Annotated in this window: 58 protein-coding genes and 1 pseudogene (2 of these 59 cut by a window edge); 34 read left to right on the forward strand and 25 right to left on the reverse strand. The window is 37.3% G+C overall.

All coding sequences use genetic code 11. From position 1 onward, the window contains the following. Positions 1 to 485, forward strand: partial view of a tyrosine-type recombinase/integrase gene (locus LIX50_RS06410; protein ID WP_005644386.1) — the 3' portion only. It extends 715 nt beyond the left edge of the window; 485 of the gene's 1200 nt are visible here — the last part of the coding sequence; its start codon lies off the left edge, out of view; it ends in the stop codon at positions 483 to 485. Positions 486 to 1007: 522 nt separating this feature from the next. On the opposite strand, the gene LIX50_RS06415 is transcribed toward LIX50_RS06410, so the two are convergent. The 4 genes and pseudogenes from LIX50_RS06415 to merR form a co-directional block, all read right to left on the reverse strand. After that, entirely contained in the window at positions 1008 to 1268 is a 261-nt protein-coding gene (locus tag LIX50_RS06415; RefSeq protein ID WP_005644566.1) for a hypothetical protein, read from the reverse strand. 46 nt (positions 1269 to 1314) lie between these two features. Then, a pseudogene (locus tag LIX50_RS06420) lies at positions 1315 to 2289 on the reverse strand (ISL3 family transposase); the annotation flags it as partial. Between the two features lie 159 nt (positions 2290 to 2448). Then, positions 2449 to 4089: a mercury(II) reductase gene (merA, locus tag LIX50_RS06425; RefSeq protein WP_226385918.1), complete on the reverse strand. Its 1641-nt coding sequence runs from the start codon at positions 4087 to 4089 to the stop codon at positions 2449 to 2451. A gap of 28 nt (positions 4090 to 4117) precedes the next feature. Continuing rightward, positions 4118 to 4510 (reverse strand): Hg(II)-responsive transcriptional regulator, encoded by a 393-nt coding sequence (merR, locus tag LIX50_RS06430; protein ID WP_005644354.1) that lies wholly within the window; start codon positions 4508 to 4510, stop codon positions 4118 to 4120. 229 nt (positions 4511 to 4739) lie between these two features. Between merR and LIX50_RS06435 the strand changes: the two genes are divergently transcribed. Further along, the gene (locus LIX50_RS06435; RefSeq protein ID WP_005644465.1) at positions 4740 to 5327 is read left to right on the forward strand and encodes a hypothetical protein; all 588 of its coding nucleotides are present in this window, start codon (positions 4740 to 4742) and stop codon (positions 5325 to 5327) included. A gap of 42 nt (positions 5328 to 5369) precedes the next feature. Here the strand turns inward: LIX50_RS06435 and LIX50_RS06440 are convergent, their stop codons facing one another. From LIX50_RS06440 to suhB, 4 genes are all read right to left on the reverse strand, one after another. Next, positions 5370 to 7088 (reverse strand): hypothetical protein, encoded by a 1719-nt coding sequence (locus LIX50_RS06440; protein ID WP_048953517.1) that lies wholly within the window; start codon positions 7086 to 7088, stop codon positions 5370 to 5372. A 40-nt stretch (positions 7089 to 7128) separates the two neighbouring features. Beyond that, positions 7129 to 7401: a hypothetical protein gene (locus LIX50_RS06445; RefSeq protein WP_048953516.1), complete on the reverse strand. Its 273-nt coding sequence runs from the start codon at positions 7399 to 7401 to the stop codon at positions 7129 to 7131. Continuing rightward, entirely contained in the window at positions 7394 to 7606 is a 213-nt protein-coding gene (locus tag LIX50_RS06450; protein WP_048953513.1) for a helix-turn-helix transcriptional regulator, read from the reverse strand. The genes LIX50_RS06445 and LIX50_RS06450 overlap by 8 nt, the downstream gene beginning before the upstream one ends. A 642-nt stretch (positions 7607 to 8248) precedes the next feature. Beyond that, positions 8249 to 9052, reverse strand: coding sequence for an inositol-1-monophosphatase (gene suhB, locus LIX50_RS06455; RefSeq protein ID WP_048953511.1), 804 nt, complete (start codon positions 9050 to 9052; stop codon positions 8249 to 8251). 199 nt (positions 9053 to 9251) lie between these two features. On the opposite strand from suhB, the gene LIX50_RS06460 reads away from it, so the two are divergent. The 8 genes from LIX50_RS06460 to degS all read left to right on the forward strand — a co-directional run bounded on the left by LIX50_RS06460 (position 9252) and on the right by degS (position 17533). Beyond that, positions 9252 to 9770 (forward strand): type II secretion system protein, encoded by a 519-nt coding sequence (locus LIX50_RS06460; RefSeq protein ID WP_048953508.1) that lies wholly within the window; start codon positions 9252 to 9254, stop codon positions 9768 to 9770. Further along, entirely contained in the window at positions 9764 to 10480 is a 717-nt protein-coding gene (locus LIX50_RS06465) for a type II secretion system protein J (RefSeq protein ID WP_048953530.1), read from the forward strand. The genes LIX50_RS06460 and LIX50_RS06465 overlap by 7 nt, the downstream gene beginning before the upstream one ends. Before the next feature lie 14 nt (positions 10481 to 10494). Then, positions 10495 to 11178 carry a DUF2572 family protein gene (locus LIX50_RS06470; protein WP_048953507.1) on the forward strand — a complete coding sequence of 228 codons (684 nt, stop codon included), beginning with the start codon at positions 10495 to 10497 and terminating at the stop codon, positions 11176 to 11178. After that, a complete protein-coding gene (locus LIX50_RS06475) occupies positions 11171 to 11458 on the forward strand; it encodes a DUF5374 domain-containing protein (RefSeq protein WP_048953528.1) in 288 nt (95 codons plus the stop codon). The genes LIX50_RS06470 and LIX50_RS06475 overlap by 8 nt, the downstream gene beginning before the upstream one ends. A gap of 47 nt (positions 11459 to 11505) precedes the next feature. Beyond that, positions 11506 to 14856, forward strand: coding sequence for an exodeoxyribonuclease V subunit gamma (recC, locus tag LIX50_RS06480; protein WP_048953505.1), 3351 nt, complete (start codon positions 11506 to 11508; stop codon positions 14854 to 14856). Positions 14857 to 14939: 83 nt separating this feature from the next. Beyond that, positions 14940 to 15389: a transcriptional regulator NrdR gene (nrdR, locus tag LIX50_RS06485; protein WP_005627362.1), complete on the forward strand. Its 450-nt coding sequence runs from the start codon at positions 14940 to 14942 to the stop codon at positions 15387 to 15389. Positions 15390 to 15391: 2 nt separating this feature from the next. Continuing rightward, the gene (gene ribD / locus LIX50_RS06490; protein WP_048953503.1) at positions 15392 to 16510 is read left to right on the forward strand and encodes a bifunctional diaminohydroxyphosphoribosylaminopyrimidine deaminase/5-amino-6-(5-phosphoribosylamino)uracil reductase RibD; all 1119 of its coding nucleotides are present in this window, start codon (positions 15392 to 15394) and stop codon (positions 16508 to 16510) included. Beyond that, entirely contained in the window at positions 16511 to 17533 is a 1023-nt protein-coding gene (degS, locus tag LIX50_RS06495; RefSeq protein ID WP_048953500.1) for an outer membrane-stress sensor serine endopeptidase DegS, read from the forward strand. It begins immediately after the preceding gene. Positions 17534 to 17591: 58 nt separating this feature from the next. Here degS and LIX50_RS06500 read toward each other — a convergent pair whose 3' ends face one another. Further along, positions 17592 to 18842, reverse strand: coding sequence for an O-antigen ligase family protein (locus LIX50_RS06500; protein WP_048953499.1), 1251 nt, complete (start codon positions 18840 to 18842; stop codon positions 17592 to 17594). 143 nt (positions 18843 to 18985) lie between these two features. On the opposite strand from LIX50_RS06500, the gene pepB reads away from it, so the two are divergent. Both pepB and ndk read left to right on the forward strand, forming a co-directional pair. Next, the gene (gene pepB, locus LIX50_RS06505; protein ID WP_048953498.1) at positions 18986 to 20290 is read left to right on the forward strand and encodes an aminopeptidase PepB; all 1305 of its coding nucleotides are present in this window, start codon (positions 18986 to 18988) and stop codon (positions 20288 to 20290) included. Between the two features lie 10 nt (positions 20291 to 20300). After that, entirely contained in the window at positions 20301 to 20723 is a 423-nt protein-coding gene (gene ndk, locus LIX50_RS06510; protein ID WP_048953495.1) for a nucleoside-diphosphate kinase, read from the forward strand. Positions 20724 to 20833: 110 nt separating this feature from the next. Here ndk and LIX50_RS06515 read toward each other — a convergent pair whose 3' ends face one another. Together LIX50_RS06515 and LIX50_RS06520 are read right to left on the reverse strand one after the other, a co-directional pair. After that, on the reverse strand, positions 20834 to 21238 hold the full coding sequence (locus tag LIX50_RS06515; protein WP_048953494.1) for a DoxX family protein: 405 nt from the start codon (positions 21236 to 21238) through the stop codon (positions 20834 to 20836). 111 nt (positions 21239 to 21349) lie between these two features. Then, positions 21350 to 23083 (reverse strand): protein-disulfide reductase DsbD, encoded by a 1734-nt coding sequence (locus LIX50_RS06520; RefSeq protein ID WP_048953493.1) that lies wholly within the window; start codon positions 23081 to 23083, stop codon positions 21350 to 21352. Between the two features lie 193 nt (positions 23084 to 23276). On the opposite strand from LIX50_RS06520, the gene arcA reads away from it, so the two are divergent. Next, a complete protein-coding gene (arcA, locus tag LIX50_RS06525) occupies positions 23277 to 23987 on the forward strand; it encodes a two-component system response regulator ArcA (RefSeq protein ID WP_048953492.1) in 711 nt (236 codons plus the stop codon). A gap of 42 nt (positions 23988 to 24029) precedes the next feature. Here arcA and ruvX read toward each other — a convergent pair whose 3' ends face one another. The 4 genes from ruvX to fadR all read right to left on the reverse strand — a co-directional run bounded on the left by ruvX (position 24030) and on the right by fadR (position 26572). Further along, on the reverse strand, positions 24030 to 24452 hold the full coding sequence (gene ruvX, locus LIX50_RS06530; protein WP_048953491.1) for a Holliday junction resolvase RuvX: 423 nt from the start codon (positions 24450 to 24452) through the stop codon (positions 24030 to 24032). Continuing rightward, positions 24452 to 25012: a YqgE/AlgH family protein gene (locus tag LIX50_RS06535; protein WP_048953489.1), complete on the reverse strand. Its 561-nt coding sequence runs from the start codon at positions 25010 to 25012 to the stop codon at positions 24452 to 24454. The genes ruvX and LIX50_RS06535 overlap by 1 nt, the downstream gene beginning before the upstream one ends. Further along, entirely contained in the window at positions 25009 to 25746 is a 738-nt protein-coding gene (gene rsmE, locus LIX50_RS06540) for a 16S rRNA (uracil(1498)-N(3))-methyltransferase (protein ID WP_048953487.1), read from the reverse strand. The genes LIX50_RS06535 and rsmE overlap by 4 nt, the downstream gene beginning before the upstream one ends. Positions 25747 to 25846: 100 nt before the next feature. Next, positions 25847 to 26572, reverse strand: coding sequence for a fatty acid metabolism transcriptional regulator FadR (gene fadR, locus LIX50_RS06545; RefSeq protein WP_048953484.1), 726 nt, complete (start codon positions 26570 to 26572; stop codon positions 25847 to 25849). Positions 26573 to 26696: 124 nt separating this feature from the next. Between fadR and nhaB the strand changes: the two genes are divergently transcribed. From nhaB to yegQ, 16 genes are all read left to right on the forward strand, one after another. Then, positions 26697 to 28241: a Na(+)/H(+) antiporter NhaB gene (nhaB, locus tag LIX50_RS06550; RefSeq protein WP_048953483.1), complete on the forward strand. Its 1545-nt coding sequence runs from the start codon at positions 26697 to 26699 to the stop codon at positions 28239 to 28241. A gap of 9 nt (positions 28242 to 28250) precedes the next feature. After that, positions 28251 to 28784 carry a disulfide bond formation protein DsbB gene (dsbB, locus tag LIX50_RS06555; RefSeq protein ID WP_048953481.1) on the forward strand — a complete coding sequence of 178 codons (534 nt, stop codon included), beginning with the start codon at positions 28251 to 28253 and terminating at the stop codon, positions 28782 to 28784. A gap of 147 nt (positions 28785 to 28931) precedes the next feature. Next, a complete protein-coding gene (purH, locus tag LIX50_RS06560) occupies positions 28932 to 30530 on the forward strand; it encodes a bifunctional phosphoribosylaminoimidazolecarboxamide formyltransferase/IMP cyclohydrolase (RefSeq protein ID WP_048953479.1) in 1599 nt (532 codons plus the stop codon). A gap of 180 nt (positions 30531 to 30710) precedes the next feature. Beyond that, positions 30711 to 32000 carry a phosphoribosylamine--glycine ligase gene (gene purD, locus LIX50_RS06565; protein ID WP_048953476.1) on the forward strand — a complete coding sequence of 430 codons (1290 nt, stop codon included), beginning with the start codon at positions 30711 to 30713 and terminating at the stop codon, positions 31998 to 32000. Between the two features lie 24 nt (positions 32001 to 32024). Then, positions 32025 to 33248: a DUF711 family protein gene (locus tag LIX50_RS06570; protein WP_048953475.1), complete on the forward strand. Its 1224-nt coding sequence runs from the start codon at positions 32025 to 32027 to the stop codon at positions 33246 to 33248. A gap of 62 nt (positions 33249 to 33310) precedes the next feature. After that, complete coding sequence (locus LIX50_RS06575; protein ID WP_226385919.1) at positions 33311 to 33571, forward strand: hypothetical protein; 261 nt, start codon at positions 33311 to 33313, stop codon at positions 33569 to 33571. 10 nt (positions 33572 to 33581) lie between these two features. Next, positions 33582 to 33875 carry a hypothetical protein gene (locus LIX50_RS06580; protein ID WP_226385920.1) on the forward strand — a complete coding sequence of 98 codons (294 nt, stop codon included), beginning with the start codon at positions 33582 to 33584 and terminating at the stop codon, positions 33873 to 33875. Between the two features lie 115 nt (positions 33876 to 33990). Further along, complete coding sequence (gene glyA, locus LIX50_RS06585) at positions 33991 to 35256, forward strand: serine hydroxymethyltransferase (protein ID WP_048953474.1); 1266 nt, start codon at positions 33991 to 33993, stop codon at positions 35254 to 35256. Further along, positions 35253 to 35552, forward strand: a complete 300-nt coding sequence (locus LIX50_RS06590; RefSeq protein ID WP_048953471.1) for a DUF1294 domain-containing protein — start codon at positions 35253 to 35255, stop codon at positions 35550 to 35552. Before glyA ends, LIX50_RS06590 begins: the two co-directional genes overlap by 4 nt. A 104-nt stretch (positions 35553 to 35656) precedes the next feature. After that, complete coding sequence (coaE, locus tag LIX50_RS06595; RefSeq protein ID WP_048953527.1) at positions 35657 to 36262, forward strand: dephospho-CoA kinase; 606 nt, start codon at positions 35657 to 35659, stop codon at positions 36260 to 36262. A 7-nt stretch (positions 36263 to 36269) separates the two neighbouring features. Next, complete coding sequence (gene yacG / locus LIX50_RS06600; RefSeq protein ID WP_048953469.1) at positions 36270 to 36476, forward strand: DNA gyrase inhibitor YacG; 207 nt, start codon at positions 36270 to 36272, stop codon at positions 36474 to 36476. 116 nt (positions 36477 to 36592) lie between these two features. After that, positions 36593 to 37840 carry an ATP-dependent RNA helicase RhlB gene (gene rhlB, locus LIX50_RS06605; protein ID WP_048953468.1) on the forward strand — a complete coding sequence of 416 codons (1248 nt, stop codon included), beginning with the start codon at positions 36593 to 36595 and terminating at the stop codon, positions 37838 to 37840. Between the two features lie 42 nt (positions 37841 to 37882). After that, positions 37883 to 38899 (forward strand): UDP-glucose 4-epimerase GalE, encoded by a 1017-nt coding sequence (gene galE, locus LIX50_RS06610; RefSeq protein WP_048953467.1) that lies wholly within the window; start codon positions 37883 to 37885, stop codon positions 38897 to 38899. Between the two features lie 141 nt (positions 38900 to 39040). Beyond that, the gene (locus LIX50_RS06615) at positions 39041 to 40318 is read left to right on the forward strand and encodes an MFS transporter (protein ID WP_080351556.1); all 1278 of its coding nucleotides are present in this window, start codon (positions 39041 to 39043) and stop codon (positions 40316 to 40318) included. A gap of 83 nt (positions 40319 to 40401) precedes the next feature. After that, a complete protein-coding gene (gene adk / locus LIX50_RS06620; RefSeq protein WP_048953463.1) occupies positions 40402 to 41046 on the forward strand; it encodes an adenylate kinase in 645 nt (214 codons plus the stop codon). A 128-nt stretch (positions 41047 to 41174) separates the two neighbouring features. Beyond that, entirely contained in the window at positions 41175 to 42554 is a 1380-nt protein-coding gene (yegQ, locus tag LIX50_RS06625) for a tRNA 5-hydroxyuridine modification protein YegQ (protein WP_048953461.1), read from the forward strand. Between the two features lie 153 nt (positions 42555 to 42707). Here yegQ and LIX50_RS06630 read toward each other — a convergent pair whose 3' ends face one another. Next, positions 42708 to 43748, reverse strand: coding sequence for a glycosyltransferase family 9 protein (locus tag LIX50_RS06630; protein ID WP_048953459.1), 1041 nt, complete (start codon positions 43746 to 43748; stop codon positions 42708 to 42710). 77 nt (positions 43749 to 43825) lie between these two features. Between LIX50_RS06630 and LIX50_RS06635 the strand changes: the two genes are divergently transcribed. Both LIX50_RS06635 and rdgB read left to right on the forward strand, forming a co-directional pair. After that, complete coding sequence (locus tag LIX50_RS06635; protein WP_048953458.1) at positions 43826 to 44560, forward strand: 3-deoxy-D-manno-octulosonic acid kinase; 735 nt, start codon at positions 43826 to 43828, stop codon at positions 44558 to 44560. Between the two features lie 10 nt (positions 44561 to 44570). Beyond that, entirely contained in the window at positions 44571 to 45164 is a 594-nt protein-coding gene (gene rdgB / locus LIX50_RS06640) for an RdgB/HAM1 family non-canonical purine NTP pyrophosphatase (RefSeq protein WP_048953456.1), read from the forward strand. A 66-nt stretch (positions 45165 to 45230) separates the two neighbouring features. Here rdgB and argH read toward each other — a convergent pair whose 3' ends face one another. The 9 genes from argH to LIX50_RS06685 form a co-directional block, all read right to left on the reverse strand. Further along, the gene (gene argH / locus LIX50_RS06645) at positions 45231 to 46604 is read right to left on the reverse strand and encodes an argininosuccinate lyase (protein WP_048953453.1); all 1374 of its coding nucleotides are present in this window, start codon (positions 46602 to 46604) and stop codon (positions 45231 to 45233) included. A 134-nt stretch (positions 46605 to 46738) separates the two neighbouring features. After that, entirely contained in the window at positions 46739 to 47626 is an 888-nt protein-coding gene (gene galU / locus LIX50_RS06650; RefSeq protein WP_048953452.1) for a UTP--glucose-1-phosphate uridylyltransferase GalU, read from the reverse strand. A gap of 23 nt (positions 47627 to 47649) precedes the next feature. After that, positions 47650 to 47841, reverse strand: coding sequence for a carbon storage regulator CsrA (gene csrA, locus LIX50_RS06655; RefSeq protein WP_048953448.1), 192 nt, complete (start codon positions 47839 to 47841; stop codon positions 47650 to 47652). Between the two features lie 77 nt (positions 47842 to 47918). Continuing rightward, complete coding sequence (alaS, locus tag LIX50_RS06660) at positions 47919 to 50543, reverse strand: alanine--tRNA ligase (protein ID WP_048953446.1); 2625 nt, start codon at positions 50541 to 50543, stop codon at positions 47919 to 47921. Positions 50544 to 50730: 187 nt separating this feature from the next. Next, positions 50731 to 51156, reverse strand: coding sequence for a universal stress protein UspA (gene uspA / locus LIX50_RS06665; RefSeq protein ID WP_005629483.1), 426 nt, complete (start codon positions 51154 to 51156; stop codon positions 50731 to 50733). A gap of 99 nt (positions 51157 to 51255) precedes the next feature. Next, the gene (gene pepP / locus LIX50_RS06670) at positions 51256 to 52551 is read right to left on the reverse strand and encodes a Xaa-Pro aminopeptidase (protein WP_048953444.1); all 1296 of its coding nucleotides are present in this window, start codon (positions 52549 to 52551) and stop codon (positions 51256 to 51258) included. 11 nt (positions 52552 to 52562) lie between these two features. Then, a complete protein-coding gene (locus tag LIX50_RS06675) occupies positions 52563 to 53111 on the reverse strand; it encodes a YecA family protein (RefSeq protein WP_048953442.1) in 549 nt (182 codons plus the stop codon). A 108-nt stretch (positions 53112 to 53219) separates the two neighbouring features. Then, a complete protein-coding gene (gene groL / locus LIX50_RS06680) occupies positions 53220 to 54863 on the reverse strand; it encodes a chaperonin GroEL (RefSeq protein WP_005635749.1) in 1644 nt (547 codons plus the stop codon). A gap of 19 nt (positions 54864 to 54882) precedes the next feature. Continuing rightward, a complete protein-coding gene (locus LIX50_RS06685; protein WP_005629492.1) occupies positions 54883 to 55173 on the reverse strand; it encodes a co-chaperone GroES in 291 nt (96 codons plus the stop codon). A 168-nt stretch (positions 55174 to 55341) separates the two neighbouring features. Between LIX50_RS06685 and ureA the strand changes: the two genes are divergently transcribed. The 3 genes in view from ureA to ureC are tightly spaced (at most 21 nt apart) and all read left to right on the forward strand, a layout consistent with a single transcriptional unit that may run on beyond the window. After that, positions 55342 to 55644: an urease subunit gamma gene (gene ureA / locus LIX50_RS06690; RefSeq protein ID WP_005688619.1), complete on the forward strand. Its 303-nt coding sequence runs from the start codon at positions 55342 to 55344 to the stop codon at positions 55642 to 55644. Positions 55645 to 55665: 21 nt separating this feature from the next. Then, on the forward strand, positions 55666 to 55971 hold the full coding sequence (ureB, locus tag LIX50_RS06695; RefSeq protein ID WP_048953441.1) for an urease subunit beta: 306 nt from the start codon (positions 55666 to 55668) through the stop codon (positions 55969 to 55971). Between the two features lie 11 nt (positions 55972 to 55982). After that, positions 55983 to 57671: the 5' portion of an urease subunit alpha gene (gene ureC / locus LIX50_RS06700; protein WP_048953439.1), read on the forward strand. It continues 30 nt past the right edge of the window; only the first 1689 of its 1719 coding nucleotides appear in the window; it begins with the start codon at positions 55983 to 55985; its stop codon lies off the right edge, out of view.

Here is a 57671-nt window from a genome sequence, read left to right on the forward strand (position 1 = left end):
TCTTATTTCAATTATTAACAATGGTTCGACCTAGTGAAGCAAGTAACGCTTCATGGAGCGAATTTGATTTTGATAAAAAAGAATGGAATATTCCTGCTGAAAGAATGAAAGTGAGGTTTCTACATACAGTACCATTATCATCCCAAGTAATGGCTTTGATAGAACAGCTAAGACCAATGACGGGTCATAATAAATATTTGTTTACTCATAGAAGTGATTTAAAGAAAGCAATGAGTTCATCTACTGTTAATATGGCACTAAAAAGGATGGGTTACAAAGATAAACAGACTGCACACGGATTAAGGGGATTGGCTAGAACTTTTTTAGCAGAACAAGGCGTTCAACATGAGCATGCTGAAGCTTGTCTAGCACATAAAACAGGAAGCCAAGTTAGCCTAGCTTATAATCATGCTAATTATTTGGAGAAAAGAAGGGATATTATGCAAATGTGGGGAGATTATATTGAGAAATGTTCTCAATCTTAAATTTTTTAGGAGAAATTACCATTAAACGGAGTTGTTTTTTTTTGACCTGCCTCTATTAATAATAAAAAAAACAACTAAATTTATTTATAAATTAGTTAAAAACACTTAATGAGTATCTATCTTGATAGATATGATTACTTACCTATGTAAAAGCTACAAATACAAATTGTAGCTTTTACTATATATTAAGATCTCTTAGCTACGTTTATTTTTGAAGAAGATTATCATTATAGATCTATATAGAGAGCTAAGGCTGATGATGAGAATCATCAGCCCTTGATCTATAATTTTTATTAATTAATAGAATTCTAATAATATGGGATCTTAAAAATAGAAAATCGCTTAGATATAGAATATATAGTCAATATAATGCGAGAGACGCTTATGGCAGGAAAGATAAAAAAACACGTAGGGCAATTCATCTATCCCTAAATAATGCTGCTAGCAGTGATTTAGATAGGTTATACAGCGTTTTCTGATAGTTAAATAATTTAGATAAAATAAGTATATTATAGATAGTGTCTATTTCGATTTAAGCAAAGAAATAATCTCTTTCAATGCTGAAATCTCGCTATCTTTTTGTTCAATCACTAGATCTCTTTGTTTCAATAGCTCATCTTTATGCGAAATAGTTAGTTTTAATCGATCGATTTCTGATGTCAAATTCTCATTTGAACCGTAGTAGTTAGTATTATGATCATTCATAAAGAACAATACATTCTTATCATCATTTTTGATTAGTTCTAAAACATCAATATTAAAGATATTGGCAATTTGCTCCAATTTATGAAGATTGAGCTTAGTTTCTCCACGTTCAATTTTTGCATATAGAGTTGCTGGACATACAACGGTGTCTCCATTGACTATAACGAAGATGACCTTCATCTGGATCAGGAGTATCCCATATCCAGTAAAACTCTTCTTTGAGTTCATAGGCTTCTTTTAAAGCAGGAAGATTACCTAACCAAGTATCTAAGAGGAATGATTCACGTTCATTTAGATCGTGTTTACGCTTTAGAAGGATAAACCTTTCACGCATAAGGGTACGTCTTTCTTTTTGGCTCATATGGGCTTTCAAAGACTTTCTGACGTTATCTAAGGCTTGATTAGCCATTCTAACTACATGAAACTTATCTACGACAACTTTAGCGTGTGGAAGGATAGTGTTCACTGCGTCTTTGTAGGGCTTCCACATATCCATTGTGACGTACTCAATGTAAGTCCTGTCACTGATTTCTGAAAGACGTTGGATGACTGTTTCCTTGTTACGGTTAGGCTTGATGTCATAAATAGTCCTGCGTTCAATATTAGTCAATACAAGCCGAGGTCTACGGATAATATGTATCTCGTCTATCCCAAGCCACTTAGGAGTTTCAAACTGGTATTCACGTTCTTTGAGTGCCACATAGTCCTTAAAAACGTTCCTAATGGTTTTCTCGTCAACACCAACGCTTTCTGCGACTTCTACAAAGGTCTTAGACATGGATTGCTCTTGAATGGACTTTAAAAGCCTTTTGGTCATACTACGCTTTTCATCTACAGATATTAGGCGTTCCCAGAAGGTAGATCCGCATTCACGACACTTGTATCGTCTACGGTTCAATTGTAAGCCCACTCGCTTTAAACGAATGGGCAAATCCATAATTAGTTGATTTCTTGAACTGTGTTTGTACAACTTGTCAAAACCACATTCAGGACAACGTTCAGGTGGTCCGACTGCTTCAACTTTAAACATCATATCGGTTTCATTTTATTGTGGCGGTTCTATTGTTTTAATGTCTGGTAGGGATAATAAGTCTGACATATTATTCATCCTTTATTACTCTGCGGTGTTAAGGTATCAATTATAGATTTGATGTCGAAATCATCAGTGTTAAATTATTTTTGTGACCACAAATGCACTTAGAAAATCCCTTAAAGCATTAGCTGGTTCACTTGAATAGGGAGTTGTAAAAAAGTTCCCTTAGCCTGCACAACAAGATAATTTCGAAATATCTTTATCGAACGTAAGTGCAACTAATTTTAGCCCTTCAGCCATTGTTAAATATGGTGCTAGGGTTTCTGTTAAATCTTCTATCGTTAAGCCAAATTTAACAGCTAATGATGCTGCATAGATGACATCTCCTGCATTTTCAGATACAATATGAACCCCTAATACTTTTAGTGTTTCTGCATCTGCTACTAGTTTAAATACACCGGTTGTTTCACGGTTTACAATTGCTCTTGGAACAGCATCTAAAGGTAATACAGATGTCTTCACATCATACCCTTTCTCTTTTGCTTGTTCTTCTGTTAAACCAACCGTTGCAACCGTCGGATTCGTAAACGTAACAGCAGGAACTACCGATAAATCTATTTTTTTGTTTAATCCACCAATAGCATTATCAGTAATAATTCCACCTTCATAGGCTGCTACATATACAAATTGTGGTCCTAAAGTCACATCTCCTGCTGCATAAATCTTTTCATTACTTGTTTGACCAAAATCATTGATCAGGATTTCATTATTTTTTCCAGTTTCAACACCTGCTGCACTTAAATTTAAAGAATCCGTATTTGGTTTTCTTCCAGTGGCAACAAGTAACTGATCTGATTCAATGACTTCTCTACTGCCATTTACTGTTACGTAAACCCTTTTTATCTCTCCACTTTGTTCAACACGCTCAAAAGTTGCCCCTTTGACAAGGTTTATACCCTGTTCAATTAACGCTTTTTCAACTGACTCTGAAATCTCAGGATCATACTCCTTTAAAAGTCGCTCACTTCTTTGCATAAGCGTTATTTCTGAACCTAAATGATGAAATAGTTGTCCAAGCTCCATTCCAATGTATCCTGAACCAATTACAGTTAATCGTTTTGGTATTTTCTTTAACTCAAGAAGTGTTGTACTAGTTAAATAGTCCATTTTTTCAAGTCCTGAAATTTGGGGCAACGAAGGCGATGCACCTGTTGCAATTAAAAAGCGTTTTGCAGATAACTTTGCCCCATTGACCTCAACCGTACTAGCATCAACGAATTTTGCTTCACCTTTAATTAAATCAAAATTATATTCATCAATTAAATCCATATATTTTTGATTCCGAAGTTCGCTCACCAATTTATCCTTTTGCGTGATTAAACTAGCTAAATCCACTTCTCCAGCGGATGTTTGTAAACCTATAAACGGATTGTCTTTTGATAAATGATTGATTTCCCCTGCCCTAAGAAGAGTTTTTGACGGAACACAGCCAATATTCACACAGGTTCCCCCAACCGTTCCACGCTCAATCATTCCAACTTTTGCACCGTATTCTATAGCTTTAATTGCCGAAGAAAAGGCAGCAGCACCAGAACCAATAATAAGAAGGTCATAATTGTCTTCATTAATTAACGCCACGTTTTCTAGTGATGATACTTCTTCAATTTCTCCGGCTTGGTAATTTGCTTCATCAATCGCCTTCATTGCACTTTCAACCTCAATATCATCGGGCAGTTCAAATACTGCTTCACCACGACGATAACTAGACTCAATATTTTTAGCACCTATCTTTTCAAGTGCTGATTCTACGTGTTTTTCACAACCCGTACAGGTCATTCCTGAAATGTTTACCTTAAATTTATTCATAAAAAAGCTCCTTTCGTTAATTAATCTCTCATGTTAATGTTTCTATTATTGGACACGAATGTAATTGCTTTTCAGCTGGACATCGTTGTTTTAAGTCGTCTAACATAGTTTCAATTCGTTTTAAATCCTCTATTTGTTTTTGCACTTCCTTTTGTTTTTTAGAAACAAATTCGAACATATCTTGACAACGAACTTCATCTTTATCTACAACAGCAAGTAATTTATAAATCTCGCTTAAAGAGAAACCAAGTTCCTGTATTCGTTTAATAAACCCAACACGCTTAACGTCATCATATGAATATATCCGATAACCAGCTTCCGTTCGGTGAGGTTCTTGTAATAAATTTTTTCGCTCGTAATATCTGATCGTTTCTTTATTAACTCCACATTTATCTGCAAACTCACTAATGCGATAAATCATCTTATTTCACCCCCTGAATATTATAAACCATGTACCATAGTACACGGTCAAGTAAATTGGACTATTTTATTTTTTTCCCAAAGTATCACTCGTATGTGATTGATACTTTTATATAATACTATTGATTATCCTAACATCCCACCAGAAAATCCAATTTAAACACCAGTTGTTTTTAAACTATTAAGAAAGTAATTCCATTATATATTCCGAAGACCCAAAAAAAGAAATAATGCTAAAAAATGCATTTAATGAATTTTCATTAAAAATGGATAAAAGAGAAAAAGAACAGTTATCTGAATTAGAAAATAAATATTCTAGTAAAAAGAACAGTCTTTCTTCAGATAAAAATAAAGCTATTTCTGATTCAGAACAAAAATTACTAGAAAATGAAAATCATTATAAAAGAATGTCTAGCCAAATCGAATTAGATGCTAAAAACTATAAAAGAGCAGGAGCAAGCGATAAAGAAGTGTCTGAGTCTTTAGAACGTAACAAAAAGGAACTTTCTAATAATTACAATCATCATAAAAATAGATTCAATCAAGAAAGGGATGATAAGGTTAAGAATATTGAAGATAATCTTAGGATTTTAGAAGAATCTTATCCTCAAGATATTAATAGAGTAAAAATTTATTATCAACAAGAAAGGGATAAATATTTATCTGAAACTAAAGAACAGTTAGATAAAATGGTTAGAGAACATGAACAAGCAATAGAAGTTTATAGAAATCAATATAACAGTGGCATAAAAGCACCTATACGTTATAAAATTGAAAGTAGTGATAATGGAAAAGATTTTTATGTAACTATTCAATAAAAAATAAAGCCTAATAGATTAACTCCCTATTAGGCTTTTATTTTATAAAGTTAAATTTATATTAAGGTATTCCATGAGAGCATTTTGAAGTGGTATAACATCTCTCCTAGATTTAAATTTATGATCAACAATATCATTTAATTCTTTAAGGCTGGTTTTAATTTCCATAATTTCATTTTTTAAATCTAAAATATTCATTTTACGAATGAAGTTTTTTACTTTTTTTAGTGTATTCTTATTCAATTCATTTTCCATTATATTTAATATTCTTCTCATTTTAACCATTCTTTTAAAATCATTATCTTCTATATTCAATATACTATTAATACTTTCTTCAAATGAATCGTATCCATCCAATAATTTCTCATTATAATTGTAAAAAAATGCGATAGATACTGACTTTCCTATTCTTGCTTGAGTTCTAAAAATTGCTTGAACTATTTCTGATTTTACTAGATCTTTAGATTCTATTTTAGTATTTAATACTTCAGAAAGTCTCTCTGCATGAAATGAATTATTAAACCACTCACCAAAAAATATTATTGAATCATATTTTATATACTCATTTGTAGCTCTACACTTTCCTGAATTATAATGAATAACCTCATATTTATCTCGCAAATCTTTACTAATATTTTCTTTAATGAAGTTAGGTAGATTCTCTATATGAAATGTATTATTCCATGTAATAACAAGATGTTTATTTCCATTATTCATAGAAATATATTTCTCAAGTTTTCTTATGTCTTCAACAATATCTTTTTTATGTTTCTCATTACTTTTTCTTGTCCTTCGTGTTGATAACAATGTATCATAATAAATATTATTATTTATAACTACTTTACTTTGATTATATCTTTCTATATTCCAATTATTACTACCTTCAAATAAAAATTCTGCTGTGGCATCTAAAATAATTAATTTTGTATCTTCATCTATAAAGTCATTAATATCTTGGTGTATGATAATATCTGATGATATATCTGTATTAGATAGATCTCCTAAAGATACTATAAGTTTATTGAATAGCCAGCTAACTCTTTCATGATATAGTTTTTCATTTTTTATATCAGGTAAATCATTAAATAATTCATTAAATATATTTTTGTCAAAATTTATTATATTCTTAATTGTCTCCTTATTTAGCCTTATCTCTTTTCCGTATATCAACTCTCTCTTATAAAGTTCTACTAATAATTTCTCATGTTTTACTACTATATCCGTATAAGGGGTCTGGAATTCATCAAAGATAACTAATTCTCTCTTTGTTATCTCTTTCTTTATGGGATCATCATAGTTAATAAATATATTGCTTGATTCATATAAAGCCCTCCAGTTATTAGTTACTACTATTCTATATTTTGACAAAGCATAAATATTACATTCTAATTCTGTTAATGTATCGCTTCCTTTATAAATTCCACAAATAGACTGTTTAGGATTTAATACTTTAACATCAAATACAAGCCTTTTAATTTCTTCATTTGTTTTTACAATAATCAAAGTAGACTTATCAGTATTAGCACAAAGAACCTTTAAATTTGTGGTTTTCCCTGAGCCGCAACCCCAAGCTAGGATTTGCCTATTTGAATAACTATCTATACTATCCTTAAGTTTGTAACTGCTATCGTCGATTGAATCACGTAAATAGTTATATCTAGAAAGTATATAGTTATTATCATCTATATTGTAATCAATCTCATTATTTTTTAATCTCCATCCATTCCACTCATCTGGAAAATTTACATTTTTATTATTCATAATTTGCCTCTATAAAAAGCCACTAAATAGTGGCTTTGATTTAAATTTTTAATATATAGATATTATCTACTTCAGTTTTTTTTAAATAATCTACCTTTATTAACTCATTTAGAGCTTTAATAAATAAATCTCTTTTTAAGTTAAAAACAGATTCTGAGTTGAAAGTAGTTATCATTATTTCTTTATTTTTACTTTTTATGATTAGTGTGTATAAGACATTTCTAGCATTACTAGTTAATCTCTTAAAACCTTTCTCTAATGGCAATTTTCTATTAATAATTGAAAAAATCTTATCATCTACTATTTTAACCATAGCACACCTCATTTGTTTTTTTAATTTCGTTTAAGTATTTATTTATATCTGATTCAAAGTAGCCTACGGAGTTAGCACCTAGGCTAACTTTTTTAGGAAAATTAGGTTTATAATAAGCAGAGTTTTTATCCTGCCAAATATAGAATGTACTTTTAGATACTCCTAATATAGTTAAAAATTCTTTTACCCTGATTATTCTATCCATGGTAAAGTCCTCTTATATAAAAAGGGTATTACTATTTAGCTAGTAATACCCTTATATTGTTTCGTTTAAAAAAAGTGATCTATATCATCACTTTTTGATAAGGCGTATAGCCTCCATTTCATATATTAATAAGAAATCCTTATTTTTTGCTCTAACTAAAATTTAATGTAACCATCCTATACCTCTTTCTGGTTGCCAGCAAGTATTTTTTTAAGTAAATATTTCGCTTTATAGTATGGAAGAGTGAGCTAATTCATCCTCATATTTAACTAATGTTTTCATTGAGGAAATTTTTAAAAAATTTTGATTAAAAAACAGGCATACGGTGCTATATTTTACCTATTTAGATATTTTTCTCTCATCATGCTATAATTGGGTTAAAGAGCAAAGTATCAATGCTTTGAGTATTATAGATTATTTACCATTTTGTTTTTTAGTAACACCAATAGTAACACTGAACACATATCGCAGGAATAAAGTTATTATAAATCAATTTATTACAATGTTAATTTAAGTGAGATTATCCCACCAAATTAATAAAGCAAGGTAAAGCACCTTGCTTTTTTTATCTCAGAATTTTTACATTCCAAACTTTAAAGGGTAAAAATAGCACCATTATTAAAGGCGCTATTTATAAAACAATTAACCGTTAAAACTCTCACCTAAACACAGTCTAATTTTATTCAACATTTCTTTTAATACTCTCGCTGGTGCTGCAATAATATTACCGCTACGTAAGTAGCCGTTACCAGCATCAAAATCACAGACTAAACCACCCGCTTCACGCACGATTAAATCGCCAGCAGCACAATCCCATGCTTTTAAGCCCATTTCAAAATAACCATCAATACGGTTTGACGCCACATAGCATAAATCCAATGCTGCAGAACCAGTACGACGGAAATCCGCGGCATCTTCAATTAAGGCATTCATCATTGCAAATTGAGTTGGCATTAATTTTGGTTGTTTGAATGGGAAACCGGTCGCTAAAATTGAACCTTGAATTTCACGTTTACTATCTACACGCAAACGTACTTCATTTAATTTTGCGCCTTCACCACGCACAGCGGTAAATAATTCATTACGGATTGGATCATAAACAACCCCAACTTCAGTGCGATTTTTTACACGAATTGCGATAGACACGGCAAAATGAGGAAGGCCCGTCATAAAATTACGGGTACCATCTAGTGGATCAATCACCCATTGTACATCACTATCTTTGCCTTCAAGCGCACCCGTTTCTTCGCTGATGATGGTGTGGTCAGGATAAGATTTACGAATAATTTCAATGATTTCTGCTTCTGCCGCTTTATCAACGTTTGTCACATAATCATTAATACCTTTTTGTGTGCTTTCGATAGCATCACGGCGTTCATAATTTTTAGCAATCACATTGCCCGCTTTTCGTGCCGCACGAATTGCGATATTTAACATTGGATTCATATTTCCACCAGATTTTAAAGAACAGAAAAATTCCGCGCCATTATAGCGAGATTTGCCAAAATAACCAGTTGAAAATTATAAAACAATGGTTTTTATAGGTTTTCAGGAAAAGTTTGCGATACAGATCGCAAAAATAGCATGAAGTGATTTTTCCATTAATTATTTACCATTAAAGTGCGGTAGAAAATTGGAGCGTTTTATGCAGAAAGGTGTGACATTAGTAGAATTATTGATTGGATTAGCCATTATCAGCATTGCGCTGAGTTTTGCCGTCCCATTATGGCAAACCGATTCACCTAAAACGATTTTAACCAAAGAGCAACATCGCCTGTATTTATTTCTACGCCAAATTCAGGCTCGAGCAGAAAATTCATCAGAAGTGTGGTTTTTACTAATCAATCGTAACCTTGCGACACAACAATGGTGCTTAACAGCACAAGTAAAAAATGATCAAACTTGTGATTGTTTAAACCCAACAAACTGCCCGAAAGAGGCCTATGCTCATTTTTACTATCCTTATTTTCCTAAAAAAACAATGATTCAAAGCCATTATATTTATCCCAAAGAAATCACGAGGTTTTATGGTGCTCGTAATACCAGTGTTACTCGTTGCTTTATTCTGCAAGCGGAACATGAACGTACATTATTTTCATTTTTCAATGTTGGCAGTATTCGTTTGAAAACCAATCAAGCGGCTAGTGCATGCAATCAATCATGAAAAGATTATTAAAAGGACAAACCCTATTAGCACTGATGATTTCGCTGGCGCTATCGTCTTTATTATTGCTAAGCATTTCACATTTTTATGTGCAAATACAAACGCAAAATCAACACATGTTATTACATTTAAAACTACAAGCAGAATTACAACGAACATTACAGCTAATCGGTAAAGATCTTCGGCGATTGGGATTTAGAGCATTAAATACAAAAGGAATAGAAAGCAATTTATCTTTATTTGAATTAGATGAACAAGGCACAGCTATTTTCATTAGCCAAGAAGATAACGCCCCACCTAATAGTTGCGTGTTGTTCTTTTATGATTTAAATAAAAATGGGTGTATTGGCAAAGATTCGCCTAAAACCTGTATGAAAAATGGGAAAAATGCATCCAAAAATAGTACAGAAGAATTATTCGGTTATAAAGTGAGTAACAAAATGATAAAAACCAAACTGACTTATCAAAGTGTTATTCCTACTAATTGCACAGCAGAAACTTGTAAACGAGCGTTTCAACAATCGGCTTGCAACGCTGGGGGCGGCTGGACGGATTTATTAGACAACAATGAATACGAAGTCACTACCCTACAATTTAATTGGTTAATTGAAGGTAAAGGATTAGAAATCAAGCTAAAAGGAAATTTAAAACAAACCTCAAATATCAGTTATGAAACATCCCTTGTCGTTGCGCTATGGAATCAAAAATAACGGAATCAAAAATAATGACAATACAAAAAGGCATTATCACGCTGACTATTCTGATTTTTATTTCAGGTTTATTAACTGCGTTTTTATTATTGGATGAGAGCCATTTAAGTTTTTTTCGTGCGCAACAAAATCAACGAAAACACTATGTGGAAAGAACATTACAACTGCAAAAAATGACAGAGGAGAAAAAACAAACTGCCTGCCTTGATTTACCGTTAAATAATAACGAAAGTGTAAAGCAAATCAGCATCACGCTTGATGGCGCCACCGATGCCATTCAATATTTTCTTTGGTGTGAAAGAATAAGCCTATTTAAAAAATCGCCTACGAGAGGCGATAATCAGGGTGCATTGAAAGATTTTATTCACACAGAAAAACTAACGGATTTTCGACCGCGCTTTTCTTCCCCGCCCAAGATTTTAAATGCGAATAAAACACCTAAACTATATTGGTTTTCAGATTCACAAGCGGAGGTTCAAATTAATGGCACCGTGTCTGCCGTATTAATTGCGGAGGGAGATTTAAAACTAACGGGCAAAGGAAGGATTAGTGGCGCGGTGATCACCAACGGGAATTTAACTTTAGATGGGGTGACGTTGGCCTATGGCAAATCTGTCGTAACAACCTTAGTGCAACAATATAGCCAGTGGCAGTTGGCAGAAAAAAGTTGGAGTGATTTTAATGTTCCAGATGAATAAAGGCATGTCGCTCACTACCCTGTTATTTTCTTTGGCTTTATTTAGCATTTTATTTATTGCTTTCAATCAATGGACGGCAAGCCAAAGAAAAAGTGCGGTGAAAACTTATCAAGATTTTCAGGCAATACAGATTGCAGAGAATCAAGCTCAACGCCAATTTTTAGGGTTAGCTTGTGAACAATTGATACCACAAAATGGCTTAACTTTTCGCGTTCAATGTCAAAACGAACGCGTCATTGTGCGTTATCCTATGGGTGAAATTTCGATAAAAACTAAGTAAAATTGAGCTTGTCTTTTTCTAAATCAAATCCTCAAAAGGTCGCCATTGTGTTCATTGTTTACTACTCTAATCAACTCGAAAAACAAAAAGAAATTCTTTCGTCCTTATTCAAATCATTACCTCCAGAAGATCCTTTTCAGCAAGATATTATCTTGGTGCAAAGCCCGGGTATGGCGCAATGGCTGCAAATTGAATTAGCGAAAGAAACAGGCATTTCAGCGAATCTCAAATTTCCTATGCCAGCAAGTTTTATATGGCAACTTTATGCTCAAAACTTACCCGCAACGGCATTAGAAAACCCTTTTGATAAAGATTCAATGACATGGCGTTTAATGCGATTAATCCCGACTTTTCTCGAGAAAAAAAGTTTTTCACCTTTACGCAATTATTTAGCATCATCGCCTCATTCTGAACAATACAAACTTTATCAACTCAGCAGCAAAATTGCCGATTTATTTGACCAATATTTAGTTTATCGACCAGAATGGATTTTTGCTTGGGAAAAAGGCGAAGATACACAAATTACTGCTCAAATACAAAAACAGCAACCTAACCTAAACGATACTTTATTTGAGCAAATTCAAGGCAATATAAAATGGCAAGGTGAGTTATGGCGTGCATTGGTCGTCGATGTTAAATCAGATGTTGGTGATGCCACACATCGAGTGGCTTTGCATAATCAGTTCTTAGCCTTGCTTGCCGATAAAAAAGCGCCGAAAAAATTACCTTCACGCATATTTATTTTTGGTATTCCTGCGCTTCCAACTGCTTATCTCAATATTTTGCAAGCCATGTCCTCTGAAGTAGATATTCATTTATTTTTTAATAATCCCTGCCAAGAGTATTGGGGGGATATTAGCGATTTACGCCTCGATTATTTGCGTTCTCGCAAGCGTTATCAATTCAATAAACAAAATGAAAATCAACCGCTCTTTTCCGAGGATCAACTTTCTCAACTAGAAAACGCTCAGTTTGATGTCACTTATCAAAAAGAAAACCTTCAAGTAGGCAATCCGTTACTGGCTGCTTGGGGAAAAATGGGGCGAGATTTTCTTTACACCTTGGTGCGAGATGAAGAACATATTCCAACTTATCCCATCAGTGCCTATCAAGAAATTAAATCAAACGGTTTGCTTGGGCAATTACAATCTCAAATTCTGCATTTAGAAAATAAACCGTTAAATATCACAAAAAATGACCGCACTTTAACCCTACATTCTTGCCACAGTGCTATGCGTGAAGTGGAAGTATTGCACGATTATTTATTAGATTTATTTAATCAAGATCCTAACCTTACGCCAAAAGATGTGGTTGTTATGGTGGCAGATATAAACCAATACACGCCTTATATTCAGGCAGTTTTCGGGCAAAAAAATGGAGATGCGCAACAAATTCCATTTTCACTTTCAGATAATAAACTTTCAGAAAGCGATGTGTTGGTCTCAAGTTACTTAACTTTATTGCGCTTAAAAGAAAGCAATTTTAGTGCAGAGAATGTCTTAGCGTTGTTGGATATTCCTGCGATGCGAGAACGATTTAATATTTCTCTTGCTGATTTACCATTAGTGAGAGAATGGGTAGCGGATTCAGGGATTCGTTTCGGTTTGCAAAAAAATCAAGATGGTATCAATTTCAATTCTTGGCAGGCTGGATTAGAACGAATGATTTTAGGTTATGCGATGCGTGAAGAACACGGTATTTGGCAAGATAGTCTGGGGTTAAACAGCAGCTATGGCTTAAAAGGTGAATTTGCTGGAAATTTATCTCACTTTTTTTCCTCACTTTCCGCGCTGCATGAAACGCTGCAACAAGCACATTCCATCGAAAAATGGCAAGAAATTTTAACCGCACTTTTATCAGATTTCTTCGTGCAAAATGAAGACACAAGCGACACGGTTTTCTATATTCAAGAGAAAATTAATGAATTAGCTGAGCATCTAAAAGCGCTCCATTTTACTGAAGAATTACAAGCAGATGTGATTGCCGATGTCATCACAATGAAATTGGAAGATGCTCCAAATAGCCTAAAATTCCTTGCAGGAAAAGTAAACTTCTGCACCTTATTACCAATGCGTTCAGTGCCATTCAAGGTAGTTTGTTTACTTGGAATGAATGATGCGGATTACCCTAGAACACAAACACCAAACAGTTTTGATTTAATGCAATATCACCATCAAAAAGGCGACCGTGTTCGCCGTGATGATGATCGCTATTTGTTCTTAGAAGCCTTATTGGCAGCACGTGATTATTGCTATATCAGCTATGTTGGCCGTTCCATCACAGATAATCAACCGAAAGAACCTTCTGTATTAGTAAGCCAACTCGTGGATTATATTAATCAAGGGCAAAGCGAAAATACCCTTACGGTGATTGAGCATCCAATGACAGCATTTAGCCCGGATAATTTCAAATATAACGAGAAATTCACCCGCTCTTTTGCGACAAAATGGTTGCCAATAGCACAATTTGACGCGAGTTCCAACAATTCAGAATTTGCCGTCCCTATGACTGAAAACCCAGAAAAAATCGAAGAAATTGAACTGGATCGTTTAGTCAGCTTTGTTGAAAACCCAGTGAAATTTTTCTTTGAAAAACAACTCGGTGTCTATTTCCGTGATGAAGATGCTCGTATTGCCGACAGTGAGAACTTTACCTTAAGTGGATTAGATAATTACGCGCTCAATAATGACTTAATCTATCTTGATGAACAAAATTTTGCTGATTATTTTAGACAAGCAGAAGTAAAAGGCGTGTTACCTCGAGCCGAATTTGGAAAAGTTTATGCTGAAAATATTCGAGACAATGTTTTGGAATTTAAAAAGAAAATAGCGGATATTGGCGAAGCCAAACATGCTTCCGTCGATTTCAATCTATCCGTAAATTGGCACAATAAAAATCAAGAAATTCGTCTATTTGGTTATATGGAGCCTTTATTTGGCGATGATTCACAGGTGATTCAGTGGCATTTTGCAAAATACAAAGATCGCTATTGCATCCGTCCTTGGATTTATTATTTGATTCAATGTGTCACACAAGAAAATGCGGTACCACCAAAATTAATTACGCAAGATCAAGTTATCGAATTACCGCCTATTGATCGTGAAGCCGCTCTCGCTCAATTAAAAATTTACGTAAAAGATTATTTACAAAGCCAAATAGAAATTCAATTGGTGCCAACGATAAGAAATATTAATCATTTTATTGTGGACGATGAAAGTGCGGTAGATTTTGACAACATTTCTACAAAACTTCAGGAACTGGGCGAAGACAGCTACGGCGCTCAAGCAGATCCATATTGGTCACGCATATTGGCGCAGACCTCAAGATTTGAACAAACTGAAAATATTGAAAAATTATTAAAACAAACAAAAGATTGGTTTGGCTTATTATTCGTATAAAAGAAGACAAGAAAAGCATAAAGCTAATCGTCAAAGAACCGATTTTTTGCTAAGATAACCGCCCTTTTTACGGAGAATTGTCTATGCGCTGTCCATTTTGTTTTACAGAAGAAACCAAGGTAATTGATAGCCGTTTGGTATCGGATGGCTATCAGGTTCGCCGCCGTCGTGAGTGCGGTCATTGTCATGAACGTTTTACTACCTTTGAAACAGCCGAATTAATCGTACCAAAAATTATTAAAACTGACGGTACTCGAGAGCCGTTCAATGAAGATAAATTACGCAGTGGTATTCAGCACGCCTTAGAAAAACGCCCTGTAAGTGCGGATGATGTTGAACAAGCAATTAACCATATAATTTTTCAATTACGCGCGACGGGTGAACGTGAAGTACCAAGTAAACTGGTTGGAAAACTCGCAATGAATGAGTTAAAAAAACTCGATAAAGTGGCTTATATTCGTTTTGCCTCGGTCTATTTGAGTTTCGATAACATTAATCAATTTACCAAAGAAATTGAGAGCTTAAAGGATTAACCATGATCGAATTTTCCGCACAAGATCGCAAATTTATGCAACGTGCCTTGGATTTAGCCGCCAAAGGTCAATATACCACCACACCGAATCCATCGGTGGGATGCGTATTGGTAAAAAATGGTGAAATTGTGGGGGAAGGCTTTCATTTTAAGGCTGGACAACCTCATGCTGAACGCATTGCCTTAGCTCAAGCTGGCGAAAATGCCAAAGGTGCAACCGCTTACGTCACCTTAGAACCCTGCTCTCATTATGGTCGCACACCGCCTTGCGCATTAGGATTAATCGAGGCTGGCGTAGTGAAAGTCATTGCTGCTATGCAAGATCCAAATCCTCAAGTCGCAGGAAAAGGTTTGAAAATGTTGTCTGATGCCAGCATCGAAAGTACGGTGAATTTATTAAACGATCAAGCGGAAAAAATAAATAAAGGCTTTTTAAAACGAATGCGTCAAGGTATGCCTTTTGTTCAACTTAAACTTGCAATGAGTTTAGATGGACGAACAGCAATGGCAAGTGGAGAAAGTAAATGGATTACGGGCCCTGATGCTCGTTCGGACGTACAAAAAATGCGAGCAAAATCATCCGCACTTTTATCTACCTCTGCGACAGTGCTTGCAGATGATCCAAGCCTGAACGTACGCTGGGATGAATTTCCTGAAAATCTAAAAACAGAATATAAAAAAGAAGATCTTCGCCAGCCTGTGCGAGTCATTTTAGATTCACAACATTGCATTCAGTCGACTCATAAACTTTTTTTAACGCATTCTCCCGTTTGGTTAGTTTCTCATGAACCACGAGATTTAATAGGCTTTCCTGATTTCTGCGAACAAATTATTCTTCCAAAAGAAAATTTACTAAAAGAATTAATGCAAGAACTGGGAAAACGCCAAATAAATACGCTTTGGGTAGAAGCTGGAGCAAATTTAGCGGGGAGTTTAATTGATGCAAAATTAGTGGATGAATTGATTATTTACGTTGCGCCTAAATTACTTGGCGACAATGCTCGTGGTCTATGCCAATTACCGAATTTAACTAAACTTGCCGATGCACCATTATGGCAACTTAATGAATTAGAACAAATCGGTGACGATATAAAATTAACTTACACACCGAAAGGAATCTAAATGCTTAAAAAACTTTTCCATTCCGCACTTTGGGGCTTGGCTGCTGCGGGCGTGATTTTGTTTGCGGTTCCAAGACTGAATAACAGCAATATTTTCACTTCAGACGATATTGTATCGTTCAAAAATGCGGTGCGTATTGCCTCACCTGCGGTAGTGAATGTTTATAACCGCTCTTTTTCTTCCGCCAGCATTAATGATAATGATCAGCTACAAGTGAATAACTTAGGTTCTGGCGTGATTATGAGTAAAGATGGCTATATTCTGACGAATAAACACGTCATCCAAAATGCCGATCAAATAGTAGTAGCGTTACAAAATGGAAATATTTTTGAGGCCAGTCTTGTTGGTTCAGATAATCTCACTGATCTTGCTGTTCTCAAAATTCGTGTAAATAATCTTTCAACCATACCACAAAATTCAAATCGTCAAGCTCACGTTGGTGATGTGGTATTAGCAATCGGTAATCCCTACAACTTAGGACAAAGCGTATCCCAAGGTATTATTAGCGCTGTAGGACGAAATGCTGTAGGTGATTCTGTTGGCAGACAAAACTTCATCCAAACCGATGCTTCAATTAACCGCGGCAACTCAGGCGGCGCATTAATTAATTCTGCAGGGGAATTAGTTGGAATCAGTACACTTAGTATTGGCAAAACTGCCAATGAAATCGCAGAAGGACTAAATTTTGCGATTCCAATGGATATTGCAAATGATGTTTTACAGAAAATTATACGAGATGGACGTGTTATCAGAGGTTATTTTGGCGTACAAAGCGACATCAGCTCAAGTAGTGAAGAAGGCATTGTCATCACTGGTGTAAGTCCGAATAGCCCAGCAGCCAAAGCAGGCATTCAATTAGGTGATGTCATTTTGAAATTAAATAATCAAGAAGGCATTTCAGCCCGAGAAATGATGCAAATTATCGCAAATACAAAACCTAATTCAAAAGTTCTCGTCACCATTCTACGATTAGGCAAAATCTTACAATTTCCTGTTATCATTGAAGAATTTCCAGTAAATTAATAAAAAAGTAGCGTTCTTAATCATAGAACTGACTTTCTATTTTTAACTCTTTCTCTTTTTAATAGGAAGAAGAACGAGAAGATCTAATTAAACTATAAAAAATAATACAAACGAAGAAATAAAATAACGATCCCGAATTATGCGCAAGAAATGACTGGCTCATAAAATAGAATAAATGGGATAATAGATGCATAACACCTAAAATTGCGACACATTTTATTTCTAAATTTTGTTGTTGACAATTTTTCATAAAATAAATAAAAGGCACAAATAATATAACTATCAATCCTATAAAACCTAATAATCCTCGTTTAACCCAAGATTCTAAAAATTGATTATGCAAGCTATTAAACTGCAAGGTCGTTTTCGCCATACTACCTGATTCTATCTGTTTATTTCTGAATAGTTCGTAACCTCTGCTCCCATGACCAAAGATAGGCGATTCTTTAATGGCTACAAATGCATTCTCCCACATGTCAAATCTAGCCCCCAACGATGTACTTTTATCATTTTTTTCTAGATATAACTTAATATCAGACTCAGCCGCATAATAACGCTTCGTCATATTAAATTTAGGGTTCATTACAAGAAGAATAAAAGATCCACCCATAATAGCAAAAAAAGCTATTATCAGTTTCTTACTAAGAAATTGACGATATAGTAATAAAAGAATAATCAGTATAATTGGAAATCCTACCCAGCCACCACGCGCACCAGATAATGCGCTTGTACTCATCGCAAGGATAACTCCAGCTAATCCTATTAATACAGATTTATAATATTGTTTTATGAAAAAATGTATTGTGATCACTAAACTAAATGTCGCTAATGAAATAGCTATATCCCCAACCTGAATATGCATAATTTCAGGAAAAGGCTTATCATATCCCAAATAAAATTTCTGAAATAATGCCACGCACCCTGTTATAATTGCCCCTATCGGAATAGCATACAAGATCGTATCAATCTTTAATGGGAAATGTCGAAATAAAATGAATAAAGGAATGAATAATAAAACTCGACTTGGGTTGTCAACTTCTCTAAAACTATCCTGATTAATAAAAACAGAAAGTAAAAAACTAATAAAATAATATAATAAGGAAAATATGAAAATTTTATCTATTTTAGATAATTCATCATGTATCTTTGATTTTATAAAATAAATAATAACATAAATAACACTAACAGCACCTAAAGTTATGGGAACATAGCTATATCCCTTCTTGAATATCAAAACCGTTGTAAAAAATAGCCCAACAAATACATTAATGCAAAAAGTAATATATTTTTTATGAAAAAATGAAGTCATCGCAACGTCAACCTAATTACTAAGATAAGTCATTTTACCTGAATTTATCCATAAATACTCCTAAAATCAGACTATTACTTTATGAAATCAAGAATAAAACTGGTATAGTGTTCCCCCTCATTTTCTTTTATCTGGAGGACAAAGTGGAAATTATACTTTCATACCAACAAGCTAATGCTGTTTGGGGGGAAAAAACAATTCTCAGTTTTAACGATAAACAAGCGACTATTCATTTACAAAACAATGAAAAAACAGACCGTACTTTAATACAACGCGCTGCACGGAAGTTACGTAACATAGGCATTCAAGAAGTTGAGCTTTTAGGTGATAATTGGGCATTAGAATCTTGCTGGGCATTTTACCAAGGCTTTTATACCGCTAAACAAGATTATTCAATTGAATTTCCTCATCTTGATGACGAACCACAAGATGAACTATTAGCACGTATTGAATGCAGTGATTTTGTACGTGAAATCATTAATGAACCAGCACAAAACTTAACGCCTGTAAAATTGGCCGAGCATGCAGCCGAATTTATCTTAAATCAATCAGATATTTATAATAAAAAAAGTGCGGTAAGTTTCCAGATCGTTTCAGGAGAAGAACTTGAACAACAAGGATATCATGGTATCTGGACGGTTGGTAAGGGGTCAGCAAATCCCCCAGCTATGTTACAACTTGATTTTAACCCAACAAATGATCCTAATGCGCCAATATTAGCCTGTTTAGTTGGGAAAGGGATTACTTTTGACAGTGGTGGTTACAGCCTAAAGCCAAGTGATGGAATGAGTACTATGCGTACCGACATGGGGGGAGCAGCATTATTAACTGGTGCTTTAGGATTAGCAATTACACGAGGGTTAAATCAACGTGTAAAACTTTACTTATGTTGTGCCGAAAACCTAGTGAGTAGTCATGCCTTTAAATTGGGAGATATTATCACTTATAGAAATGGCATTACCGCTGAAGTATTAAATACAGATGCTGAAGGCCGTCTTGTCCTAGCGGATGGGTTAATTGAAGCTGATAATCAGCACCCCAAATTTATTGTTGACTGTGCAACATTAACGGGAGCGGCAAAAGTTGCATTAGGTAATGATTATCATGCAGCACTTTCAATGGATGAGAGCTTAGTAGCAGCGCTATTCCAGTCTGCTCAAGATGAAAATGAACCCTTCTGGCGTTTACCGTTTGAAGATTTCCATCGTTCACAAATCAGCTCATCATTTGCAGACATTGCTAATATTGGTAGTGTCCCGGTTGGAGCAGGTGCAAGCACCGCAACGGCTTTTCTCTCTTATTTTATAAAAAATTATCAGAAAAACTGGCTACACATTGATTGTGCAGCAACTTATCGTAAATCAGGTAGCGATTTATGGGGGGTGGGTGCTACAGGTATTGGTATACAAACACTTGCAAATTTATTATTGTTAAAATCAGAAGAATAAGGATTTACTTATGACGGAAAGAACACTTTCTATTATTAAACCTGATGCAGTTAATCGCCATCTTATAGGTGCTATTTTGGCACGTTTTGAACAAGCTGGTTTTAAGATCATTGCCACAAAGATGCTACATTTAACACGTGAGCAAGCTGAAGGTTTCTATGCAGAACATCAAGGGAAAGTATTTTTTGAACCACTTATTAATTATATGATATCAGCACCAATTTTAGTTTCTGTATTAGAAAAAGAAAATGCAATTAAAGATTACCGCACTTTAATTGGCAATACGAATCCAGAAACAGCAGAAGAAGGTACAATTCGTAAAGACTTTGCGTTAAGTCAACGCGAAAATTCAGTTCACGGTTCTGATAGCCTAGAAAGTGCTAAACGTGAAATAGCCTATTTCTTTGTTGATTCAGAAATCTATACCTATTGACATATTTATATTATCTCTAACAACAAAGCACCTAGATACATATCTAGGTGCTTTATTAAAAAAAGCCCACTTTATGTGGGCAAAATAAGGATTAAAATTATAAAACTAAACTACTTTCTATAAAGTCTGTTATCTAATGATAAAGCGCCCGCACCAGAAAAAACAAAGTACAAAAATATAACAGAATAAAGTAACGCGAGCTCACCGCCATTTGCAATTGGGAATAATAAATTCCCTTTTCCAGCCACATGCATAAAGAAATACGCAAAAGCCATTTGACCAGATAAAACAAACGCAGCTGGGCGCGTAAATAATCCTAAAATTAATAAGATTGAGCCGATAATTTCAATCACGCCACCTACAATCATCATTGAATCACCGACCGGGCCATTTCCACCCGTCATAGAAATTGGAAACTCCCAAAATTTTGCTGTGCCATGTAAGATAAACATGTAAGCAGCAGTGATGCGTAATAGCGCTAATACATAAGGGCGATATTTTTCAAGATTGTTCATTTGCTTTCCTTTTGTTTAAAGATGAATTAAAACAGCGCCATATTAATATTTAACGAATAGTTAAACAATAATTAAAATTGAAAAATACTTTTTACCAAAAGTAAAAAATAACTAAAGTAGCTTTCCAATCCAATTAGAAAAAGAATCGGCATCCATAAAGCCCGTTACTCTACTTCCTTGAATCTCATTATTTTGCTCATCAAAAAATAAAATTGTGGGTAATCCCATCACATTAAAGCGCTCCATTAATGCTTTATTTTCTGGGCTATTCTTTGTCATATTCACTTGTAACAATAAGATATTTTGAAATTGCTGTTGCACTTTTGGATCTGAAAAAGTCAGCTTTTCAAATTCTTTACAAGCCACACACCAATCCGCGTATAAATCCAACATCGCGATCGAATGCGGATTTTCCGCTAAAGTGCGGTCAAATTCTTCAATATTTTTAATTTGCTTAAATTTAACCTGAGAAACAGGCTTATTTTCTACCGCACTTTGTGTTGTAGTTTGAGTTTGCCAAATCCAATTTTGCAAAGGTTGTACGGAAACCATAGACAAAGCAAAACTAATAATTTTAATGGCATAGCCAAAACCACTCTTAGGCATCTGCAACGCAAACCAAATAAAGAATGCTGTCGCTAATCCAGCCCATAAGCGTGGCTCCCATGCTTCAGGCAAAATACGAGAAAGTAAAAACACAGGTAACGCTAACATAACAAAGCCGAATGTTTGTTTCACTGTGTTCATCCACTCACCTGATTTTGGCAAAATTTTATTACCGAATAATGTAATGAGCATTAATGGCATACCCATTCCTAATGCAAGTAAATAAAGTGTGAACGCTCCAGTAAATAAATCTCCACTTTGAGCAACATAAAGCAGAGCACCTGAAAGCGGGGCTGAAGTACAAGGTGAAGCAACAAGGCCGGCTATCATCCCCATAGCGAAGGCGCCACCAAAAGCCCCTGACGTTTGTTTCTGACTCCATGTATTAAGTTTATTTTGTAAACTATTCGGCAATTGAAGGGTAAACATCCCAAACATAGAAAGGGCAAGTACAACAAACAAAATAGAAAGCCCTACCATGACATAAGGATGTTGTAAGGCAATTTGGAACGGTAAGCCAATTGCTGCAACAGCAAGACCTAATAAAGTATAAGTCAACGCCATCCCTTGTACATAAAGGAATGTTAAAATAAATGCTCGCGACATACTTCTTTGTTGTTGACCAATAACAATTGCTGAAAGTAAAGGCAACATAGGCAACACACAAGGTGTAAAAGCAAGCCCTACGCCTAATAAAAAGAAGCCCCAAATTGCCCATTTGCTATGAAATAAGCTATCAGCCAAACGATCTTGCTCTGATAAAAGCACTGGTTCTTCCGTATTATTTTCTATAGCTTTAACATTAGAAATAACAAGATCACCAAGCCGTAAAACTTTACTTTCTGGTGGATAACAAAAACCTTCTGTACAACCTTGATAAGATATTTCCACTTTATCATCAGCATGGGAAAAATCACCGATAAAAGTGCCATCTATGGGTTGGGTAAAGACACTCACTTCACCAAAATAAGGATCCTGATGTCGTTCTGATTGTTGTAGAAAACGAGCTACCAACAATTTTGATTTATCAACAAATCTACCACTGATTTTATCTTGATAAAGATAATATCCTTTCACGATATCCCAATGAATCTGGAGTTGAGTTTTATCTGGAGATAATGTAGCAGAAAATGCAAATGCATCATCTACATTTAAAAATGATTGTTTTTTATCAAACAATCCTGCATTAGCTACAAATGTGGTAAAAATAAATATAAAAAAAAGGATAAATTTTTTCATAAAATAAACTAGAAAAGGAGAAACTTGCCTAAAATTTTAACATAAAGAAATTTGAAAGCATAAAACTATGATGTAGATCACAAAAACAAAACCTAATGAAAAAATCAGAGCATTTTTCTGTTGTTACAACAATGTTACATCGTTAGAATGATAACCACGATAGCATACGCCAAAATAAGTATAAGGATGGAAAATGGCTACCCCAAAAATTCTCATTGTTGAAGATGAAATCGTGACCCGTAATACGCTTAAAGGGATTTTTGAAGCTGAAGGGTATGATGTTCTTGAGGCTCAAGATGGCGCAGAAATGCATCATATTCTTGCACACTACACGATTAATCTTGTGGTAATGGATATTAACTTACCTGGAAAAAATGGTTTATTACTTGCCCGTGAATTGCGTGAAAATATTAATTTACCACTTATATTTTTAACGGGACGAGATAATGAAGTTGATAAAATTTTAGGATTAGAAATAGGTGCGGACGATTACTTAACCAAACCATTTAATCCCCGCGAACTTACTATTAGGGCTCGTAACTTACTACACCGTACTCTGCCTCACCAAGAAAAGGAAAATACATCGGGAAAAGAATTTTATCGCTTCAATGGTTGGGTATTAGATTTAAATAGCCATAATCTCATTACCCCAGAAAACCAAGAACTAAAATTGCCACGCAGTGAATTTCGCGCAATGCTTTATTTCTGTGAAAACCCAGGTAAGTTGCTAACTCGAGAAGAACTTCTGCGTAAAATGACAGGTAGAGCATTTAAACCACAAGATCGTACTGTAGATGTTACAATTCGCCGAATTCGGAAACATTTTGAGGAATATTCAAATACCGATGAAATCATCATGACAGTGCATGGAGAAGGATATCGATTTTGCGGTAATATAGAATAATGTCAAAGGCTATTATTCATTTCTTAAGATAAATGATAGCCTTTACCTAGCCGAATAACCCTCAAACCAACTTTCTAAAATCAAGCAAGCAGAAATACCATCGACCTTGTCCTTTTTAAGTGATCTGAAACCACCACGTTCAAATATCTCACTACGCGCTTCCATTGTTGTAAGACGTTCATCTTGTAACTCAACAGTAATACCAAAACGCCCATGCAACCGGTTAGCAAATTTTTTCGCTCGTAGTGTTAAGTCTTGAATGGTTCCATCCATATTAAGTGGCAAACCAACAACAAGTACATCAGGCTTCCATTCCTTTAGGCAGTTTTCAATAGCGCTCCAATTAGGGATCCCATCCTGTGCTTTAAATGCCGGAAGTGCTTGAGCCGTTCCAGTTATACTTTGTCCAACCGCGCAACCAATACTTTTTGTACCAAAATCAAAGGCAAGTACAGTAATCCCCATTAACTATGCCCCACTTGAGCCATCACAAAATTATGAGGATGAATACCAAGAGATTGATTAGCCACTATATAGCGTTCTTCATAAGGTGTATCAAACAAAATTTGTTCACTAGCTGGTGCAACTAACCAGGTATTATCAATAATTTCTTTTTCTAACTGTCCTGCAGACCAACTTGCACATCCTAGCGCAACTAAATATTTTTCTGGAGCGAATGTAGACCCAAGGGTTTCTACAACATCAGCAGATGTTGTCATAGAAAGTGTATCAGTAACCTTATAAGTATGTTGAAAATGATTAAGTGTATTTTTATGTAAAATAAAACCACGTTCTGAATGTATCGGACCGCCAGCAACGACCATTTCATTACCAAAAGTGCGGTCATTTTTCATCATAAAATTAAGCTTTAAATAAAGTTCTGCAATACTTAAATCCGTGGGCTGATTGATTACTAATCCCATAGAACCTTGTTCGTTATGTTCACACATAAACACCACAGTTCGGTTAAAATAATCGTCTAGATGAGGCATTGCGATGAGAAACTTCCCTTGCAGTTCCATCATTCTCCTAAATCTCCAAAATAAATTTGTAATGCACTGATCGCTGCTAGTGAAGCAGTCTCGGTACGTAATACACGCTTTCCTAATAAAATTTCAGTAAAACCTTTCTGTTGTGTTTGCACTATTTCCTGTTCTGACAACCCGCCTTCTGAACCAATTAACAAACGTACCCCATCTTTTGGAATCATTGGTAACGTTTTTATACTATGTTGTGCTCTAGGGTGTAAATTTAACTTAAGCGCTCCATCATCTTCTGCACACCAATCCTGTAATTTCATTAAAGGACGAATTTCTGGCACCACATTACGACCACATTGTTCACAAGCCGCAATGATAATTTTTTGCCACTGTTGAATTTTTTTATCCATCCGTTCGCCATCTAACTTCACGCCACAACGTTCAGACCACAGTGGCGTAATCACATTTACTCCCAATTCCACAGATTTTTGAATGGTGAATTCCATCCGTTCACCTCGTGAAATAACTTGACCTAAATGGATCTTTAAATTGGATTCTTTATTAGAAAGTTCTCTCCCTAAGATATTAACTTTTACCGATTTCTTATTGGATTCTGTGATTATTGCCGGATAAATATGGTTTGAACCATCAAAAAGTTCAAGTTGCTCACCTTCTACCATTCTCAATACACGACCTACATGATTGGTAGCATCTTCAGAAAGTTGACATTGCGTTTGATATTCTAGTGATTCAGGGTGATAGATTCTAGGTATGCGCATAGTATTCTAAAATGTTAATAGGAGACGGGAATAATATCTTTCACATGAAAAATAAATAAATTTACACGTGGGCTATTTTAAGCCCCTCATTCCCTATAGATTAATCAGATAGATTTTGAGGTAACCGCTCTAAAATAGCATGCCAGTAAGTGATAGAGCGAATATTATGTTTACGAATACAATCTACCACAGCATCAGCGTTACCTACCTGACAAATTTGCTGCATTTCTAAGTAGAATTGTTTAGTAAGTTCTCTGTGCTTTTCCTCTTTAAAGAAGAGTAAACCAATTCGTTGATAAACGCCCTTTAAACTATTGAATACTAATCGATAAAAAGGCTTATTAGCTACCACAGTAAATTGACGAAACAAAGTATAGTCAAATTCCGTGTAATCTTTAGCAGTATTCTCCAATTGCTCTAGTGATGCAAAAAGTGCGGCAGATTGCGCAGGAGAATTTTTAACAGCCTCATAAATATAAAATTCAGACATTTTACTACGTAAAGATAGCATATTATCAATAATCATTGGTGCTGAACGCATATCCAAACTAATCAATGTCTCGATAATATTTGGTCCGGCCGTATCCCAAATATTATTCACTTTCGTCGGTTTACCATGCTGAATTGTTAACCAGCCATCTCTCGCCAAACGTTGCAACACTTCACGTAATGTTGTACGAGTTACCCCTATTTTATCAGCAAGATCTCGTTCTGAAGGCAAATTACTCCCTGCGGGAAAAATATCCTGCCAAATACTTTTTACAATATACTCTTCAGCCAAAGCCGCAGGACTTTGCGCTTTTAAAATGTCATTATCGTTTTGCATTACACTTAAAAATCAGATAAAAATAAAAAAAGATGCAATTTTATGAAAAAATAGCTAGTTTTTATTATCCTTTAAAGACGGATATATTACAATGTCAGCATGATAAAAAATAATGGAGTCCCCTATGACAAACATTCAAGCTTTTATGAAAAACTTTCTTGGTTCAAGTCCGGATTGGTATAAACTTGCCATTGTTGCTTTTCTCATTATTAATCCGATTATTTTCTTTTTCATCAGCCCTTTCCTAGCGGGCTGGCTATTAGTCGCTGAATTTATTTTCACGTTAGGCATGGCATTGAAATGCTACCCCCTTCAACCCGGTGGTTTATTAGCTATTGAAGCTATTATTATAGGGATGACTAATGTAGAACACGTAAAAACGGAAATTATGGCAAACTTTGAAGTGGTATTGCTATTAATGTTCATGGTAGCAGGAATTTTCTTCATGAAACAACTGCTTCTTTACGTATTCACGAAATTACTTGTCAAAATTCGTTCAAAAATCGCGCTTTCTTTAGCTTTCTGTTTTAGCGCTGCCTTCCTATCAGCCTTCCTTGATGCATTAACGGTTGTTGCCGTAATTATCAGCGTAGCAATGGGATTCTATGGCGTTTACCACAAAGTCGCATCAGGCAATAATTTAATTGATGCCGTTGATATTGCTGATGATGGAAAAATCGCGACACAACACCACGAAACCTTAGAAAAATTCCGTTCGTTCTTACGTAGTTTGATGATGCATGCTGGTGTCGGAACCGCACTTGGTGGCGTAATGACAATGGTGGGTGAACCACAAAACTTAATCATTGCTGAACAAGCCAAATGGAACTTCATCGAATTTTTCTTCCGCATGGCTCCAGTTACTGTTCCAGTATTTATCTGCGGATTGCTAACTTGCTTCTTAGTCGAAAAATTCAAATTATTCGGTTATGGTGAAAAATTACCTGAAGATGTATGGAAAATTTTGTCAGATTTAGACCGCACTAATTCAGAGAAAATGTCTAAACAAGACAAAATTAAATTAGGCGTCCAAGCGTTAATCGCAATTTGGTTAATTCTTGGATTGGCGTTCCATCTCGCGGCGGTAGGTTTAATTGGTTTAAGTATCATCATTTTTGCCACAGCATTCACTGGTGTGACTGATGAACACACTATCGGTAAAGCATTCCAAGAATCCTTGCCCTTTACAGCCCTACTTGTTGTCTTCTTTTCTGTGGTTGCTGTAATTATTGATCAAAAACTATTCGCACCTATTATTCATTTTGTACTTGCTTCTGAAGAAAATACTCAGCTTGCTCTCTTCTATATCTTTAATGGATTGCTATCTTCTATCTCTGATAACGTATTTGTCGCAACGGTTTATATTAACGAAGCAAAATCTGCATTAGCGAATGGCGTAATTTTACCTCATCAATTTGAATTGCTTTCTGTGGCAATCAATACTGGAACAAACTTACCATCAGTCGCAACACCAAATGGACAAGCTGCATTCTTGTTCTTATTGACTTCATCCCTTGCCCCATTAATTCGCCTTTCTTACGGAAGAATGGTTTATATGGCTTTGCCTTATACTGTTGTTATGTCGCTTGTAGGTTTATTTGCTATCGAATTTATTTTACCTGCAACTACAGATTGGTTGGCAAGCTTAGGTTTAATTTTGCCGATTTAAGGAGACAGAATGCTCACATTATTAAAACAATTTTCTGAAAAACGCTCCGCATGGTTTTTGCTAGCTTTATCAAGTTTAGCCTTGGAATCTACCGCACTCTATTTCCAATATGGAATGAGGTTACAGCCTTGTGTGCTTTGCGTATATGAACGTTTAGCGATAATTGGATTATTTATTGCGGGCATTATTGGTCTTTTCGCACCAAAGTCATTTATTGTGAGATTAATCGCATTGATACTCGGATTATTTAGTAGTATTAAAGGCCTTTTGGTATCACTGCGCCATTTGGATCTACAAATGAATCCAGCCCCCTGGAAACAATGTGAGTTTATCCCTAACTTTCCAGAAACCTTACCATTTCATCAATGGTTCCCTGCTATTTTTAATCCTACAGGCTCTTGTAATGAAAGCCAATGGTCATTCTTAAATTTAACCATGGTTCAGTGGCTCGTATTTATTTTTGTTGTATACATTACAATACTCACAATATTATTTATTTCTCAAATACAAAAAAGTCGTAAACAAAGACGGCTATTTAACTAAAAACAATGCCATTTGAAAAAATCAAATGGCATTTTTCTTTATTACATATTCTCATTTTATGATCAGTAAAATCTTTCTATATTTACGCAAACGTTTGCGCTATAATTCACTCCGCTTATTTTTAACTGTTTAATGAAGGAAAATGTAATGACAGATCGTCCAATTCGTCAGGCTTTACTGAGTGTTTCTGATAAAACCGGTATCGTAGAATTTGCTCAAGGCTTAGTACAGCGTGGTGTAAAACTACTTTCCACAGGCGGTACCGCAAAATTGTTGGAGCAGCATGGTTTGCCAGTGACTGAAGTGTCTGATTATACGGGATTCCCAGAAATGATGGACGGTCGTGTGAAAACCTTACACCCAAAAGTGCATGGTGGGATTTTAGGTCGTCGTGGTACAGATGATGCCATCATGCAGCAACACGGCATTGAAGGCATTGATATGGTAGTGGTGAATTTATATCCTTTTGCCGCAACCGTAGCTAAGCCAAATTGCACGTTAGAAGATGCAGTAGAAAATATTGATATCGGTGGCCCAACCATGGTGCGCTCTGCTGCGAAAAACCATAAAGATGTAGCGATCGTGGTGAATAATCATGATTTCAACGCTATTCTTGCGGAAATGGATAAACACCAAAATAGCCTAACGATTGAAACCCGTTTTGATCTTGCCATCAAAGCATTTGAACACACCGCGCAATACGATTCCATGATCGCCAACTATTTCGGTCAGTTGGTGAAACCTTATCATGTTGCTTCTGAAGAAGATGCGGAGGCGAAGAGCGGTCAATTCCCACGGACTTTAAACCTTAACTTTGTGCGTAAACAAACCATGCGTTACGGTGAAAATGCCCATCAAAATGCTGCCTTCTATGTTGATTTGAATGTGAAAGAGGCGAGCGTGGCTACGGCTAACCAACTCCAAGGTAAAGCCTTGTCTTACAATAATATTGCAGACACCGATGCAGCGCTTGAATGCGTGAAAGAATTTGATGAGCCAGCTTGTGTGATTGTGAAACATGCTAATCCATGTGGTGTGGCTTTAGGTAAAGATATTTTAGACGCCTATAACCGCGCCTATCAAACAGACCCAACCTCAGCCTTTGGAGGCATCATTGCTTTTAACCGTGAATTAGACGAAAAAACAGCAAATGAAATTGTAGAACGTCAATTTGTGGAAGTGATTATCGCACCAAAAGTGTCTGCAGAAGCTGTTGAAGTGGTGAAACGTAAGAAAAATGTCCGTTTACTTGAATGTGGAGAATGGCAAGCACGTACCCAACGTTTAGATTTCAAACGTGTGAACGGTGGCTTGTTGGTGCAAGATGCGGATTTAGGCATAGTTGGCTTGGATGATTTAAAAGTGGTCAGCAAACGTCAACCAACTGAACAAGAATTAAAAGACTTATTGTTCTGCTGGAAAGTGGCGAAATTTGTGAAATCGAATGCCATTGTTTACGCCAAAGATAACCAAACTATTGGTATTGGCGCAGGCCAAATGAGCCGCGTGTATTCGGCCAAAATTGCAGGTATCAAAGCACAGGATGAAGGCTTGACCGTGGCAGGTTGTGTAATGGCATCTGATGCTTTCTTCCCATTCCGTGATGGCATTGATGCGGCGGCGAAAGTAGGCATTCAATGTGTGATTCATCCGGGCGGCTCAATGCGTGATCAGGAAGTGATTGATGCGGCAGATGAACATAATATGGTGATGGTATTAACTGGAATGCGTCATTTTAGACATTAATTTATGCAGCAACTTCGCTCAATGAGCGACTTACTTATCCTCCCTCTTTCGTAAAGAGGGGGCGAGAGGGAGATTTAAACGATGCTAAATGTACTATGAGGTTGAAATAACTTCTGCCAAATCTCCCTTACCCCTCTTTGCTAAAGAGGGGATTAAATTCAAAAAGATACAAGGAGCATTATGAACATCCTCATCATCGGAAACGGCGGTCGTGAACATGCCCTCGCTTGGAAAGTGGCGCAATCTCCATTAGCGAATAAAATTTTCGTTGCACCAGGCAATTCAGGGACAGCGTTAGAACAAAAGGTCGAAAACGTGAATATCGCCGCAACGGATATTCCTGCATTGGTTAAATTTGCCCAAGATAACCACGTAGGTTTAACGATCGTGGGGCCTGAAGCGCCACTTGTGATTGGCGTGGTGGATGCGTTTCGTGCAGCGGGTTTAAAAATTTTCGGACCAACGCAAGCGGCGGCGCAATTAGAAGGTTCAAAAGCTTTTACCAAAGATTTCTTAGCGCGTCATAAAATCCCAACGGCAGAATATCAAAACTTCACTGAAGTCGAACCGGCATTGGCTTACTTGCGTGAAAAAGGTGCGCCAATTGTCGTAAAAGCAGATGGCTTGGCGGCAGGCAAAGGCGTGATTGTGGCTATGACGTTGCAGGAAGCCGAAAACGCAGTGCGTGATATGCTTTCCGGCAATGCCTTTGGTGAAGCCGGCAGTCGAGTGGTCATTGAAGAATTTTTAGATGGCGAAGAAGCGAGTTTTATCGTCATGGTGGACGGCAAAAATGTCGAGCCTATGGCGACCAGTCAAGACCACAAACGTGTGGGTGAGAAAGACACCGGTTTGAATACCGGAGGCATGGGGGCTTATTCTCCTGCGCCTGTGGTGACACCTGAAATTCATAATCGCGTGATGCGTGAAGTGATCTATCCAACGGTCAACGGCATGGCGGCAGAGGGCAATATTTACACCGGTTTCTTGTATGCGGGTTTGATGATCATGCCGAATGGCCAGCCGAAAGTGATCGAATTTAACTGCCGCTTTGGTGATCCGGAAACCCAACCGATTATGTTACGTTTGGAATCGGATTTGGTGGAGCTTTGTCTTAAAGCCTGTGATGGCAAATTAGACGAAGTGAAATCCCAATGGAATCCGAAAGCTTCTTTAGGTATCGTATTGGCAGCAGAAGGCTATCCGGGCGATTATCGCAAAGGCGATGAAATCAGCGGTTTGCCTCAAAGTGCGGTCGAAAATGAGAAAGTTTTTTTGGCGGGCGTAGAAGCGAAAGCGGGCAAGTTAGTCACCAACGGCGGCCGCGTGCTTTGTGCTACGGCATTAGGAGAAAGCGTATTTGAGGCACAACAGAAAGCGCTGAAACTGGCTGAACAAATTCAATGGAACGGTCGTTTTTATCGCCGTGATATCGGCTATCGCGCTGTGGCTCGTGAGCAGAAAAAATAACTACATTTAATGTTAAGGGATCGAATGGATTATAAAAATAAAGAATTATGTCGTTTTCGTACCATAAGTTTTTTTCTAACGTTACATAAAAATAAAACGCAATGGGAAGACGCCCTTTATTCAGTCAAACGTGATGTGGATTTGTTATTGCCAGCTGTGCAGAAAGCAGGTTATACCTTGCAATCGATTCGAGTGATTACCAATCCCTTTGGTGAATATTTGGATTTAACCAATTTGCAGACGGCAAAAGCAGATTTGCAGTATTTAACGGAGTTACTGAATAAATTTAATGAAAGTGGAATTCGTCTTCGATTTGCAATAGGCGCGGCGAGAAATAAAGAGGAAATAGCGTTATTGCCAGAGTTAATCGCAGCTTATGGTGACTTGTGTAATGCCTGTGTTAATGTGCCATTAGATGAAAATGGCGTGTTAGATAATGAACTTATTGAGCAATCTGTTTATGCGGTACAACGGATTGCAAATATCACACCACGTGGCGAAGGTAACTTTAATTTTACTGTGAATTTTAACTGCAAGCCATTTATTCCTTATTTCCCCGCCGGTTATCATCTAAGTCATTTACCAAATAGTTTTGTCATTGGTTTAGAAACGCCTGATTTATTAGTCGAAGTATTAAAATCTGTACCCAAATCACCTCATAATCAATTTTATGCGGATTGTTATCAAGCGATGTCGCAAGCGTTGCAATATCATGTAGATCAAGTATTAGAGATGTTAAGTGCGGTCAAATTATCAGGTGAATTTGAATTTGCAGGCATTGATAGTTCGGCGGCACCATCTAAAAATTGTTCATCCATGACAAAAGTGTATGAATTAATGGGATTGCCCTATTTTGGTGCGGCTGGTTCAGTAGAGGTTTCTGCTTTACTGACAAAAGTCTTTAAATCAATCCAGCGTGTACCATTGGTTGGATTTTCTGGATTAATGTTGGCGGTGACAGAAGATTTAGGTTTAGCCGAAGGGACACAAAAACACTATTTTGATATTCGCGCTTTACTAACTTATAGCGCCGTATGTGGTATCGGTTTAGATACGGTTCCTGTGGCGGGAAATGCTAAGGCTGAAAGCATCGCAGCTATTATGCGTGATACGGGAACGATGGCATTTCGCTTAAATAAACCGCTAACTGTGCGTTTATTCCCCATTCCGAATAAGATTGCAGGTGAAATATCCGAATTTGAGAGTGATGATTTATGTAACTGCCGCCTTTTACATATTCCGGATTAAAAAAATTTTCCCTACTTTGTATTGATGAATGTTATCTCTACTGTCAGTAAAAGAAATATCTCATGAGAAAATTAATATTGGGTAGTCTTGTCGCCGTATTGCTATCGGGATATGCAACGGCACATCAGCAAACCGAACAGAAAAAAGCGTTGGTAGGCGATTGGATGCGTCATATGAAACCAGCCGCCAAGGAGCCTTTGCCAGTTGAGCATTTTGATTATGTCACTTATCGAGCGGATCAAACCGTGCTGATGCGTGGTATCTCTCAGATTGATACAAAAGAAGGTTGGATGCGCTATTTATTGCAAGCCAAAGCCAAATAGCAGGCAAGTGATGGTAAGTTATGATTTTACCGTTCGTCTATTTAAAACCGCCCATTCACCACTAGTCGCAAAAATTATTGAACAATCTCCAGAATTTAAAGAATTAGATAAGGAATTTGTTTCACCTTGTAATAGCTGTGGTAATCATTTGGATATGAAGATTAAAATGAAAAGCCCAACAAGGATGACCAATTTTAATACTTATACGAAAGAAACCAGCCAATGCCGTAAACTTGGTGCTGGCGAGAAAACAAAAGAAGTTAAACTAATTGAGACATTAGTAAAAGAAAAAAGCCTGATTTAGATAAATGAATGTTTTTCATTGTAATAATGAAAAATATGATCGAAATTTTTGATTAAGTTTTTACTTGGAAACAGATAAACTATACACAAATAATTCAAACAAAGAGGAAAACACAATGTTTAAAAAGAGCATGAACATCGCTGATTACGATCCGGTTTTATGGCAAGCCATTCAAGATGAGAATCGTCGTCAAGAAGAACATATTGAATTAATCGCTTCTGAAAACTATGCCAGCCCGCGCGTAATGCAAGCTCAAGGTTCACAATTCACTAATAAATACGCTGAAGGCTATCCAGGTAAACGTTATTACGGTGGTTGTGAGTATGCAGACATTGTGGAACAGCTAGCAATTGACCGTGCGAAAGAATTATTTGGTGCAGATTACGTGAATGTTCAACCGCACTCTGGCTCACAAGCAAACGCAGCTGTGTATGGTGCATTGATTAATGCGGGCGATACTATTTTAGGTATGGATTTGGCTCACGGTGGGCACTTAACTCACGGTGCAAAAGTAAGTTTCTCTGGCAAGATTTATAACTCTGTGCTTTATGGAATCACTGCGGATGGCTTAATTGATTATGAAGATGTTCGTCAAAAAGCATTAGAATGTAAGCCAAAACTTATCGTTGCGGGTTTCTCGGCTTATTCACAAGTTGTGGATTGGGCGAAAATGCGTGAAATCGCAGATGAAGTTGGTGCGTATTTATTTGTGGATATGGCGCATGTAGCGGGATTAATTGCAGCGGGTTTATATCCAAATCCATTGCCTCATGCACATGTTGTGACAACAACAACCCATAAGACATTGGGCGGTCCGCGTGGTGGTTTAATCCTTTCTTCTTGCGGTGATGAAGAAATTTATAAACGCTTACAATCTTCTGTTTTCCCTGCAAACCAAGGTGGCCCATTGGTTCACATTATTGCGGCGAAAGCGGTATGTTTCAAAGAAGCATTAGAGCCAGCTTATAAAGAATATCAAGCAAACGTGATTAAAAATGCGAAAGCAATGGTAGAAGTGTTTAAACAACGTGGTTATGACGTGGTTTCAAATGGCACAGAAAACCATTTATTCTTAGTCAGTTTCATTAAACAAGGATTAACAGGTAAAGCAGCTGATGCGGCATTAGGCAAAGCAAATATTACAGTGAATAAAAATGCTGTACCAAACGATCCGCAAAAACCATTTGTTACTTCAGGTATTCGTGTAGGTACACCATCTGTGACTCGCCGTGGTTTCAATGAAAATGATGTTCGTGAATTAGCTGGCTGGATGTGTGATGTTTTAGATGCTTTAGGCAAAGAAAATGAAGAACAAGTGATTGCTGAAACTAAAGAAAAAGTCTTAGCAATTTGTAAACGTCTTCCAGTTTATCCGAAATGATTTATTTTCTTTCGTTGATTATATGGTTAGCGGCGATCAATATCGCCGCTTATTTTTTTATGTGGAGAGATAAAATTCGGGCCATGCGTAACGAGTGGAGAATTCCTGAAAAAACGTTTTTTCTTCTAAGCCTTTTAGGTGGTTTTATGGGAATGCATTTGGCCATGAAACATTTTCGTCATAAAACGCTGCATTTTAGTTTTAAATTTATTGCTGTTATTAGTGCATTTCTTTGGGTTATCGTTTTTCCATGGTTATATTTTTCTTTTATTTTTCAATATGTAAAAGCATGGTGATTTAGATAAACTAATTTGTTATGGTTCACTAACTATTGGCTTGGAGAACTGATTTTTACTAGCGTTATTTTGTATAATATTGGAAATTTTTTATGGGAAATCATATGACTTATATTGTTGGCTTAACTGGTGGAATTGGTAGTGGTAAAACAACGATTGCTAATTTATTTGCCGATCTTGGCGTACCTCTAGTGGATGCGGATGTGGTTGCTAGAGAAGTCGTCGCGAAAGATTCCCCCTTATTGTCTAAAATTGTTGAGCATTTTGGTGCTCAAATTTTAACGGAACAAGGCGAGCTTAATCGTGCGGCTTTACGAGAGCGAGTGTTTAACCATGATGAAGATAAATTGTGGTTAAATAATCTTTTACATCCCGCTATTCGTGAACGAATGAAACAACAATTAGCTGAACAAACTGCGCCTTACACATTATTTGTCGTCCCTTTATTAATAGAAAATAAATTGACAGCACTTTGTGATCGTATTTTGGTGGTGGATGTGAGTCCACAAACTCAACTTGCTCGTTCAGCTCAACGAGATAACAATAATTTTGAGCAAATTCAACGAATTATGAATTCTCAAGTTTCTCAACAAGAGCGTTTAAAATGGGCAGATGATGTGATTAATAATGATGCTGAACTGGCCCAAAACTTACCGCACTTGCAGCAAAAGGTGCTAGAATTGCACCAGTTTTATTTACAACAAGCGTAAAATAAAAATGTCTGACGAAATTATTGAAGTACCTTGTCCGATTTGCCAAAAATTGGTGCCTTGGACAAATGAAAGTACTTTTCGCCCTTTTTGTAGCAAACGTTGCCAGTTAATCGATCTTGGCGAATGGGCGGCTGAAGAAAAAGCGATTCCAAGTGATACTGCAGATTTTGCTATGGATCCAAATGTGAGTGACGAATGGAGCATTAAATAGAGATTAACCGATAGGAAACCCTATCGGTTAATTTTTATAAGTGCGGTCCTTTTTTGAGGATTTTCCCTAAGCATGCTATGCTAAACCTAATTTTATTATTCTAAAATGTGATTTTTATGCAACAAGATTATTTAAGCCAACAACGATTCTCCGATCTTCCTCTACATCCGATTGTACGAGATGCTTTGGCAAAAAAAGGCTTTGATTTTTGTACCCCAATTCAGGCTTTATCTTTGCCTATCAGTTTAAATGGACGAGATGTCGCAGGACAAGCTCAAACTGGTACAGGCAAGACAATGGCTTTTTTAACGGCTACTTTTCACCATCTTTTAACTCAGCAAGATCCTAATCTTGAATATCCTCACCCAAGAGCTTTGATTTTAGCGCCTACTCGAGAATTAGCAGTGCAGATTAGTAATGACGCAGAATTTCTTGCAAAAGCAAGTGGATTAAAGACCGCACTTGCCTATGGTGGCGATGGTTATGATAAACAACTACAGGCGATTGAGCGTGGCGTAGATATTTTGATTGGCACGACGGGACGAGTCATTGATTATGTGAAACAAGGCGTGATTTGTTTAGATGAAATCCAAGTTGTTGTGCTAGATGAAGCGGATCGAATGTTCGATCTTGGATTTATCCGTGATATTCGTTATTTATTGCGTAAATGCCCCGCTCCGCAAGCTCGTTTAACGATGTTATTTTCAGCGACGCTTTCTTATAAAGTGCGTGAATTAGCATTTGAAGATATGAATGATCCTGAATATATTGAAATTGAACCAGAACAAAAAACAGGACATCGAATTAAAGAAGAGCTTTTTTATCCATCTAATCAGGATAAAATGGCACTTCTCTTAACCTTAATGGAAGATGAATGGCCTGAGCGCTGTATTGTGTTTGCGAATACGAAACATCGTTGTGAAGAAATTTGGGGTTATTTGGCGGCTGATGGGCATCGTGTTGGTTTATTGACTGGCGATGTAGCACAGAAAAAACGTTTATCGTTATTAAAACAATTTACTGATGGTGATTTAGATATTTTAGTGGCAACAGATGTGGCCGCTCGTGGCTTGCATATTTCTGATGTGACTCATGTTTTCAATTATGATTTACCCGATGATCGAGAGGATTATGTTCACCGAATCGGTCGTACTGGACGAGCAGGGGACAGTGGTGTTTCTATTAGTTTCGCTTGCGAAGAATATGCGATGAATTTACCCGCTATTGAAGAATATATTGGCCATTCTATCCCAGTGAGCCAATATGAAACAGAAGCCTTGCTTGAACTGCCGAAACCATATCGGTTAAAACGTGCAGTACCACAGCAAGGACATACAAGACATCGTTCTTATCACACAAAATAGTGATATAATTTTTTAGTCTCAATAATTAATAAGGAAATCATTATGGCCATTTTAGTGACAGGTGGCGCCGGTTATATCGGTTCTCACACAGTTGTAGAATTATTAAATGCTGGCAAAGAGGTGGTGGTATTAGATAATCTTTGCAATTCATCGCCAAAATCCCTTGAGCGTGTAAAACAAATTACAGGCAAAGAAGCAAAGTTTTATGAAGGTGATATTTTAGATCGTGCTTTGTTACAAAAAATCTTTGCAGAAAATGAGATTAACTCTGTTATTCATTTTGCAGGGTTAAAAGCCGTAGGGGAAAGTGTTCAAAAGCCGACAGAATATTATATGAACAATGTCGCTGGCACCCTTGTATTAATTCAAGAAATGAAAAAAGCAGGTGTTTGGAACTTCGTATTTAGCTCATCTGCAACGGTTTACGGTGATCCAAAAATTATTCCAATTACAGAAGATTGTGAGGTCGGCGGTACAACTAATCCTTATGGTACATCTAAATATATGGTTGAACAGATTTTACGCGATACAGTAAAAGCAGAACCAAAATTTAGCATGACTATCTTGCGTTATTTTAATCCAGTTGGGGCGCATGAAAGTGGTTTAATTGGTGAAGATCCAAATGGTATTCCAAATAATTTGTTGCCTTATATTAGCCAAGTTGCCATCGGTAAATTAGCACAACTTTCTGTATTTGGTAGTGATTACGACACTCATGATGGAACAGGCGTGCGTGATTATATTCATGTAGTGGATTTAGCAGTAGGGCATTTAAAAGCGCTTCAACGTCATGAAAATGATGCAGGTTTACATATTTATAACCTTGGTACAGGCCATGGTTATTCCGTATTAGATATGGTAAAAGCCTTTGAAAAAGCCAACGACATTACAATTGCATATAAACTTGTAGAACGCCGCCCGGGTGATATTGCGACATGCTATTCTGATCCTAGTTTAGCTGCAAAAGAACTTGGTTGGGTGGCAGAACGTGGTCTTGAAAAAATGATGCAAGATACGTGGAACTGGCAGAAAAATAATCCAAAAGGGTATCGAGATTAATATTCTCTAATATTTGTTTTTCTTTTTTAGGAAGAAGAACGCTAAACATTGGGGGATGCGATTAAAAATCCCCCTAAGTTTTACACTTATCCTAATTGAAAGGCGAAGTTTCTAAAATACAACCAAAATTAACCGCACTTTATGTCAAATTCCCTTTCTTCCCAAATTTTTACGCGCAAAATGTTGATTTGCGTATTCACAGGTTTTAATTCTGGTTTGCCATTATTTGTGTTATTGCAAATGTTGCCTGTTTGGCTGACAGATAAACATCTTTCAATTGAGCTTATTGGTGCGGTAACCGGTGTGATGTTGCCTTATGGATTGAAATTTTTGTGGGCACCATTATTGGATCGTTATTTCCCGAGTTTTTTAGGGCGTCGTCGTAGCTGGATGCTGCTTTCACAAGTGGTATTATTGATTTTACTTTACATAATTAGCCTTTTTGATCCGCTCACACAACTGAGCACGGTGGCAAATATTGCTTTGCTTATCGCTTTTTTTTCAGCCACACAAGATATCGTGTTGGATGCGTATCGTCGTGAAATTTTGAGTGATCATGAATTAGGTTTGGGAAACACTATTCATATTAATGCTTATCGAATTGCGGGATTAATTCCAGGTGGACTATCGCTCTATTTGGCGGCGATTTATCCTTGGGAAACGGTATTTTTATGGACCGCACTTTGTATGTTAGCAGGCATCTTCATGACGTTATTTTTAGCAAAAGAGCCCAAAATAGACATGCAGCAAACTAATCAGCCTTTCTATCAAGCATTTTGGATTCCATTACAAGAATTTTTTCAGCGTAAGGGCATTATTCAGGCTATCGGTTTTTTACTGTTTTTGTTTTTATATAAGTTCGGGGATTCTTTTGCCACAACGTTACAAACCAAATTTATTTATGATATGGGATTTAGCAAAGAGGATATAGCCATTGTTGTAAAAAGTACCGCACTTTGGTCAAGCATTTTATCTGGGCTTGCTGGTGGTGTGATCATGCTAAAACTGGGTATTAACCGTGCATTGTGGCTATTTGGGTTGGTACAGATGGTAACAATCGGTGGGTTTATTTGGTTGGCTGCTTTCGGACATTTTGATGTTATTACATCTGCCGAGTTATGGAAACTGGGTGTTGTGATTGCAGCCGAATATATCGGCGTTGGACTTGGCACCGCAGCTTTTGTGGCTTTTATGGCGCGTGAGAGTAATCCTCTTTATACCGCAACACAGCTTGCACTTTTTACGAGCCTTTCAGCTTTGCCAAGTAAAGTGTTAGGTATGCTTTCTGGTTATGTTGTGGGAGCCGTGGGGTATTATCAGTATTTTTGGTTTTGTTTATTTTTAGCGATTCCTGGCATGCTTTGTTTATTTTGGGTAGCGCCTTGGAATCAAGAAAATAATACGGCCAATTCACTATAAAAGTGCGGTAAAAATTATAAAAAATTTGACCGCACTATGCTTTATCAGTATCTTAATCACGTTTTTTATTAATGGAGATTTTTATGAAAATTATTCTTTTAGGTGCACCGGGCGCAGGTAAAGGCACTCAAGCACAATTTATTATGAATAAATTTGGTATCCCACAAATTTCAACTGGCGATATGTTCCGTGCTGCAATTAAAGCAGGGACTGAACTTGGAAAACAAGCTAAAGCATTAATGGATGAAGGTAAATTAGTACCGGATGAATTAACCGTTGCCCTTGTAAAAGATCGTATTGCACAACCTGACTGCGCAAATGGTTTCTTGTTGGATGGTTTCCCTCGTACCATTCCTCAAGCGGATGCATTGAAAGATTCAGGCGTTAAAATTGACTTTGTTTTAGAATTTGATGTACCAGACGAAGTGATTGTTGAACGTATGAGCGGTCGCCGTGTACACCAAGCATCTGGTCGTTCTTACCACATCGTTTACAACCCACCAAAAGTGGAAGGTAAAGATGATGTAACAGGTGAAGATTTAATTATTCGTGCAGATGATAAACCTGAAACTGTATTAGATCGTTTAGCCGTATATCATAAACAAACCAGCCCATTAATTGATTATTACCAAGCCGAAGCGAAAGCGGGGAATACTCAATATTTCCGTTTAGATGGTACACAAAAAGTGGAAGAAGTTAGCCAAGAGTTAAATAAAATTCTAAGCTAAAATTAACCGCACTTTTTGATATCGAGAAGTGCGGAATATTCCTTAACATGTCTAAAATCCCTAGTTTTATCTTTTAATGATTTACCTCGTGTAAATTCCTGACCTGAAATCAGACAAAAGAGAATATTATGACAACCCAATTCAAACCAGAATTACTTTCCCCTGCTGGCTCTCTCAAAAATATGCGCTATGCTTTTGCCTATGGGGCAGATGCTGTTTATGCAGGCCAACCACGTTATAGCTTACGTGTACGCAACAATGAATTTAATCATGCCAATTTAAAAATCGGGATCGATGAAGCCCATGCACTTGGCAAAAAATTCTATGTAGTGGTGAACATTGCACCGCATAACTCCAAACTCAAAACCTTTATCAAAGATTTACAACCTGTGATCGACATGGGCCCTGATGCCTTAATTATGTCTGACCCAGGCTTAATCATGTTGGTGCGTGAAAACTTCCCGGATATTGATATTCACCTTTCTGTACAAGCGAATGCGGTAAACTGGGCAACGGTAAAATTCTGGAAACAAATGGGGTTAACCCGTGTGATTTTATCGCGCGAATTATCCATTGAAGAGATAGCAGAAATTCGCCAACACGTGCCCGATATCGAACTCGAAATTTTCGTACACGGTGCGTTATGTATGGCGTATTCTGGCCGCTGCTTGCTTTCTGGCTATATCAACAAACGCGACCCAAACCAAGGCACTTGCACCAATGCTTGCCGTTGGGAATACAAAATGGAAGAAGGCACGACGGATGAAGTAGGCAACATCGTGCCTAAAATCGATCCTGCTCAACAAATCGAAGTGAAAAATGTGGCACCAACCTTGGGTGAAGGTGCAGTAACGGATAAAGTCTTCCTTTACACCGAATCACAAAAGCCAGATGAGCAAATGACCGCTTTTGAAGATGAGCACGGCACCTACTTTATGAACTCAAAAGATCTGCGTGCCGTACAACACGTGGAAAAATTGACCGCACTTGGTGTGCATTCTTTAAAAATCGAAGGTCGTACTAAATCATTCTATTATTGCGCAAGAACCGCACAAGTTTACCGCAAAGCCATTGATGATGCGGCAGCAGGAAAACCATTTGATGAAAGCTTAATGGATACCTTGGAATCCCTTGCTCATCGTGGTTATACCGAAGGTTTCTTACGTCGTCATACGCACGATGAATACCAAAATTACGAATACGGTTATTCTATTTCTGATCGTCAACAGTTTGTCGGTGAATTTACTGGTAAACGTAACGAACAAGGTATGGCTGAAGTGGCTGTGAAGAACAAATTCCTACTTGGTGATGATGTAGAAATGATGACCCCTCAGGGGAATATCAATTTCAAAATTGAAAAAATGCTAAATCGTAAAAATGAAGCAGTTGATGCAGCACTAGGTGATGGGCATTTTGTGTTCTTAGACGTACCACAAGATATCAACTTAGACTACGCCTTATTAATGCGTAATTTAGTCAATAGCAATACAAGAAATCCACATAATTAAATGATAAAAAATTATTTGTTAAAAAAATGTTGCATTTTTGTATTTTATTATTATAATACACCACATACCTGATTTGTTAATTCAACAACTCATAGTATGACTCCAAATATTTTTGCCCTTTCAGCTTTTGAAAGGGCTTTTTTATCCTTGAATTTAAAGCCCTAACTTATTCATTTCTTTAATTACAGAGTCCACTTGGATCTGAGCCATTAAATCTTTTCCTTTTAGTTTTGTTACCCAAGGTAATAGATAGGATGGTTTTCCAAATTCTTTTTGTGCATTCTCTTCATAAACAGAGACGACATTAGACAAATTATGATAAGGGCCCGTACGTAATGGGTTGTGATAAGCATATAAACCAATAACAGGCGTATTTTGAGCCGTTGCAATATGTGCTGGGCCAGAATCAGGCGATAAAACTAAATCTACTTGAGAAATTAAGGCAGCAAGTTGCTTCAAGTTAGTTTTACCTGAGGCATTAGTTGGTTTAAAGTCACAAAGTGCTATGATTTTTTCAACCATTTCTAATTCACGCTTTGAGGGGGAACTACAAAAAATAACATGAATATTACGTTTATTTGCAAGATTTGCAACCTCAGCATAACGTTCAATGAGCCAATCTTTTTCTACTTTACTAGAGCAAGGAGAGATCAGTAAATTTTTACGTGAAGGATCGATAAATTGATATGCATATTCACTTTCCTGGGGAGAGATTTCAAGTTTCCAGGTTAATTTAGCTTTTGGCACACCAATATATTCTGCAAAAGCCATAAAACCGTCTAAGACATGAGGTGAATCAGGATCATTTACTTGACGATTAACAAATAGCCATTGTCCCTCTCGTGATCGTTTTTTACCAAACCCAATTTTATATTTAGCTTTAATTCCTAAGGAAATAATAGAAGCACGAAATGCAGTTTGCATATTTAACAAGGCATCAAAGTGTTGATTCTTTAACGTTTTCCATAATGAGAAAAGACCTTTCCAACCGGTTTTCTTATCATAAGGAATCAGAGTAATATTAGGAATCCCCTCTAATAAACCGAATTCTGTTTTACCTACAACCCAAGTAATTTGGGTTTGAGGATAATAAGCCTGAATATGTTGTATGACAGCAAGGGCATGACAAACATCTCCTACAGCAGAAAGGCGGAGAATACAAAGTGATTTGGGAGCACGAGTGAAAAGTGACATTTGCAATCCTTTCTCATTTAATTTGGATGTATTTTAAAGTAGAATAAGGACATTTTCTATCATCCAATTCCACTAATATGCACTCATTCCAACAGGGTAATGAATATTTTATCTTCAGTTTTGACCGCACTTTTAACGATAAAAGTAACTTCTTTAAACCTAAATTCTGGCAAACTCAAAAAAGAATTATTGGGACTGCAAAAGGCCGAGGCACAACTTATTTTCTACAAACAGAAGATTATCTAGGCGTAAACTGCGCACTGAGACATTATTATCGCGGTGGATTATGGGGAAAATTCAACAAAGATCGTTATTATTTCTCCTCTCTCAAGAAGACCCGTAGTTTTGCTGAATTTTATTTACTACAACGCTTATATGAATCAGGGCTCCCGGTTCCTAAACCTATTGCTGCACGAGTTCAAAAGGGAAAATTTGGGATCTGCTATCAAGCGGATATTTTGACAGAAAAAATTGAAAATGCTCAGGATTTATCCCTACTATTACAGGCAACCCCTTTACCAAAAGAAATCTGGACTCAAATAGGAAAATTAATTCGTCAATTACATGATCAGCAGGTTTGCCATACAGATTTAAATGTACATAACATTCTAGTTCAACAAATAAAAAATAGAAAACAATGTTGGTTATTAGATTTCGATAAGTGCACTATAAGATCGGGAGATAGTTGGAAAACAGATAACTTGAATCGATTACACCGCTCTTTTACAAAAGAAATTAAAAGAATGAAGATTCAATTTACAAAACAAAATTGGGCAGATTTAATCGAAGCCTATAATCAACCTCAAGAATAAAGGATAAGCCATGAAACAAAAAATCGTACTTGCTACAGGTAACCAAGGTAAAGTGAAGGAAATGTCTGATGTATTAGCTAATCTTGGATTTGAAGTGATCGCACAAAGCGATTTAGGCATTAATAGCCCCGAAGAAACAGGCTTAACCTTTGTAGAAAATGCACTATTAAAAGCACGCTATGCGTCAGAAAAATCGGGGTTACCCGCTATAGCAGATGATTCTGGTTTAGTTGTTTATGCGCTCAATGGGGCTCCAGGGTTATATTCTGCGCGATACGCTGGAGAGGATAGTAACGATGAAAAGAATCGCAAAAAATTATTAACCGAACTCTCTCATGTCACAAAAGAAAATCGACAAGCAAAATTTGTGAGCTGTATCGTTTATCTAAAACACCCAAATGATCCGTCACCAATCATCGCTGAAGGTGAATGCCATGGTCTCATTGAGTTTGAAGAAAAAGGTAAAAATGGTTTTGGTTACGATAGTTTATTTTTCAGCCCAGAAAAAAATTGCACGTTCGGTGAACTGGATACAATCGAGAAAAAAAGAATCTCACATAGAGCACGCGCACTTAATATCTTAAAAAATAAATTAGAAAATTAATATTTATAGGCACTCAAAAACGGTCAGAAATATAAAATAATTTCTGACCGCACTTTAACGTTATAATTAAGCTAAACGTATTTTCGCTTCTGCAATAGCTTCGGCAACACGCAATGGAGATACCCCACCTTTTGCACAACGTTTGTCTAAGCAAGATTGGAGCGAAAGAATCTCGTAAACATCATCTCCCACTACTTCACTAAATTGGCGGAATTCAGGAATACTGAGATCTTCTAATCCCTTCCCTTTATCAATCGCATAAACAACCGTTTCACCCACAATATGATGAGAATCTCGGAAAGGTACACCCTTAGAAACTAAATAATCCGCTAATTCAGTTGCGTTTGAATAGCCTTTTAACGCAGCTTCTCGAGTACGTTCAACATTTACTTTCAATTCATCTAATACGAACGTTGCCATATCCACACAGTTTTGCCAAGTATCTAAGGCATCAAAAATACCTTCTTTGTCTTCTTGCATATCTTTATTATACGCAAGTGGCAAGCCTTTTAAGGTGACTAGCATGCCTGTTAATGAGCCAATCACTCTGCCTACTTTACCCCGAATTAACTCACATGCATCAGGATTTTTCTTTTGTGGCATTAATGATGATCCCGAAGTCACGCGATCAGATAGCTCGACGAAATTTGCCTCTCCGCTATTAAAGATAATCATATCTTCAGCAAAGCGGGAAAGATGCGCCATACTGAGGGATGCGATGTAAAGCAACTCTACAATATGATCGCGATCAGAGACGCTATCTAAGCTATTTCTAGTTGCGAAAACAAAACCAAGATCGTGCGCAAGTGAATCACGATCTACGGCATAAGCCGTACCAGCCAGCGCACCACTACCAAGTGGACAGGTATTCATACGATTATACGCATCTGTTAAACGTGAATAGTCGCGGTCGAACATTTCCACATATGCCATACACCAATGAGCAAAAGTGATTGGTTGAGCTCGTTGTAAATGGGTATAGCCAGGCATTACTGCTTGTTGTGTGTTTTCTGCGGTTTGAACTAAGTGGCGTTGCAAATTACGTACTGATTCTTGTAATTCAACCACACGTTGTTTGCACCATAGTTTTATATCTACTGCCACTTGATCGTTGCGGCTACGGCCAGTATGTAATTTTTTACCAAGGTTGCCTACTTTATCGATTAGCTTACTTTCAACCCAACTATGAATATCTTCAGCATCATCTTGTAAAATTGCTTGCGGATTTGACCGCACTTCAATAAGTAATTCATTGAGTGCTTGCTCAAGTTGATGCTGTTCTTCGATAGTTAATACATTGACTTTCACCAAGGCTTTGGACCAACCAATCGAGCCTTGAATATCCTGTTCTACCAAACGATAATCAAAACGTAACGAGTCATTAAAATCTTTAAAACGTTTATCCGCTGCCTGCGTAAAACGCCCCCCCCAAAGTGCCATAATCTTTCCTTTTTATTTTAATTAATTATTCTATTATTGTGCATATTTATGCATAAATCAACATTCTATATTAATAATAAAACAAAAATGGACAAAATCTTTCATTTTGTCCATTTTATCTGTATTAGTGCTATTTATAGCGTTTTTGCTAAATTTTTGATAAAGGTTTTGAATTCTTTACCTAATTTTTCATGACGAATACCGTATTCTACGAAAGCTTCCATATAGCCAATTTTATCACCACAGTCGAATGTTTCACCTGTCATATGGAATGCTTCGACAGTTTCTTTTTCAATGAGCATATCAATAGCATCGGTCAATTGGATTTCATCACCAACACCTACCGGAGTTTTTTCCAATAAATCCCAGATTTCAGCAGAGAATACATAACGACCCACTACAGCAAGGTTCGATGGTGCCTCTTCAACGGCTGGTTTTTCAACAATGTTATTAATTTTTGCACTTTCACCACCATTAAGAGCTACACCGCCACAGTCTGCAACACCATAGCTACTCACATTTTCTTGTGGTACCGGTGCAACCATTATCTGACTAGCTCCTGTTTCTTTAAAACGTTTAATCATTGCAGAAAGATTTTCTTTTTTCTGATTTGCGCTAAAATCAGCCAATAATACATCGGGTAATACTACAGCAAAAGGCTCATTACCAACTACTGGACGACCACAAAGAACAGCATGACCTAAGCCCTTAGCATTACCTTGGCGAACGTGCATAATCGTTACATCTTTTGGACAGATAGAACGCACTTCTTCTAGAAGTTGACGTTTAACTCGTTTTTCTAGCATCGTTTCTAGTTCAAAAGAGGTATCAAAATGGTTTTCGATAGCATTTTTTGATGAATGCGTGACAAGTACAATTTCTTTTATGCCAGCTGCAACACATTCATTTACAACATACTGAATTAATGGTTTATCAACTAATGTAAGCATTTCTTTTGGAATTGCTTTTGTTGCAGGTAACATACGGGTCCCTAACCCTGCTACAGGAATAATTGCTTTCATAATATTAAATCCATTATTTACGATTATGATGAACCGTCTAATTGTTCATCTTTCATCTGTTTAATTCGTTGGTAAATTTCTTCTCGGTGAACGGATACTTCTTTAGGCGCTTCTACACCGAGTTTAACTTGGTTTCCACGTACACTCAAAATCGTGATAGAAATATCATTTCCAATAAGTACACTTTCGCCAACTTTACGAGTCAAGATTAACATCTTTTATCTCCTTAGTTTGCATTTATTAGATATCCCTATCAATCAAGGAAGGTTGGCATCCCACCAACCGGCTTGTACTACAGATTTTTGTTTAACCAGTCCTGCGCCACTTTAACTGCTTGTGCTACATTTTCTGGTTGGGAGCCTCCTGCCATTGCCATATCCGGACGACCACCGCCTTTACCCCCGACCTGTTGAGCCATTAAATTAACGAGCTCTCCAGCTTTTACTTTGGTAGTTAAATCGTTTGTTACACCAACGACAAGGTTGACTTTTTCATCTAAGATCGATGCGAATGCGATTACGCCTGAGCCGAGTTGATTTTTTAAATCATCGACCATCACACGTAATGACTTTGTTTCTATGCCATCTAATTGTTGTGCGATAACAGAAACACCGTTGATTTTCACCGCACTTTTCACAAAATCAGAACCCGCCTGCATTGCGGCTTTTTCTTTTAGACCTTGCAATTCTTTTTCCACTTTCTTCGCTTTGTCTTGAAGTTGTTGGATTTTTTCTACTAAGGTATTTACATCTGATTTGAATAAGTCTGCGCTTTGGAGCAGAATGCGTTGTTGATTATGTAACCATTCAATCGCATTTTCACCAGTTACAGCTTCAATACGACGAACGCCTGCAGCCACTGCACTTTCAGTAATAATTTTAAATAGACCGATATCCCCAGTGCGTTTTGCGTGAATACCACCACAAAGCTCAATTGAGAAGTCGCCCATGGTCAATACGCGAACGTTATCACCATATTTCTCGCCAAAGAGTGCCATTGCCCCTTTAGCTTTTGCTGAATCAATGTCCATAATATCCGTTTGAACAGGGAAGTTAGCACGGATTTTTTGGTTTACTAGTGTTTCAATTTGAGTTAATTGTTCTTTTGTAATTGCTTCTGGCTGTGCAAAGTCAAAACGCAAGGCTTTATCTGAAACAAGTGATCCTTTTTGCACAACATGTTGACCTAAAACTTGACGTAAAGCCGCGTGCAATAAGTGTGTTGCTGAGTGATTAAGTGATGTACTGTGGCGACGTTCCGCATCCACAATAGCATTCACTGTTTGCCCAACTTTCAAACTTCCTTGCGTTAATTCTCCAATGTGTCCAAATACTTGCCCATATTTTTGGGTATCTTTAACATTAAAGGTCACGCCTTGCGCGTTTAAATATCCGCTATCGCCAATCTGACCGCCTGATTCTGCGTAAAACGGTGTATTTTCTAGAATAACGACTGCACTTTGACCTGCTTCGATACTTTCCACTGATTTACCATCATAGAAAAGTGCGGTGATTTTTGCTTGAGATTCGACTTCAGTATAGCCTTCAAACTTGGTTTCACCATCTACACGAATAATGCTGTTGTAGTCCACACCAAACTGACTTGCGGCTTGAGCACGAGTACGTTGCACTTCCATTTCACGGTCAAAGGCTTGTTCATCAATAGTGATATTGCGCTCACGACATACATCAGCCGTTAAATCCAATGGGAAACCATAGGTGTCATAAAGTTTGAATGCAACTTCACCTGAAAGAATGCCATCTTTCACTTGAGCAAGGGCTTCATCTAATAAGCTCAAACCACGTTCTAGAGTGCGAGCAAATTGTTCTTCTTCTAAACGTAATAGTTTTTCAACATTTGCTTGTTTTGCTTTTACGTCTTTGCCCGCTTCAGCCATTACTTCAATTAGAGTTGGTACGAGTTTATAGAAAAAGGCTTCTTTGGCACCTAATAAGTGACCGTGACGAACTGCGCGGCGAATAATACGACGCAAGACATAACCACGGCCTTCGTTTGATGGAATAACGCCATCTGCGATTAAATATGCACAAGAACGAATATGGTCAGCAATAACACGTAATGATTTATTACTTAAATCTGTTGTGCCAACAACTTCAGCCGTCTTTGCGATTAATGTTTTGAAAATATCAATCTCGTAGTTTGAGTTCACATGTTGCAATACAGCAGAAATACGCTCTAAGCCCATACCTGTGTCAACTGATGGGCGTGGTAATTTTTCCATTGTGCCATCAGCTAAACGGTTGAATTGCATGAACACAACGTTCCAGATTTCGATATAACGGTCGCCATCTTCTTCTGGTGAGCCTGGAGGTCCGCCCCAAATATGATCACCGTGATCGTAGAAAATTTCAGTACAAGGACCACAAGGACCTGTATCGCCCATTGCCCAGAAGTTGTCTGATGCGTAAGGTGCGCCTTTATTGTCACCAATGCGAATAATGCGTTCAGCAGGTACACCGACCTCTTTATTCCAGATGTTGTAGGCTTCGTCATCCGTTTCATACACGGTTACCCATAGTTTTTCTTTAGGTAAACCAAGCCATTGTGGGGAAGTTAAATATTCCCAAGCAAAATTAATCGCATCGTGTTTAAAGTAATCACCAAAACTGAAGTTACCGAGCATTTCAAAGAAAGTATGATGACGCGCGGTATAACCAACATTTTCTAAGTCGTTATGTTTACCACCAGCACGTACGCAACGTTGCGCTGTGGTGGCTCTAGAATAAGGGCGTTTATCCATTCCAAGGAATACATCCTTAAATTGGTTCATCCCAGCGTTCGTGAAAAGCAAAGTCGGATCATTTTCCGGCACAAGTGAGCTACTCTCAACTACTTGGTGACCTTTGCTATGGAAAAAATCAAGGAATGATTGTCTTATTTCTGCTGTTGTTTTCATTAAAAAGAATCCTTGTTACCCATAATAAAAATAAAAACTAAATCGCTCTATTTTTGCATATTTTTGAAATTTATAAAAAGGCTTTTTGCCAAAACCCAAAAATAAAACCGCACTCCACGACGCTATTTGAGAAGTGCGGTTAAAATTTAAGTTATTTCAGATTATTCAAAAAACAATTTCTTGTTAATTATTCATCTCTAAGCGGAACAACCAACATATCAATTTTAATCGTATTCATCACTTGACGTGTTGAAGACATTAACTTACTCCAAAAGTCTTGGTGATGTCCCGTCACTAATAAATCTACATCATATTGTTCGATGGCATCACTTAGAACTTGTCCTAAATCACCACTGCCACTCAATTTTTCTGAAATTGGATAATCCGCACTTTCAGCTAAATCTAACAAGGCTTTTTGTGTTTCCGTGGAAATTCTGTCTTGCATTGAAGACATATTCACATCAATCAATCCAGTGTAAAGATCCGAGAAGTTCACATCAACGTGGATGATAGAAAGTTTTGCTTCGTGACGTTTTGCAACCCCAACCGCTTTTTTAAGTAAAACAGGACTCTCTTCAGAAAGATCTACTGCCACTAAAACGTGTTTGTACATAATCGACTCCTTAACTGATTGGTTCGGTTTTTTAACTGGTTCTAATGCTAACATTTTGAGCAATAAAAAACTGTGTACTAGATCACAATTTAAACATTTTTATTCAAAATTCATTAAATTTTCAATGTCTGCAATTTCTTTAGGGGCAGCTACGGTTAGGATTTTATTACCATATTCAGTCATGAGTAAATTGTCCTCAATACGCACGCCAATGCCTTTGTATTGCTCTGGCACATCAGCATCTTTTGAAATATAAATACCAGGTTCAACGGTAATCACCATGCCGATTTCGAGTATCCGCTGTTTATCCTGACCATAGCTACCCACATCATGTACATCTAAACCTAGCCAGTGTCCTAATCCATGCATATAAAATTGGCGATAAGCTTGTTGTTCAATGAGTGTATCGACATCACCGTTTAAGATACCTAAATCCACTAATCCTTGGGTTTTAATACGAATGACTTCATCATTGGCTTGCTTAATGGAATTGCCTGGTACAAGTAATTCAATCGCACGTTTTTGTGCTTTTAAAACTAACTCGTAAATTTCACGTTGAGGCTGGCTAAATTTTCCATTTACAGGAAAAGTGCGGGTAATATCGCCTGCATACATGGCAAACTCACAGCCGGCGTCTATAAGCACCAAATCCCCATCATTTAATGGGCGATCATTTTCTGTGTAGTGCAAAATACAGGCGTTGTTTCCCCCAGCAACAATGGAATTGTAAGAAGGAAATCTGGCGCAATGACGATTAAATTCATGCAAAATATCGCTTTCAATTTCATATTCAAAGCGATTTGGACGTGTCGTTTGCATTGCTTTAATATGCCCAAGTGCCGTAATTTGTCCTGCTTGTTGCATTAAGCGGATTTCATTAGGCGATTTTATAAGGCGCATTTCGCTGAGCATTGGTCGCCAATCTAAAATCTCGTTAAAATTCACCGCACTTTCTGTCACTAATTTATCACCCCAAGTATGAATTTCTGGCACATAGTAAAGTGCGGTCAAATTTTTCAGTATTTTGGGGAGTACGGTAACGAATTCTTCAATAGAATAGGCTTCATTTACATTAAGTTGTTGTGGTGCTCGCTCAACACCTAATCGGCGACCATTCCACGTTTCAAGTAACGGATCGCGTGGACGAAGAAAAATAATAGCTTTTTCTGCTTGTTCTGTTTTCAGTAATAACAACGCTGCATTAGGTTCATTAAAGCCCGTTAAATACCAAAAATAGCTATCTTGACGGAAAGGATAGGTACAATCATTATTACGGCGTTTTTCGATTTCAGAAAAAAGCAATAATGCTGAATTAGGTTGCATTTGAGTGAATACTCGTGTGCGACGTTCCTCAAATTCTTCTTTAGGCAATTCAGCCATATAAGCCAATTCCATTCGAGATCTCCTTAATGTAATACAGGTTTGCTCTCAATTTCTCCTTCGTTGAAATGAGAATAGAATAACATAGCAATGGTGCGAACATATTCAATGATTTCTTCTAGTGCTTCCACTAGTTCTTCTTCGTTATCGTCTTCATCATAACCAAGTTGGCAAATATCTTGTAAATCATCTACGGCTTCGCCAATCTCGCCTTTTTCTTTTGCTAATTCAGGTTGAGCTAAGCCAAGACCAAGTAAGAATTGGTTTGCCCAGTCAGATAAGCTATCCGCTTGCGCAAAGACATTTTCATCTTCGGTTAAACCAAGTTCAAAGGTAAATCCTTCAACATCTGATAAGGTTTGACTAATTTGTTCATAAAGTTCTGTAACGGGTTGAACTAATGCTGTTGGGTAAGCGTGATTATCATTGCTGAATTGATATAAGAGCGGTAGCCAACTTTGATCTTTTAATCCGCCACAAAGTAAACCGCTTAAAAAACCGTGTAGTTCTGTTGCATTAAAGCCGATTCCAGCAGATTTAAGTTGTTGGTTAAGGTCAGAATGAGAAATGAGCATAATAGATTTCCTGAGTAAATTTGAAATTAGTGTAAACCTTTGTAAATAAAAAAGCGATCGCTTTTCCTTGTGGAAAAACGACCGCACTTTTATCTGATGATGAGCGAATTACATCATTCCGCCCATGCCACCCATACCGCCCATGCCTGCGCCTAGGTCAGCTTTTTCATCTTTTGGAAGCTCAGTTACCATACATTCAGTGGTAATCATTAAGCCTGCTACAGATGCCGCAAATTGCAATGCAGAACGAGTTACTTTAGTTGGATCTAAGATACCCATTTCGATCATATCGCCGTATTGTTCTGTACCTGCGTTATAACCAAAGTTTCCTTCGCCATTTTTAACCGCACTTGCCACAACAGATGCTTCTTCACCTGCGTTAGTAACGATTTGACGTAAAGGTGCTTCCATCGCACGTAATGCAAGTTTGATACCCACATTTTGTTCTTCGTTGTCACCTTTTAGACTTGCTGCAACTTTCGCTGCTGCGCGAACTAATGCAACACCACCACCTGCAACGATACCTTCTTCAACCGCTGCACGAGTTGCATGTAATGCATCATCCACACGGTCTTTTTTCTCTTTCATTTCAACTTCAGTTGCTGCGCCGACTTTGATTACTGCCACTCCGCCAGCTAATTTAGCCACGCGTTCTTGAAGTTTTTCTTTATCGTAGTCAGAAGTTGATTCTTCAATTTGTTGGCGAATTTGAGCCACACGACCTTTGATTTGAGATTCATCACCAATACCATCAATAATGGTTGTGTTATCTTTATTGATAACAACACGTTTTGCTTGACCTAAATCTTCTAATGTCGCTTTTTCAAGCTCCATACCGATTTCTTCAGAAATCACAGTACCCGCAGTTAAGATCGCAATATCTTGTAACATCGCTTTACGACGATCACCAAAACCAGGCGCTTTCACGGCTGCAACTTTCACGATACCGCGCATAGTGTTCACCACTAAGGTTGCAAGCGCTTCACCTTCCACATCTTCAGCGATGATTAATAACGGTTTACCTGCTTTCGCAACACCTTCTAACACTGGAAGTAATTCACGGATATTAGAGATTTTTTTATCAACAAGAAGAAGATATGGATTATCTAATTCAACCGTTGCAGTTTCTGGTTTGTTGATGAAGTATGGAGAAAGGTAACCACGGTCAAATTGCATCCCTTCAACCACATCTAATTCATCTTCAAGACCTGTACCATCTTCAACGGTAATCACGCCTTCTTTACCCACTTTTTCCATCGCTTGTGAGATTAATTGACCCACAATGCTGTCAGAGTTTGCAGAAATGGTACCTACTTGTTCAATTTCTTTCGCTGTTTCACAAGGTTTAGATAAATTTTTAAGCTCAGAAACAACCGCACTTACTGCTTTATCGATACCACGTTTTAAATCCATTGGATTCATGCCTGCCGCTACTGCTTTCAAGCCTTCATTTACGATAGCTTGCGCAAGTACAGTTGCCGTGGTTGTACCATCACCTGCAGCGTCATTTGCTTTAGATGCTACTTCTTTCACCATTTGTGCACCCATGTTTTCGAATTTATCTTCTAATTCGATTTCACGAGCAACAGATACACCGTCTTTAGTGATAGTTGGTGCGCCAAATGATTTATCTAAAATTACATTACGACCTTTCGGGCCAAGGGTTACTTTTACTGCGTCGGCTAATACATTCACGCCTTTAAGCATTTTTACGCGTGCGTCATTACCAAATTTTACGTCTTTTGCTGCCATTTTCTTTTCCCTTATCTAATTATTCTACAATTGCTAAGATGTCGTTTTCAGAAATGATTAATACTTCTTCACCATCGATTTTTTCGCTTTTCACGCCGTAACCGTCGTTGAAAATTACGGTATCGCCAACTTTTACATCTAATGGTTGAACGGTGCCATTTTCTAAAATACGACCTTTACCCACCGCTAATACTTTAGCACGGGTTGATTTGGTCGCTGCTGAACCGGTTAATACGATACCGCCAGCTGAACGGGTTTCGACTTCTTCACGTTTAATAATTACACGATCGTGTAAAGGACGAATATTCATGATTAATTTCCTTCTTAAGAATTTGTAAGTGCGGTTTTTATATAAGGAACATTTTTTCGCTTTCAAGGGCTATTCATAAAAAAATTCTGACAAAATGTTTCTCCTATTTGGATTTTTTACGTAAAATTCGCCGCTCTTTGTGCGATAAATAAATGAAGGAATGAAGATATGCACTTAACATCAAGAGAACAAGAAAAGCTAATGCTCTTTTTGGCCGGTGAACTGGCAGCAAAACGTAAAGCGAGAGGCGTTAAATTAAATTATCCAGAAACCATTGCTTATATTGCGAGCCATTTACAAGAGGCAGCAAGAGACGGAATGAGTGTAGCGGAAGTGATGCAATATGGCTCAACACTTTTAACCGTTGATGATGTCATGGAAGGTGTGGCAGAAATGGTTCATGAAGTCCAGATTGAAGCGACTTTCCCAGATGGTACAAAACTTGTTACCGTGCATAATCCGATTAGATAAAAGTAGAAGGATTTAAATAAAATGCTCCCAGGTGAATACCAATTAGCTGAAGGCGATATTATTGCCAATGTCGGCAGAAAAACCGTCACAATCGAAGTAACCAATTCAGGCGACCGTCCAATTCAAGTTGGCTCGCATTACCATTTTTTTGAGACCAATAATGCCCTTAAATTTGACCGCACTTTAGCGCGTGGAATGCGCTTAAATGTTCCATCTGGCAATGCAGTACGTTTTGAACCAGGTGAAGTGAAATCAGTCGAGTTAGTGGCTTTTGGAGGATCGCAAACTATTTACGGCTTCCATAATCAAATTGATGGCAAATTATAAGGTAGGGCAAAATGGCATTAACAATTTCAAGAGCACAATATGTAGCAACTTACGGCCCAACCGTTGGCGATAAAGTCCGTTTAGGCGATACCAATTTATGGGCAACTATTGAACAAGATTTATTGACCAAAGGCGATGAGTGTAAATTTGGTGGCGGTAAAAGTGTGCGCGATGGCATGGCGCAAAGCGGCACCGCAACTCGCGACAATCCGAATGTATTGGATTTTGTGATTACCAATGTGATGATCATTGATGCTAAATTAGGCATTATCAAAGCTGATATTGGTATTCGCGATGGGCGTATTGTCGGTATTGGACAAGCTGGTAACCCTGACACTATGGATAACGTCACGCCAAACATGATTATCGGTGCTAGCACGGAAGTGCATAACGGTGCACATTTAATTGCAACCGCTGGCGGTATTGATACCCACATTCACTTTATTTGTCCGCAACAAGCACAACATGCGATTGAAAGCGGTGTTACCACGTTAATTGGTGGAGGAACAGGCCCAGCTGATGGCACACACGCGACCACTTGTACGCCAGGCGCTTGGTATATGGAGCGTATGTTCCAAGCGGCAGAAGCTTTGCCTGTCAACGTAGGCTTTTTTGGTAAAGGTAACTGTTCAACCCTAGATCCGCTACGCGAACAAATTAAAGCGGGTGCATTAGGTTTAAAAATCCACGAAGACTGGGGCGCAACGCCTGCAGTAATTGATTCTGCATTAAAAGTGGCAGATGAAATGGATATTCAAGTAGCGATTCACACCGACACACTAAATGAAAGTGGCTTCTTAGAAGATACCATGAAAGCGATTGATGGACGTGTGATTCACACCTTCCACACGGAAGGTGCGGGCGGCGGACATGCGCCCGATATTATTAAAGCAGCGATGTATCCAAACGTATTACCCGCTTCAACCAACCCGACTCGTCCGTTTACAAAAAACACCATTGATGAACATTTGGATATGTTGATGGTTTGCCATCACTTAGATAAACGCGTGCCGGAAGACGTAGCTTTTGCCGATAGCCGTATCCGTCCTGAAACTATTGCAGCAGAAGATATTTTGCATGATATAGGCGTTTTCTCGATTATGAGTTCTGACTCTCAAGCAATGGGACGTATTGGCGAAGTCGTTATTCGTACATGGCAAACTGCAGATAAAATGAAAATGCAACGTGGTGAGTTAGGCAATGAAGGAAACGATAACTTCCGTATTAAACGCTATATTGCAAAATACACTATCAACCCAGCGATTGCACACGGTATTGCGGATCATATTGGTTCATTAGAAGTGGGCAAAATTGCAGATATCGTATTATGGAAACCGATGTTCTTTGGGGTAAAACCGGAAGTGGTAATTAAAAAAGGTTTTATTAGCTACGCCAAAATGGGCGATCCAAATGCCTCTATTCCAACACCGCAACCTGTATTCTATCGTCCGATGTACGGTGCACAAGGTTTAGCAACAGCACAAACTGCGGTATTCTTTGTTTCACAAGCCGCTGAAAAAGCAGATATTCGTGCAAAATTTGGTTTAAACAAAGAAACCATTGCCGTGAAAGGCTGCCGTAGCGTGGGTAAAAAAGATCTCGTTCACAATAACGCGACACCTGAAATTACGGTAGATCCAGAACGCTATGAAGTGCGAGTGGATGGCGAACTCATTACTTGCGAACCAGTGGATACGGTG

The organism is Haemophilus sp. Marseille-P9675 (genome assembly GCF_916862695.1).
GTDB lineage: Bacteria > Pseudomonadota > Gammaproteobacteria > Enterobacterales > Pasteurellaceae > Haemophilus > Haemophilus haemolyticus_K.

Coding starts and splice junctions, on each gene's coding strand:
- LIX50_RS06470 (WP_048953507.1), top strand. CDS start 10,495: ATGACAATACAAAAAGGCATTATCACGCTGACTATTCTGATTTTTATT.
- groL (WP_005635749.1), bottom strand. CDS start 54,863: ATGGCAGCAAAAGACGTAAAATTTGGTAATGACGCACGCGTAAAAATG.
- LIX50_RS06675 (WP_048953442.1), bottom strand. CDS start 53,111: ATGCTCATTTCTCATTCTGACCTTAACCAACAACTTAAATCTGCTGGA.
- LIX50_RS06630 (WP_048953459.1), bottom strand. CDS start 43,748: ATGTCACTTTTCACTCGTGCTCCCAAATCACTTTGTATTCTCCGCCTT.
- alaS (WP_048953446.1), bottom strand. CDS start 50,543: ATGAAAACAACAGCAGAAATAAGACAATCATTCCTTGATTTTTTCCAT.
- LIX50_RS06535 (WP_048953489.1), bottom strand. CDS start 25,012: ATGATGGAACTGCAAGGGAAGTTTCTCATCGCAATGCCTCATCTAGAC.
- yacG (WP_048953469.1), top strand. CDS start 36,270: ATGTCTGACGAAATTATTGAAGTACCTTGTCCGATTTGCCAAAAATTG.
- rhlB (WP_048953468.1), top strand. CDS start 36,593: ATGCAACAAGATTATTTAAGCCAACAACGATTCTCCGATCTTCCTCTA.
- ruvX (WP_048953491.1), bottom strand. CDS start 24,452: ATGGGGATTACTGTACTTGCCTTTGATTTTGGTACAAAAAGTATTGGT.
- coaE (WP_048953527.1), top strand. CDS start 35,657: ATGACTTATATTGTTGGCTTAACTGGTGGAATTGGTAGTGGTAAAACA.
- LIX50_RS06500 (WP_048953499.1), bottom strand. CDS start 18,842: ATGACTTCATTTTTTCATAAAAAATATATTACTTTTTGCATTAATGTA.
- purH (WP_048953479.1), top strand. CDS start 28,932: ATGACAGATCGTCCAATTCGTCAGGCTTTACTGAGTGTTTCTGATAAA.
- galE (WP_048953467.1), top strand. CDS start 37,883: ATGGCCATTTTAGTGACAGGTGGCGCCGGTTATATCGGTTCTCACACA.
- ureA (WP_005688619.1), top strand. CDS start 55,342: ATGCACTTAACATCAAGAGAACAAGAAAAGCTAATGCTCTTTTTGGCC.
- adk (WP_048953463.1), top strand. CDS start 40,402: ATGAAAATTATTCTTTTAGGTGCACCGGGCGCAGGTAAAGGCACTCAA.
- arcA (WP_048953492.1), top strand. CDS start 23,277: ATGGCTACCCCAAAAATTCTCATTGTTGAAGATGAAATCGTGACCCGT.
- LIX50_RS06580 (WP_226385920.1), top strand. CDS start 33,582: ATGGTAAGTTATGATTTTACCGTTCGTCTATTTAAAACCGCCCATTCA.
- ureB (WP_048953441.1), top strand. CDS start 55,666: ATGCTCCCAGGTGAATACCAATTAGCTGAAGGCGATATTATTGCCAAT.
- LIX50_RS06520 (WP_048953493.1), bottom strand. CDS start 23,083: ATGAAAAAATTTATCCTTTTTTTTATATTTATTTTTACCACATTTGTA.
- merA (WP_226385918.1), bottom strand. CDS start 4,089: ATGAATAAATTTAAGGTAAACATTTCAGGAATGACCTGTACGGGTTGT.
- LIX50_RS06445 (WP_048953516.1), bottom strand. CDS start 7,401: ATGGTTAAAATAGTAGATGATAAGATTTTTTCAATTATTAATAGAAAA.
- LIX50_RS06440 (WP_048953517.1), bottom strand. CDS start 7,088: ATGAATAATAAAAATGTAAATTTTCCAGATGAGTGGAATGGATGGAGA.
- degS (WP_048953500.1), top strand. CDS start 16,511: ATGCTTAAAAAACTTTTCCATTCCGCACTTTGGGGCTTGGCTGCTGCG.
- LIX50_RS06575 (WP_226385919.1), top strand. CDS start 33,311: ATGAGAAAATTAATATTGGGTAGTCTTGTCGCCGTATTGCTATCGGGA.
- yegQ (WP_048953461.1), top strand. CDS start 41,175: ATGACAACCCAATTCAAACCAGAATTACTTTCCCCTGCTGGCTCTCTC.
- purD (WP_048953476.1), top strand. CDS start 30,711: ATGAACATCCTCATCATCGGAAACGGCGGTCGTGAACATGCCCTCGCT.
- LIX50_RS06460 (WP_048953508.1), top strand. CDS start 9,252: ATGCAGAAAGGTGTGACATTAGTAGAATTATTGATTGGATTAGCCATT.
- pepP (WP_048953444.1), bottom strand. CDS start 52,551: ATGGAATTGGCTTATATGGCTGAATTGCCTAAAGAAGAATTTGAGGAA.
- LIX50_RS06475 (WP_048953528.1), top strand. CDS start 11,171: ATGAATAAAGGCATGTCGCTCACTACCCTGTTATTTTCTTTGGCTTTA.
- LIX50_RS06450 (WP_048953513.1), bottom strand. CDS start 7,606: ATGGATAGAATAATCAGGGTAAAAGAATTTTTAACTATATTAGGAGTA.
- suhB (WP_048953511.1), bottom strand. CDS start 9,052: ATGAATCCAATGTTAAATATCGCAATTCGTGCGGCACGAAAAGCGGGC.
- LIX50_RS06515 (WP_048953494.1), bottom strand. CDS start 21,238: ATGAACAATCTTGAAAAATATCGCCCTTATGTATTAGCGCTATTACGC.
- nrdR (WP_005627362.1), top strand. CDS start 14,940: ATGCGCTGTCCATTTTGTTTTACAGAAGAAACCAAGGTAATTGATAGC.
- csrA (WP_048953448.1), bottom strand. CDS start 47,841: ATGTTAATCTTGACTCGTAAAGTTGGCGAAAGTGTACTTATTGGAAAT.
- nhaB (WP_048953483.1), top strand. CDS start 26,697: ATGACAAACATTCAAGCTTTTATGAAAAACTTTCTTGGTTCAAGTCCG.
- ribD (WP_048953503.1), top strand. CDS start 15,392: ATGATCGAATTTTCCGCACAAGATCGCAAATTTATGCAACGTGCCTTG.
- LIX50_RS06590 (WP_048953471.1), top strand. CDS start 35,253: ATGATTTATTTTCTTTCGTTGATTATATGGTTAGCGGCGATCAATATC.
- dsbB (WP_048953481.1), top strand. CDS start 28,251: ATGCTCACATTATTAAAACAATTTTCTGAAAAACGCTCCGCATGGTTT.
- merR (WP_005644354.1), bottom strand. CDS start 4,510: ATGATTTATCGCATTAGTGAGTTTGCAGATAAATGTGGAGTTAATAAA.
- LIX50_RS06435 (WP_005644465.1), top strand. CDS start 4,740: ATGCTAAAAAATGCATTTAATGAATTTTCATTAAAAATGGATAAAAGA.
- ndk (WP_048953495.1), top strand. CDS start 20,301: ATGACGGAAAGAACACTTTCTATTATTAAACCTGATGCAGTTAATCGC.
- rsmE (WP_048953487.1), bottom strand. CDS start 25,746: ATGCGCATACCTAGAATCTATCACCCTGAATCACTAGAATATCAAACG.
- LIX50_RS06685 (WP_005629492.1), bottom strand. CDS start 55,173: ATGAATATTCGTCCTTTACACGATCGTGTAATTATTAAACGTGAAGAA.
- glyA (WP_048953474.1), top strand. CDS start 33,991: ATGTTTAAAAAGAGCATGAACATCGCTGATTACGATCCGGTTTTATGG.
- galU (WP_048953452.1), bottom strand. CDS start 47,626: ATGAAAGCAATTATTCCTGTAGCAGGGTTAGGGACCCGTATGTTACCT.
- rdgB (WP_048953456.1), top strand. CDS start 44,571: ATGAAACAAAAAATCGTACTTGCTACAGGTAACCAAGGTAAAGTGAAG.
- LIX50_RS06570 (WP_048953475.1), top strand. CDS start 32,025: ATGGATTATAAAAATAAAGAATTATGTCGTTTTCGTACCATAAGTTTT.
- LIX50_RS06635 (WP_048953458.1), top strand. CDS start 43,826: ATGCACTCATTCCAACAGGGTAATGAATATTTTATCTTCAGTTTTGAC.
- argH (WP_048953453.1), bottom strand. CDS start 46,604: ATGGCACTTTGGGGGGGGCGTTTTACGCAGGCAGCGGATAAACGTTTT.
- fadR (WP_048953484.1), bottom strand. CDS start 26,572: ATGCAAAACGATAATGACATTTTAAAAGCGCAAAGTCCTGCGGCTTTG.
- LIX50_RS06615 (WP_080351556.1), top strand. CDS start 39,041: ATGTCAAATTCCCTTTCTTCCCAAATTTTTACGCGCAAAATGTTGATT.
- uspA (WP_005629483.1), bottom strand. CDS start 51,156: ATGTACAAACACGTTTTAGTGGCAGTAGATCTTTCTGAAGAGAGTCCT.